Origin of the sequence: Rheinheimera sp. (genome assembly GCF_030824435.1) — a bacterium.
GTDB lineage: Bacteria > Pseudomonadota > Gammaproteobacteria > Enterobacterales > Alteromonadaceae > Pararheinheimera.
In genome coordinates this window covers 57,672-115,342 of sequence record NZ_JAVBXS010000018.1, presented here as the reverse complement: position 1 = coordinate 115,342, position 57,671 = coordinate 57,672, and the positions used below count along the sequence as shown (strand labels likewise).

At 46.3% G+C, this 57,671-nt stretch carries 52 protein-coding genes (2 of these 52 cut by a window edge); 24 read left to right on the top strand and 28 right to left on the bottom strand.

The genetic code is table 11. The features are described 5' to 3' along the window. From RCH83_RS03570 to RCH83_RS03550, 5 genes are all read right to left on the bottom strand, one after another. Window positions 1-414 carry the 5' portion of a DUF4426 domain-containing protein gene (locus tag RCH83_RS03570; RefSeq protein ID WP_306519091.1) on the bottom strand. 18 nt of this gene lie to the left of the window's left edge, so 414 of the gene's 432 nt are visible here — the first part of the coding sequence; the start codon lies at window positions 412-414; its stop codon lies beyond the left edge, outside the window. Next, window positions 411-716 carry a DUF167 family protein gene (locus tag RCH83_RS03565; RefSeq protein ID WP_306519089.1) on the bottom strand — a complete coding sequence of 102 codons (306 nt, stop codon included), beginning with the start codon at window positions 714-716 and terminating at the stop codon, window positions 411-413. The genes RCH83_RS03570 and RCH83_RS03565 overlap by 4 nt, the downstream gene beginning before the upstream one ends. Continuing rightward, window positions 713-1,258 (bottom strand): YggT family protein, encoded by a 546-nt coding sequence (locus RCH83_RS03560; protein ID WP_306519087.1) that lies wholly within the window; start codon window positions 1,256-1,258, stop codon window positions 713-715. Before RCH83_RS03560 ends, RCH83_RS03565 begins: the two co-directional genes overlap by 4 nt. A gap of 115 nt (window positions 1,259-1,373) precedes the next feature. Further along, window positions 1,374-2,192, bottom strand: a complete 819-nt coding sequence (proC, locus tag RCH83_RS03555; protein ID WP_306519085.1) for a pyrroline-5-carboxylate reductase — start codon at window positions 2,190-2,192, stop codon at window positions 1,374-1,376. After that, window positions 2,185-2,886 carry a YggS family pyridoxal phosphate-dependent enzyme gene (locus RCH83_RS03550; protein WP_306519083.1) on the bottom strand — a complete coding sequence of 234 codons (702 nt, stop codon included), beginning with the start codon at window positions 2,884-2,886 and terminating at the stop codon, window positions 2,185-2,187. Before RCH83_RS03550 ends, proC begins: the two co-directional genes overlap by 8 nt. A 61-nt stretch (window positions 2,887-2,947) precedes the next feature. On the opposite strand from RCH83_RS03550, the gene RCH83_RS03545 reads away from it, so the two are divergent. After that, window positions 2,948-4,000 (top strand): type IV pilus twitching motility protein PilT, encoded by a 1,053-nt coding sequence (locus tag RCH83_RS03545; RefSeq protein WP_306519081.1) that lies wholly within the window; start codon window positions 2,948-2,950, stop codon window positions 3,998-4,000. A gap of 11 nt (window positions 4,001-4,011) precedes the next feature. Next, on the top strand, window positions 4,012-5,139 hold the full coding sequence (locus RCH83_RS03540) for a PilT/PilU family type 4a pilus ATPase (RefSeq protein WP_306519138.1): 1,128 nt from the start codon (window positions 4,012-4,014) through the stop codon (window positions 5,137-5,139). 122 nt (window positions 5,140-5,261) lie between these two features. Here RCH83_RS03540 and RCH83_RS03535 read toward each other — a convergent pair whose 3' ends face one another. From RCH83_RS03535 to rsmE, 5 genes are read right to left on the bottom strand one after another with little or no spacing between them, the layout of a single operon-like run. Continuing rightward, window positions 5,262-5,546, bottom strand: a complete 285-nt coding sequence (locus RCH83_RS03535; protein WP_306519079.1) for a DUF1653 domain-containing protein — start codon at window positions 5,544-5,546, stop codon at window positions 5,262-5,264. Next, complete coding sequence (gene ruvX, locus RCH83_RS03530; RefSeq protein WP_306519077.1) at window positions 5,527-5,952, bottom strand: Holliday junction resolvase RuvX; 426 nt, start codon at window positions 5,950-5,952, stop codon at window positions 5,527-5,529. Before ruvX ends, RCH83_RS03535 begins: the two co-directional genes overlap by 20 nt. Continuing rightward, the gene (locus RCH83_RS03525; RefSeq protein ID WP_306519136.1) at window positions 5,952-6,509 is read right to left on the bottom strand and encodes a YqgE/AlgH family protein; all 558 of its coding nucleotides are present in this window, start codon (window positions 6,507-6,509) and stop codon (window positions 5,952-5,954) included. The genes ruvX and RCH83_RS03525 overlap by 1 nt, the downstream gene beginning before the upstream one ends. A 28-nt stretch (window positions 6,510-6,537) precedes the next feature. Next, entirely contained in the window at window positions 6,538-7,497 is a 960-nt protein-coding gene (gshB, locus tag RCH83_RS03520) for a glutathione synthase (protein ID WP_306519134.1), read from the bottom strand. Between the two features lie 22 nt (window positions 7,498-7,519). Further along, window positions 7,520-8,248, bottom strand: a complete 729-nt coding sequence (rsmE, locus tag RCH83_RS03515) for a 16S rRNA (uracil(1498)-N(3))-methyltransferase (protein ID WP_306519075.1) — start codon at window positions 8,246-8,248, stop codon at window positions 7,520-7,522. 92 nt (window positions 8,249-8,340) lie between these two features. On the opposite strand from rsmE, the gene RCH83_RS03510 reads away from it, so the two are divergent. Both RCH83_RS03510 and RCH83_RS03505 read left to right on the top strand, forming a co-directional pair. After that, window positions 8,341-9,222, top strand: coding sequence for an ABC transporter ATP-binding protein (locus RCH83_RS03510; protein WP_306519073.1), 882 nt, complete (start codon window positions 8,341-8,343; stop codon window positions 9,220-9,222). 115 nt (window positions 9,223-9,337) lie between these two features. Then, window positions 9,338-10,357 (top strand): ABC transporter permease, encoded by a 1,020-nt coding sequence (locus RCH83_RS03505; RefSeq protein ID WP_306519071.1) that lies wholly within the window; start codon window positions 9,338-9,340, stop codon window positions 10,355-10,357. Window positions 10,358-10,488: 131 nt separating this feature from the next. Here RCH83_RS03505 and RCH83_RS03500 read toward each other — a convergent pair whose 3' ends face one another. Next, window positions 10,489-12,072, bottom strand: a complete 1,584-nt coding sequence (locus RCH83_RS03500) for an AbgT family transporter (protein ID WP_306519069.1) — start codon at window positions 12,070-12,072, stop codon at window positions 10,489-10,491. Window positions 12,073-12,300: 228 nt separating this feature from the next. After that, window positions 12,301-13,452, bottom strand: coding sequence for a methionine adenosyltransferase (gene metK / locus RCH83_RS03495; RefSeq protein WP_306519067.1), 1,152 nt, complete (start codon window positions 13,450-13,452; stop codon window positions 12,301-12,303). 340 nt (window positions 13,453-13,792) lie between these two features. Between metK and tkt the strand changes: the two genes are divergently transcribed. The 10 genes from tkt (at window position 13,793) to RCH83_RS03445 (ending at window position 24,454) form a co-directional block, all read left to right on the top strand. Then, on the top strand, window positions 13,793-15,790 hold the full coding sequence (gene tkt, locus RCH83_RS03490) for a transketolase (protein WP_306519065.1): 1,998 nt from the start codon (window positions 13,793-13,795) through the stop codon (window positions 15,788-15,790). A gap of 56 nt (window positions 15,791-15,846) precedes the next feature. Further along, window positions 15,847-16,899: an erythrose-4-phosphate dehydrogenase gene (epd, locus tag RCH83_RS03485; RefSeq protein ID WP_306519063.1), complete on the top strand. Its 1,053-nt coding sequence runs from the start codon at window positions 15,847-15,849 to the stop codon at window positions 16,897-16,899. Next, window positions 16,886-18,067, top strand: a complete 1,182-nt coding sequence (locus tag RCH83_RS03480) for a phosphoglycerate kinase (RefSeq protein ID WP_306519061.1) — start codon at window positions 16,886-16,888, stop codon at window positions 18,065-18,067. The genes epd and RCH83_RS03480 overlap by 14 nt, the downstream gene beginning before the upstream one ends. A gap of 119 nt (window positions 18,068-18,186) precedes the next feature. Beyond that, on the top strand, window positions 18,187-19,251 hold the full coding sequence (fba, locus tag RCH83_RS03475; protein ID WP_306519059.1) for a class II fructose-bisphosphate aldolase: 1,065 nt from the start codon (window positions 18,187-18,189) through the stop codon (window positions 19,249-19,251). Window positions 19,252-19,489: 238 nt separating this feature from the next. Beyond that, window positions 19,490-20,263 (top strand): DUF3450 domain-containing protein, encoded by a 774-nt coding sequence (locus tag RCH83_RS03470; protein WP_306519057.1) that lies wholly within the window; start codon window positions 19,490-19,492, stop codon window positions 20,261-20,263. A 6-nt stretch (window positions 20,264-20,269) separates the two neighbouring features. Then, on the top strand, window positions 20,270-21,634 hold the full coding sequence (locus tag RCH83_RS03465) for a MotA/TolQ/ExbB proton channel family protein (RefSeq protein WP_306519055.1): 1,365 nt from the start codon (window positions 20,270-20,272) through the stop codon (window positions 21,632-21,634). Then, window positions 21,634-22,158 (top strand): MotA/TolQ/ExbB proton channel family protein, encoded by a 525-nt coding sequence (locus RCH83_RS03460; RefSeq protein WP_306519053.1) that lies wholly within the window; start codon window positions 21,634-21,636, stop codon window positions 22,156-22,158. The genes RCH83_RS03465 and RCH83_RS03460 overlap by 1 nt, the downstream gene beginning before the upstream one ends. A gap of 13 nt (window positions 22,159-22,171) precedes the next feature. Beyond that, window positions 22,172-22,573, top strand: a complete 402-nt coding sequence (locus RCH83_RS03455) for a biopolymer transporter ExbD (RefSeq protein ID WP_306519052.1) — start codon at window positions 22,172-22,174, stop codon at window positions 22,571-22,573. 1 nt (window position 22,574) lies between these two features. Next, window positions 22,575-23,195, top strand: a complete 621-nt coding sequence (locus RCH83_RS03450) for an energy transducer TonB (protein ID WP_306519050.1) — start codon at window positions 22,575-22,577, stop codon at window positions 23,193-23,195. Between the two features lie 2 nt (window positions 23,196-23,197). Continuing rightward, window positions 23,198-24,454 carry a lipopolysaccharide assembly protein LapB gene (locus RCH83_RS03445; protein ID WP_306519048.1) on the top strand — a complete coding sequence of 419 codons (1,257 nt, stop codon included), beginning with the start codon at window positions 23,198-23,200 and terminating at the stop codon, window positions 24,452-24,454. 198 nt (window positions 24,455-24,652) lie between these two features. Here the strand turns inward: RCH83_RS03445 and prsR are convergent, their stop codons facing one another. Genes prsR through RCH83_RS03430 form a run of 3 tightly spaced genes read right to left on the bottom strand, consistent with a single transcriptional unit; the run spans window position 24,653 to window position 28,858 of the window. Then, window positions 24,653-26,047 (bottom strand): PEP-CTERM-box response regulator transcription factor, encoded by a 1,395-nt coding sequence (gene prsR, locus RCH83_RS03440; protein WP_306519047.1) that lies wholly within the window; start codon window positions 26,045-26,047, stop codon window positions 24,653-24,655. A gap of 25 nt (window positions 26,048-26,072) precedes the next feature. Beyond that, on the bottom strand, window positions 26,073-28,115 hold the full coding sequence (gene prsK, locus RCH83_RS03435; RefSeq protein WP_306519045.1) for an XrtA/PEP-CTERM system histidine kinase PrsK: 2,043 nt from the start codon (window positions 28,113-28,115) through the stop codon (window positions 26,073-26,075). Beyond that, the gene (locus RCH83_RS03430) at window positions 28,115-28,858 is read right to left on the bottom strand and encodes a serine protease (protein WP_306519043.1); all 744 of its coding nucleotides are present in this window, start codon (window positions 28,856-28,858) and stop codon (window positions 28,115-28,117) included. The genes prsK and RCH83_RS03430 overlap by 1 nt, the downstream gene beginning before the upstream one ends. Before the next feature lie 144 nt (window positions 28,859-29,002). Between RCH83_RS03430 and RCH83_RS03425 the strand changes: the two genes are divergently transcribed. The 4 genes from RCH83_RS03425 to RCH83_RS03410 all read left to right on the top strand — a co-directional run bounded on the left by RCH83_RS03425 (window position 29,003) and on the right by RCH83_RS03410 (window position 33,015). After that, window positions 29,003-29,866, top strand: a complete 864-nt coding sequence (locus RCH83_RS03425; RefSeq protein ID WP_306519041.1) for a patatin-like phospholipase family protein — start codon at window positions 29,003-29,005, stop codon at window positions 29,864-29,866. A gap of 84 nt (window positions 29,867-29,950) precedes the next feature. Next, entirely contained in the window at window positions 29,951-30,811 is an 861-nt protein-coding gene (locus RCH83_RS03420) for a PEP-CTERM/exosortase system-associated acyltransferase (protein ID WP_306519039.1), read from the top strand. A gap of 31 nt (window positions 30,812-30,842) precedes the next feature. Then, complete coding sequence (locus RCH83_RS03415) at window positions 30,843-31,742, top strand: ThiF family adenylyltransferase (protein WP_306519037.1); 900 nt, start codon at window positions 30,843-30,845, stop codon at window positions 31,740-31,742. Window positions 31,743-32,121: 379 nt separating this feature from the next. Beyond that, on the top strand, window positions 32,122-33,015 hold the full coding sequence (locus RCH83_RS03410) for a PEP-CTERM sorting domain-containing protein (protein WP_306519035.1): 894 nt from the start codon (window positions 32,122-32,124) through the stop codon (window positions 33,013-33,015). 816 nt (window positions 33,016-33,831) lie between these two features. Here the strand turns inward: RCH83_RS03410 and prsT are convergent. Both prsT and RCH83_RS03400 read right to left on the bottom strand, forming a co-directional pair. Beyond that, the gene (prsT, locus tag RCH83_RS03405) at window positions 33,832-36,591 is read right to left on the bottom strand and encodes an XrtA/PEP-CTERM system TPR-repeat protein PrsT (RefSeq protein WP_306519033.1); all 2,760 of its coding nucleotides are present in this window, start codon (window positions 36,589-36,591) and stop codon (window positions 33,832-33,834) included. 93 nt (window positions 36,592-36,684) lie between these two features. Further along, complete coding sequence (locus tag RCH83_RS03400) at window positions 36,685-36,921, bottom strand: phosphopantetheine-binding protein (protein ID WP_306519031.1); 237 nt, start codon at window positions 36,919-36,921, stop codon at window positions 36,685-36,687. A gap of 162 nt (window positions 36,922-37,083) precedes the next feature. On the opposite strand from RCH83_RS03400, the gene RCH83_RS03395 reads away from it, so the two are divergent. From RCH83_RS03395 to RCH83_RS03385, 3 genes are read left to right on the top strand one after another with little or no spacing between them, the layout of a single operon-like run. After that, window positions 37,084-38,685, top strand: coding sequence for an acyl-CoA ligase (AMP-forming), exosortase A system-associated (locus RCH83_RS03395; protein ID WP_306519131.1), 1,602 nt, complete (start codon window positions 37,084-37,086; stop codon window positions 38,683-38,685). 29 nt (window positions 38,686-38,714) lie between these two features. Further along, entirely contained in the window at window positions 38,715-39,920 is a 1,206-nt protein-coding gene (locus RCH83_RS03390) for a pyridoxal-dependent decarboxylase, exosortase A system-associated (protein WP_306519029.1), read from the top strand. 27 nt (window positions 39,921-39,947) lie between these two features. Then, window positions 39,948-41,468 carry a polysaccharide lyase gene (locus tag RCH83_RS03385; RefSeq protein ID WP_306519027.1) on the top strand — a complete coding sequence of 507 codons (1,521 nt, stop codon included), beginning with the start codon at window positions 39,948-39,950 and terminating at the stop codon, window positions 41,466-41,468. 31 nt (window positions 41,469-41,499) lie between these two features. On the opposite strand, the gene RCH83_RS03380 is transcribed toward RCH83_RS03385, so the two are convergent. Beyond that, on the bottom strand, window positions 41,500-42,357 hold the full coding sequence (locus RCH83_RS03380; protein ID WP_306519025.1) for a hydrolase 1, exosortase A system-associated: 858 nt from the start codon (window positions 42,355-42,357) through the stop codon (window positions 41,500-41,502). Continuing rightward, entirely contained in the window at window positions 42,347-43,159 is an 813-nt protein-coding gene (locus RCH83_RS03375; protein ID WP_306519023.1) for a glycosyl transferase, read from the bottom strand. The genes RCH83_RS03380 and RCH83_RS03375 overlap by 11 nt, the downstream gene beginning before the upstream one ends. 148 nt (window positions 43,160-43,307) lie before the next feature. On the opposite strand from RCH83_RS03375, the gene RCH83_RS03370 reads away from it, so the two are divergent. Beyond that, window positions 43,308-44,483 carry a DegT/DnrJ/EryC1/StrS family aminotransferase gene (locus tag RCH83_RS03370; protein ID WP_306519021.1) on the top strand — a complete coding sequence of 392 codons (1,176 nt, stop codon included), beginning with the start codon at window positions 43,308-43,310 and terminating at the stop codon, window positions 44,481-44,483. A gap of 8 nt (window positions 44,484-44,491) precedes the next feature. On the opposite strand, the gene RCH83_RS03365 is transcribed toward RCH83_RS03370, so the two are convergent. The 5 genes from RCH83_RS03365 to RCH83_RS03345 are packed head-to-tail and all read right to left on the bottom strand — an operon-like array spanning window position 44,492 to window position 50,566. Further along, a complete protein-coding gene (locus RCH83_RS03365; RefSeq protein ID WP_306519019.1) occupies window positions 44,492-45,541 on the bottom strand; it encodes a GNAT family N-acetyltransferase in 1,050 nt (349 codons plus the stop codon). Further along, on the bottom strand, window positions 45,538-46,578 hold the full coding sequence (locus tag RCH83_RS03360; RefSeq protein WP_306519017.1) for a GNAT family N-acetyltransferase: 1,041 nt from the start codon (window positions 46,576-46,578) through the stop codon (window positions 45,538-45,540). Before RCH83_RS03360 ends, RCH83_RS03365 begins: the two co-directional genes overlap by 4 nt. Next, on the bottom strand, window positions 46,575-47,507 hold the full coding sequence (locus tag RCH83_RS03355; RefSeq protein ID WP_306519015.1) for a polysaccharide deacetylase family protein: 933 nt from the start codon (window positions 47,505-47,507) through the stop codon (window positions 46,575-46,577). The genes RCH83_RS03360 and RCH83_RS03355 overlap by 4 nt, the downstream gene beginning before the upstream one ends. After that, window positions 47,501-49,267 (bottom strand): asparagine synthetase B, encoded by a 1,767-nt coding sequence (locus tag RCH83_RS03350; RefSeq protein ID WP_306519013.1) that lies wholly within the window; start codon window positions 49,265-49,267, stop codon window positions 47,501-47,503. Before RCH83_RS03350 ends, RCH83_RS03355 begins: the two co-directional genes overlap by 7 nt. 42 nt (window positions 49,268-49,309) lie before the next feature. After that, window positions 49,310-50,566, bottom strand: coding sequence for a glycosyltransferase (locus tag RCH83_RS03345; RefSeq protein WP_306519011.1), 1,257 nt, complete (start codon window positions 50,564-50,566; stop codon window positions 49,310-49,312). A 124-nt stretch (window positions 50,567-50,690) separates the two neighbouring features. Here RCH83_RS03345 and RCH83_RS03340 point away from each other — a divergent pair, with 124 nt between their 5' ends. Next, window positions 50,691-51,371 (top strand): hypothetical protein, encoded by a 681-nt coding sequence (locus RCH83_RS03340; protein WP_306519009.1) that lies wholly within the window; start codon window positions 50,691-50,693, stop codon window positions 51,369-51,371. Window positions 51,372-51,390: 19 nt separating this feature from the next. Further along, entirely contained in the window at window positions 51,391-53,499 is a 2,109-nt protein-coding gene (locus RCH83_RS03335; RefSeq protein WP_306519007.1) for a heparinase II/III family protein, read from the top strand. Between the two features lie 76 nt (window positions 53,500-53,575). On the opposite strand, the gene RCH83_RS03330 is transcribed toward RCH83_RS03335, so the two are convergent. After that, complete coding sequence (locus RCH83_RS03330; protein WP_306519005.1) at window positions 53,576-54,742, bottom strand: TDP-N-acetylfucosamine:lipid II N-acetylfucosaminyltransferase; 1,167 nt, start codon at window positions 54,740-54,742, stop codon at window positions 53,576-53,578. After that, a complete protein-coding gene (locus RCH83_RS03325; RefSeq protein ID WP_306519003.1) occupies window positions 54,739-56,226 on the bottom strand; it encodes a lipopolysaccharide biosynthesis protein in 1,488 nt (495 codons plus the stop codon). The genes RCH83_RS03330 and RCH83_RS03325 overlap by 4 nt, the downstream gene beginning before the upstream one ends. Window positions 56,227-56,312: 86 nt before the next feature. Then, window positions 56,313-57,671 carry a phenylacetate--CoA ligase family protein gene (locus RCH83_RS03320; protein ID WP_306519001.1) on the bottom strand — a complete coding sequence of 453 codons (1,359 nt, stop codon included), beginning with the start codon at window positions 57,669-57,671 and terminating at the stop codon, window positions 56,313-56,315. Then, on the bottom strand, window positions 57,668-57,671 hold the 3' portion of the coding sequence (locus tag RCH83_RS03315) for a putative O-glycosylation ligase, exosortase A system-associated (protein ID WP_306518999.1). It continues 1,295 nt past the right edge of the window; the window shows 4 of its 1,299 coding nt (coding positions 1,296-1,299); its start codon lies off the right edge, out of view — the gene reads right to left on this strand; the stop codon is at window positions 57,668-57,670. Before RCH83_RS03315 ends, RCH83_RS03320 begins: the two co-directional genes overlap by 4 nt.

The following is a 57,671-nucleotide window of genomic DNA, read 5'->3' as shown; positions in this document are numbered from 1 at the left end:
GTGCTCAAATTTCAGTTGTTGGTTTTGATTGCCCTGGCTGATATCAATGACAAAACTCAGGCGTTCTTCATTGCGATAAGGTAGCTGTGCCAGATAATACACTGCGTCACCTTCAGTGACTTGTTGAAAAATCAGCGTTTTTTGTTGCCCCAGCAAGTTTTTGGCGCTGCCGCTGAGGCTCACCTGTTGTGCTTTCTGGTCTTTGCTGTTTAATACTGAAATATTGATCAGACCGTTAAACTTACTTCGTTCAATTTTGTAGTTACTGGCGATGGCGGGTTCAATTAAAGTGGAAGGCATGGCAATGTAATGCACATCCCAGTTGCCCAGTTGCTTTTTTTGTTCGGCCTGGGCCGGACTTAATACACTGGTAAACAGCACCAGAGTCGAGAACATAAGGCTTAACAGTTTCATAGTTGATGCTCCTTCACAGTAAGGGTTGTGAGCTCTGGCGGCAATTGAAAAGGAGCCTTGATAAGCACCAGCTTATGCCGGCCGAGTTCGCCTTTGACTAGTTCAATTTGACTTTTACTGACACCAAAGAGTTTAGCCAACAACTTCTGAATATGGGCGTTGGCTTTGCCGTCAATCGGTGGTGCTGTGATGGCCAGTTTTATTTCGTCGCCATGTAAACCGATAATTTGATCGCGGCTGGCTTTGGGCTGCACATAAAGTTGCAATAACAAATCCGCACCGCGGTAACTCAATGCGCTCACAACAAACCTTTCAACACACTTTGCACCAGGATCTCCAGAAATTGCAGACCAAGCAGCAACACCAGCACCGACATATCCAGACCACCAACAGGGGGAATAATACGGCGGATAGGGGCTAACAAAGGTTCGGTCAGTTGGTGCAGCAGATGTTCCATTGGATTACGTCCCTGACTGAACCAGCTCAGAATGGCGCGGATCACCACCACCCAGAACAACAAACTAAAAGATTCTTTAACGAGCACCGCAATAGCACCAAACAAAGTGGTACTAAGCCCAACACCACCTGACAATAACAATTGCATTGTGATCACTTTGCCGGTGGCAACCAGAAGTGCAAGCACTAAAGATGCGGTATCCAGTTTGCCAATACTTGGGATCAGGCGCCGCATCGGGATCAACAGCGGATTGGTTGCTTTGACCACAAATTGACTCAGCGGATTGTAAAAATCTGCTCTGGCGCTTTGCAACCATAACCGCAGCAAAACAACCATCAAATAAAGATTAAATAAAGTACTGATTAAAAAGAAAAACGCTTCATTCATGCGAGGTTCCTGCAAATAGAGCCGGTCAATACACTATGGTGGTTGCCGGCGCTGGTTTTCAATGGATAGCTGGTTATTTATATTCAGACTTTAGGTTATTGCGGCTAAAACCCCATTACAGGGTTTTGGCCATTTCTTCGGCTCTGGTTATCGCTGCTTTCATTGCGTTTTGCACTAAAGCTTCCAAATCACCTTGTTTGAATCTTTCAATGGCTTCATGAGTGGTGCCCCCTTTGCTGGTAACCTGAGCGCGCAGTTCAGCAAAACTAAGTGGCGACTGTAAGGCCAAAGTGGCAGCCCCCAGCGCTGTTTGCACGACCATAGCGCGGGCTTCTTCAGCAGCAAAACCGAGTTCTTCTGCGCCTTGCTGAATGGCTTGCATAAAATAGAAAAAATACGCAGGTGCACTGCCGGTCACCGCAATAATGTCGTTGATTTGGCTTTCTTTTTCGAGCCAACTGGTGATACCACAGCCGCTGAACAGCTGATCAACAAAAGATTTTTCATAATTGGACAGCCGGTGCGGGAATAAACCAGTCACGCCTAAACCGACCTGAGCCGGCGTATTAGGCATAGCACGCACCAGCCGAACTTCTTCACCCAGCCAGCGCTGGTAATGCGCCACCGGCAAACCTGCTGCGACTGTGACAAACAACTTTTCAAAAATTTCCGGTGCACCAGCCAGAAGCTCAGTGCACACCTGCGCCATCATTTGTGGTTTAACACAAAGCACTATGACATCGGCCAGTTTGACGGCTTTGATATTGTCGGTGCTGACTTCAATGCCAAAATCTGCCGCCAGTGCATCTAACTTTGGTGTTGTTGGATTGGTAGCGATGATGTTTTCTTTTGGATAACCTTGTTTGACTAAGGCTGCAATCACAGAACGCGCCATATTGCCGGCGCCGATAAATGCGATGGTATTTTCATTCATAAAGTTGCGTTTCCCGCGCGCCGAAAATGGCTGTGCCTAATCTTATCATAGTTGCCCCGAATGTCAGGGCTTGTTGCCAGTCGTCTGACATGCCCATCGACAACTGATTTGCTTGTGGAAATTCCTGTTGCAGCGCTTTTGACAACGCCTGCATAGCGGCAAAAGCCTGGCTGTTGTCGTGGTTTACGGCCGGAGCCGGAATGGCCATCAGGCCACAAAGCTGTACTTGTGCCAAGGTGCTGATTTGCCTTGCCAGTGGTAATACATCGGCAGGCAATACACCGGCTTTGCTGTCTTCTGCGCTGATATTCACCTGAATCAGCAGTTTTAACGGCGCCATGGTAGCGGGGCGCTGCGCTGATAAACGCCCGGCAATTTTCAGCCGGTCAATGCTGTGTACCCAATGGGCAAAACGGGCAATGTCACGGGTTTTGTTTGACTGAATAGGCCCAATAAAATGCCATTCTAAATCAGGAAGATGCGCAAGTTCAGTGGCTTTTTGCACCAGCTCCTGCACATAGTTTTCGCCAAAGGCTTTTTGCCCGGCGACATAAGCTTGTTGCACCATCAGGCCGGGTTTGGTTTTACTAACGGCGATTAATTGGGCACTTGAGGCGAAAGCCGGATTTTTCTGCTGAATTTCTGCCATCTGGCGGTAGGCTGAACTCAGTCGTTCTGCTATGTTGTTATCCATTAAAGCCTGACTTATTGTGGTTTATTTCATTCATTTCTGGCAAACAGGAGTACATTTTGTCATGGATATCACCGAATTATTAGCCTTTAGCGTACAACACAAAGCTTCGGACTTACACTTGTCGGCTGGCGTACCGCCTTTGATCAGGGTTGACGGTGACGTGCGTCGCCTGAATATTCCACCGCTGACGCATAAAGATGTCCATGCGCTGGTGTACGACATTATGACCGATAAGCAGCGTAAAGAATACGAAGAACGTTTAGAGTCGGATTTTTCCTTTGAAGTACCAGGCCTTGCACGTTTTCGTGTCAATGCTTTTGTGCAGAACCGCGGTGCTGCTGCGGTATTTCGTACCATCCCAAGTGAAGTATTAAGTCTGGACGATTTAGGCACCCCTGAAGTATTCCGCACCATAGCAGAAAACCCACGGGGTTTAGTGCTGGTGACAGGACCAACGGGTTCGGGTAAGTCTACCACCCTGGCTGCTATGGTCGATTACATCAATACCACCCGCCATGACCATATTCTGACCATTGAAGATCCAATCGAATTTGTGCATCACAACAAACTTTGTCTGGTGAACCAGCGGGAAGTACACCGCGATACTTTAAGTTTTTCTAACGCCCTTCGTTCGGCGCTGCGGGAAGACCCTGATGTTATTTTGGTGGGTGAATTGCGGGATTTGGAAACTATCCGTCTTGCCATGACAGCAGCAGAAACCGGCCACTTAGTGTTTGGCACCCTGCACACCACCTCAGCGCCAAAAACTATCGACCGTATTATCGACGTCTTCCCTGGTGAAGAAAAAGCCATGGTGCGTTCTATGTTGTCAGAGTCGCTGCGGGCTGTTATTTCCCAAACGTTGCTGAAAAAAGTAGGGGGCGGCCGGGTGGCGGCACACGAAATTATGGTGGGTTTACCTGCCATCCGAAACCTTATCCGTGAAGATAAAATTGCCCAGATGTATTCGGTGATTCAAACCGGCGCCGCTCATGGCATGCAGACCATGGATCAGTGTTTATTAAATCTGGTCAACCGTGGTTTGATTACCAAACAAGACGCTTTGGCCAAAGCGCAGGATAAAAACGCCTTTGGTGCTATGGGCCGGATTTAGGAGTTGTGATGATGGATTTGGTTAAACTGCTGCAAAAAATGGTGGATGCCAAGGCATCGGACATGTTTGTCACCGCTGGCATGCCGGTGGCAGCAAAAATTAACGGTGAGTTATTACCTATTGATGAAACACCGTTAACCGCCGAGGATTCGTTGGCTATTGTGTTGGCCGCGATGAATGAAAAACAAAAAAATGAATTTATGACCCACAAAGAATGTAACTTTGCGGTGGCCAATGACGCCGGCCGGTTCCGGGTTTCGGCGTTTTTTCAGCGGGATCAGGCCGGTATGGTGGTGCGCCGTATTGTGACCACTATCCCAAATGCCGACGATTTGGGTTTGCCGCCCATTTTAAAAGAAATCATTATGTCCAAAAGGGGACTGGTGCTTTTTGTCGGTGGCACCGGCACAGGTAAATCGACTTCTTTAGCGGCTTTAATTGGTTATCGGAATAAAAACGCCCGCGGCCATATTCTGACGATTGAGGATCCAATTGAATTTGTGCACGATCATCAAAAAAGCCTCATCACCCAACGTGAAGTGGGCATCGACACTGAATCTTTTGATGCTGCATTAAAAAGCTCATTGCGCCAGGCACCTGATGTGATACTGATTGGTGAAATTCGTAGCCAGGACACTATGGAATATGCGTTGTCTTTTGCTGAGACCGGCCATTTATGTATAGCCACTTTGCACGCCAACAACGCCAACCAGGCCATCGACCGTATCATGCACTTAGTGCCGAAAGAAAAACACGGTAAATTGTTGTTTGATTTGTCATTAAACCTGCGTGCTATTGTGGCGCAGCAACTTATTCCAACACCTGATGGTACCCGTCGTATTGCTGCTATTGAAGTGTTGCTGAATTCTCCGTTAGTGGCTGATTTAATTAAGCGCGGTGAAATTGACGAAGTTAAAGCTGTGATGAGCAAATCGCGTGAACTTGGTATGCAAACCTTTGACCAGGCCTTGTATGACTTGTATCAGCGTAACCAAATCAGTTATGCCGACGCATTGCATCATGCTGATTCACCGAATGATTTACGTTTGATGATTAAACTGCGTAATAACGAAACTGCCGGCGCCGGTTTCCTCAGTAATGTCACTGTGGACGGCTTGACCAAACCCGAAGATCAATAAAAATTTGTTGTATTAAAAAGGCAGCCTTGGCTGCCTTTTTGCTTTTATCTGCTTGCGTTTGTTGTGACGGTACAGCTCAGGGCTCTGCCAGAACATGGCTCAGAGCTCCACCAGAACACTGCTTAGACACCTGCCGGTTTTTGCGTGCCAATAAACTGAAATCTCGGTACTTCTTCACCCTGAATAATGACACTTTCAATAAACATCGACAGCGGTCTTAACCACAAATCGTAATTGCCATATAAAGCACGGTACACCGCATAAGGTTGCTGCTCTTCACTGTGGGTGGCAATAGCCAGCAGCTGATACACATTGCCTTTGTAATGCTGGTAATAACCCAAAGGCACAGTACCGTCGCCGTGATCTAAAGTAGGCGCAAAGCCGTCATCAGGCAGGATTATTGTCAAAGAAGCTCTCCAGTATCAATTTGGCTGACCAGCAATCCACCGCATCTTTGCTGAGTTTTTTAAAACCGCCCTGAGCGAATAAATCTGCTCTGGCGTCTACTGTGGTTAAACGTTCATCCTGCGTCAGCACTTTTACGCCAAAACGGCCATGTAGTCTGTTGCAGAATTTATGCACACGAGCGGTAAATGGCTGTTCAGTGCCGTCCATATTTAGTGGCAAACCCACCACCACAAAAGCCGGTTGCCACTCGGCCAGCAGTTTTTCAATTTGGGTCCAGTCCGGCGTACCGTCCTGGGCTTTGAGCGCCTTCAGTGTGCTGGCGCTGCCGGTCAGGCGCTGGCCAATGGCTACACCAATACTTTTTAAACCATAATCAAAAGCTAAAATATTACCGCTGTCGCTCATCAGGCGTGTCCTGCTTCGGGGCTGAGTTGCCAGGCTTGAATGCCCAGTTTTTGCGTGGCACCTTGCCATTTTTCGGCATGGCATAAATCAAAAATAATCTGATTGTCGGCTGGCACCACCAACCAGGAATTATCAGCCAGCTCTTGCTCGAGCTGACCTGCACTCCAGCCGGCATAACCTAACGCCAGAATAAATTTTTCCGGGGCATTGTCAGAGGTGAGTTGTTCCAGAATATCTTTGGAGGTGGTGACCATCAACTCGTCAGTCAGCTGCAGACTGCTGGCAAAACCGGCTTTTGGCGTATGTAACACAAAACCGCGGTCATGTTGCACCGGGCCACCGGCACAAACCTGCGCGTCAGCTGCTTTACTTTTGGCGTTATATTCAATGTCCAGCTGGTTGAGCAGCTCAGCTACTTTCAGTGGCATAGGGTGATTAATCACTATACCCATAGCGCCGTCCTGATTGTGCTCGCAGATATAAGTGACACTGCGGCCAAACATTGGGTCGTCAAGCGAAGGCATCGCAATCAGCAGGTGATTTTGTAAACTGTGCATTGTTGAGTCATCCATCAGCTTCTCCGTCTTATCGTTGTTTTGCCGCCAGAATTTTTTCAATCTCATCAAATAATAGTCCGGTAATGCTGACGGGGAAGGCCGCTTCTATTTCCCGGATGCAGGTAGGGCTGGTCACATTAATTTCCGTCAGTTTGTCGCCAATAATATCCAGGCCAACAAAAATCAGCCCTTTGGCTTTCAGGGTAGGGCCAACAGCACGGGCTATGGCCCAATCGCTGTCAGAAAGTGGTCTGGCTTCGCCGCGGCCACCAGCGGCCAGATTGCCACGGGTTTCACCGCTGGCCGGAATACGGGCCAGGCAATAAGGCACAGGCTCACCATTGACCACCAGCACCCGTTTGTCACCATCTTTAATGGCCGGAATAAAACGTTGGGCCATGGCATAACGGCTGCCGTGTTCGGTCAGGGTTTCAATAATCACGCTAACGTTAGCATCATCCGGTTTTAACCGGAAAATAGAAGCGCCGCCCATACCGTCCAGTGGTTTTAAAATCACATCCTGCTCGGCTTTATAAAATTCTTTTAGCCTGGTTGCATCACGGCTGACCAGGGTTTTAGGCGTGTGTTTGGCAAACCAGCTGGTGTACAGCTTTTCGTTGGCATCCCGCAGGCTTTGTGGTTTATTCACAATTAAAGTGCCTTCGTCTTCCGCTCTTTCCAGAATATAAGTAGCGTAAATATATTCGGTATCAAAAGGCGGATCTTTACGCATTAAAATCACGTCAAGCTCAGCAAGAGCGATATCCTGCTGGCCAAAAAACTGGTACCAGCTATGTGGGTTTTGTTCAACGCTGAGCAAACGGGTGCTGGCTCTGGCTTCACCATCCAGCAAATACAAATCCGCCATTTCCATATAGTGCAGCTGATAACCACGGGCTTGCGCTTGCAATAACATGGCAAAACTGGAGTCTTTTTTAATATTAATGGCCGAAATCGGGTCCATCACTATGCCGAGTTTTAACAAAATATGTTCCTTCTGAAAAAGGCCGTCAGGCTAAATCACCCATCTGCAGCTGCAAAGCGCTGATGGCGGTAAGGGCTGCTGTTTCGGTACGAAGCACACGGGGGCCAAGCTGTACTGCCACAAAACCGGCCTGGGTAGTGAGTGCAACTTCACGGTCGCTAAAACCACCTTCGGGGCCAATCACCAGTCGCAGTGCCGACACTGGTCTTAAAGTCTTAATGGTGTCTTTGGCCCATGGATCCAAGGTCAGTTTCAGCTCATTTGTGTTTTGTGCCAGCCATTTGTCCAGCGAAAGCGCCGGGTGAACAATTGGCACCACACTTCGGCCACTTTGTTCACAAGCGCTGATGGCGATTTTTTGCCATTGTTCAGTGCGTTTTTGCAGCCGCTCAGCGTCTAGTTTCACCCCACAACGTTCGGTAAAAAGTGGGGTAATTTCAGTGACACCAAGTTCCACCGCTTTTTGAATGGCAAAGTCCATTCTGTCGCCCCGTGAAATACCCTGACCTAAATGAATACGCAGCGGCGATTCCACCGGATTGTTGTTGGCCGCAACTAACTTCACCCGGACATTTTTTTTGCCGGTTTCAACAATCTGTGCCGGATAGTTAAAACCGTCACCATTAAATAACACAAGCTCAGCGCCGGTTTGCATCCGCAGTACCCGGCCGACATGATTGACGGCGTCTTCGGCAAGTTCAATTTCAGCGCCCGGTGGTAACAGGCCAGGCTGGTAAATTCTTGGAATGCGCATACAAGCTCCGCAAAATAAAAGCGCTATGGTAGCAGGCAGCCGCTCTGAAGGGTATAACATAAGTCCGGGAAAATGCTGCAACGAGAGTGTTGATGGACATAGTTTTGCAAGTGCGTGAATTAAAAAAATATTATGGTGAAGTCAAGGCGGTTGACGGTATCAGTTTTGCTGTGCAGCGGGGGCGTTGTTTTGGTTTGTTAGGCCCAAATGGTGCCGGCAAAACCACCACCATTGAAATGCTGGAAGGGCTGGTTGAAGCCGACAGCGGCGATATTTTTTATCATGGTAAAAAAGCCAGCAAAACTGATTTCAGACAACTCGGCGTCCAGTTTCAGCAAACCGCTTTGCAGGATTTTTTAACGGTCAAAGAGACGCTGGAGCTGTTTGCGGCTTTTTACCCTGAACCTGCAGATCTGCAAGATCTTATGAGTTTGTGTGATTTAACTGAATTGCTGGACAGGGACCATCGCAAATTGTCCGGTGGTCAACGTCAGCGGTTGTTGTTGGCGCTGGCGCTGGTGAATAAACCACAAATTATTTTCCTGGATGAGCCGACCACAGGGCTGGATCCCCATGCCAGACGCAACTTCTGGCAACTGATAGAACAAATTAAACAACAAGGCAGAACTGTGATCCTGACAACCCACTATATGGATGAAGCAGAACAACTTTGTGACGACATTCTGATTATGGATAAAGGCCGGATTATTGCGCTGGATACACCGGAAGCACTGTTAAATCAGCATTTTAGTGGCGCTTTAATACGGTTACCCGACAGAGGCCAACAGCCGCAGTTACCAGCACATGCCAGCATCAGTCGTAGCGGCGGCTATTTGCAGATCAGTAGCCCTGATGTGGAACAGACCCTGACCATGTTATTGGCGCAGGGCATTTCGCTGGAAGGGCTTTTTATTAAATCGGCGAATCTTGATGATTTATTTTTAAAACTGACAGGTCATAGTCTGGCGACCTGATTGATATGGCTTGCGATTGTCGCCTGTAAGGCTCACAGCGGCATTTGGTGCAACAGCCCAACAGGGCTCTTAAGCGCACATTCTGGCAAAGCAACCTGGCTTTTGGAGTATAACAATGCAGTTTCGACGTTTTTTTGCGGTGCTAAAAGCCCGTAATCTGGAGTTCTGGCGCGATAAGTCGTCATTGGCCTGGAATTTTATTTTCCCTGTGCTGCTGGTGGCAGGTTTTGCGGTGATGTTTGGCAATGACAATAAAGCCGAATTTAAAATAGGGGTGTTGCAAAAGGCCAGTACGATAAACCATCAGAGTCAGCCATTTATGCAGACCCGTTATCTGGAATTTGTACCTTATGCGGTTTCGCAAGAAGCACTAAAAAAGCTACAACACCATCAACTTGATTTGCTGGTGGATTTTCAGCAAAACCGCTATTGGCTCAATGACAATTCGGCCAAAGGTTATCTGGCGGAAAAACTGCTGTTGCAAAGTTTGCCGTCAGCGCAAAAAGAGACAGTGACAGGGCGGAATATCCGTTATGTCGACTGGGCGCTGCCCGGCATTTTGGGCATGAACATGATGTTTTCTTGTTTGTTTGGCGTGGGTTATGTATTGGTGCGCTACCGGAAAAATTCAGTATTAAAACGGCTGCAGGCCACACCTTTAACAGCCTTTGAGTTTGTCAGTGCTCAGGTACTTTCCAGATTAGGTATTGTGCTGGTGATTGCCAGCGCCATTTATGCCGGTTGTGATTTATTGTTTGATTTTGTCATGCTCGGCAGTTACATCGATTTATTGCTGGTGACCATACTTGGAGCTATGGCGATGATTTCTTTGGGTTTACTTATTGCTTGCCGTTCACGCTCTGAAGAGCTGACCGGCGGTATGCTGAATATGGCCAGCTGGCCCATGATGATTTTATCCGGCGTCTGGTTTAGCCTTGAAGGTGCGCCGCAAGTGTTGCAATGGCTGGCGGATATATTGCCGTTGACCCATTTAGTGGCCGCTGCCCGCGCTATTATGACCGACGGCGCTACCTTATCTGAGCTGCATTATCCAATTGGCATACTAAGCCTGATGACAGTGTCGTTTTTGTTGTTGTCAGCCTGGTTATTCCGTTGGCAAGGAGATGGCCGCTAAATCGGGCTTGCATAAATCAGGCTTGTATAAGGCTGGCTCGTATAAATCAGGCTCGTATAAAACAGCAAGCTTAGTGTTTGATTTAACAATAAAAAAGGCGCTTAAAGCGCCTTTTTTATCAGGTAAAAATCTTAGCCATTGCTGGCCGGGAAAGTATAACTTGAACCTATACCCAGTGGTAAATCCAAAGCCCAAAAACCAAGCAGGAAAGAGGTCCACAGCACCAGTAAAGTGACTGAAAATGGCAACATCAAGGCAATCAGAGTGCCAATACCTGTAGATTTCACGTACTTCTGACAGAACACCACAATCAGCGGGAAATAAGGCATTAACGGCGTGATAATATTGGTAGAAGAGTCGCCCACCCGGTAAGCGGCCTGGGTCAGATCCGGGGATACCCCCAGTTGCATTAACATAGGCACCATCACAGCACCAATCAGCGCCCATTTGGCAGAAGCAGAACCTACCAGTAAGTTCACTGTTGCAGTTAACAGCACTATGCCCATCAGGGTCACGCCCAGCGGCAGCGCCATTTCTTTTAATGCATTGGCGCCTTTAATCGCAAAAAGGGCGCCTAAATTTGATTGACCAAAAGCGTAAATAAACTGAGCACAAAAAAACGCCATCACAATGTAATAACCCATGCCACTCATGGCTTTACTCATGCCCTGAATCACATCTCTGTGGGTTTTGACTGTACCAGCGACATAACCGTACACCACACCTGGAATTAAGAAAAACACCAGAATAAGGGCAACAATAGATTGCATCAAAGGGGCTGTGCTGTGGGTTAAGCTACCGTCAGTGCCACGCCAGGCTGAACCTTCCAGTGAAGCCGAAATAATTAATGCGCCGGCGGCCAGCAGCATCGACAACATGGCAAAACGTAAACCTTTGCGCTCTTGTGGCTGTAAAGTGTCCATGCTTGGCAAAGTTGCCGGGTCGCCATCTACTACAGTGTGTTTCAGTCTTGGTTCAATCACTTTGTCAGTTAAGAACCAGCCAATCAGAATAATTAAAAAAGCAGAAGCTGTGGTAAAGAAATAGTTATTCAGCGGGTTGATCACGAGGCTCGCAGCAGCCGGATCGGCCGACAAACGGGCAGAAGCCTGAGTTAAACCGGCAAGGAGCGGGTCCAGACTGCTGGGTACAAATAATGAAGCGGAAAAACCACCGGAAACCCCGGCAAAAGCAGCGGCAATACCTGCCAGTGGGTGACGGCCAGCCGCATAAAAAATCACAGCGCCCAACGGGATCACCAGTACATAACCGGCATCAACTGCGACGTGGCTTAAAATGCCTACGGCAATCAGCACAGGCGTCAGCAGCATTTTGGGCGTAAAAGACAAAATTGAACGTAAACCAGCGTTAATAAAACCAGTGTATTCGGCAACGCCTAAACCTAACATAGCAACCAACACCACACCCAGCGGCGGGAAGCTGACAAAAGTGGTGACCATTTTGGCCATAAAAGCGGTAAAAGCACCACCTTCCAGTAAATTGATAATTTGAATTGGCTGGCCTGTTCTTGGGTCAATCTCGGCAAAAGTAACGCCGGATAAAGCCCAGGAAATCACCCAGACCGCAAACATAAATAAGGCAAACAATACAGCGGGATCAGGCAGTTTATTGCCAACACGTTCAATGGTGTTCAGGCTACGATCCAGCCAGTTATTGCGCGCAGGCTCAGCTGCCGGAGAAGTTGGTGCAGACATATTTTTTCCTTATAAGTGTTGCTGCAGAAGTGAATAAAGTGATTTTTCACAGCCAGTTATAAAAATATCTGTTGGTGAACGCAACAAAAACATTTGATTTGTGAATGACTTGATAAGACTTTTTTCGTGCAGAGAATCGCACTTTTTGTAAATCAGCCTGGAGCAAGCACAACAAAAAGGAGAGCCTGAGCTCTCCTTTTCACGGCATAAAACAGCTGTACTGCTGTTTTACAAACCTGCGTCAGCGCGCAGCGCGGCCGCTTTGTCGGTTTGCTCCCAAGGGAACTCGTTACGGCCAAAGTGACCATAAGCAGCTGTTGCGCGGTAGATTGGACGTTCCAGTTGCAGCATTTCAATCAGACCATAAGGGCGCAGGTCAAAATGACGGCGGATAAGCGCAATTAACTGGTGCTCTTCCATCTTGCTGGTACCAAAAGTTTCCAGACTGATTGAGGTAGGCTCTGCTACACCAATGGCATAAGACACCTGAATTTCACAACGTTCAGCAAGACCGGCAGCCACAATGTTTTTGGCAACATAACGGGCAGCATAAGCAGCTGAACGGTCAACTTTGGATGGATCTTTACCAGAGAAAGCACCACCACCGTGACGAGCCATACCACCGTAACTGTCGACGATGATTTTACGTCCGGTTAAACCACAGTCGCCCATAGGGCCACCAATCACAAAACGACCTGTTGGATTAATAAAAAACTTAGTGTTTTTAGTTAACCATTCAGCTGGCAGCACAGGCTTAATAATGTGCTCCATCACAGCTTCACGTAAATCCGGGGTAGAAATGGTATCGCAGTGTTGGGTGGACAAAACCACAGCATCAATACCAACAGGCTTGCCGTTTTCATAAATAAAAGACAGCTGAGATTTTGCATCAGGACGTAACCAGGGCAGGGTGCCGTCTTTGCGCACTTTGGCCTGTTGCTGTACCAGACGGTGTGAATAAGTAATAGGTGCCGGCATTAATACATCAGTTTCGTTGCTGGCATAACCAAACATCAGACCCTGGTCGCCTGCACCCTGATCACGCGGGTCTTTTTTATCAACACCCTGATTGATGTCTGGTGATTGTTTACCAATAGCGCTTAACACAGCGCAGGAATTGGCATCAAAACCCATATCAGAATGCACATAACCGATTTCACGGATAGTGCTGCGGGTTAATTCTTCAATATCAACCCAGGCCGAAGTTGTGATTTCACCACCAACCAGTACCATACCGGTCTTAACGAAAGTTTCGCAGGCGACACGGGCTTTTGGATCTTGTTCCAGAATGGCGTCCAGTACCGCATCAGAAATCTGGTCAGCGATCTTATCCGGATGTCCTTCAGAAACAGATTCTGAGGTAAAAATGTGTTGTGCCATGTAACGTGTTCCACAAGTTGGTTGTTAATGCGCCAGGCGCTGGAATTTTGGGCTGCGTATTCTAGAGAAAGTAAAATGCCATTGCCAGCATTTTCTGCCGCCCGGACGTCTTTCATGCTGTCACTATACGCTCTATCGCAAAAGCGGATCAAAACTTTGTGAATAAAGCCCTGTTTGAAGATTAAAATTTGCCAATAGTCTGTGGCTCTGGGAAAATACCGCCGAACTAATGCCACCATGTAAAAAAGCCAACGCAGCACAATGTTACGCCGTCAGAGCGACTCTGCGTTGAAGACCACAATAACCGGATAACCATCTGACAAAAGTAGCAGGAGTGACAATGCCATCTCGTAAACAACTCGCCAACGCCATCCGCGCCCTGAGCATGGATGCAGTACAAAAAGCCAAATCGGGTCACCCAGGTGCACCTATGGGCATGGCGGATATCGCCGAAGTACTGTGGCGGGATTATTTAAACCACAATCCACAGGATCCGGGCTGGCCAAATCGTGACCGATTTATTCTCTCCAATGGTCACGGCTCTATGCTGTTGTATTCTCTGTTGCATTTATCAGGTTACGATTTATCTATTGACGATTTAAAACAGTTCCGTCAATTACATTCAAGAACACCGGGTCACCCTGAGTATGGTTATGCACCTGGTGTTGAAACCACCACTGGGCCTTTAGGCCAGGGCATTACCAATGCAGTGGGTATGGCGATTGCAGAAAAAGCACTGGCGGCTCAGTTTAACCGTCCTGGTCACAACATTGTTGATCACCACACTTACACCTTTTTAGGTGATGGCTGTTTAATGGAAGGTATTTCTCACGAAGCCTGTTCTCTGGCCGGCACTTTAGGCCTGGGTAAACTCATCGCTTTTTGGGATGACAACGGTATTTCTATTGACGGTCATGTTGAAGGCTGGTTTACCGATGATACCCCGGCCCGTTTTGAAGCTTATGGCTGGCATGTGGTGCGCAACATCGACGGTCATGATTCAGAAGCTGTACGAGCCGCTATTGATGAAGCCCGTGCCGTGACCGACAAACCTACTTTAATTTGTTGCAAAACCATTATTGGTTATGGCTCGCCGAATAAATCAGGCAGCCACGACTGTCACGGCGCACCGCTGGGTGACGCAGAAATTGCCGCTTCCCGTGAGTTTTTGCAATGGGAACATGCACCATTTGAGATCCCGGCCGACATCTATGAAGGCTGGAGTGCAAAAGCCAAAGGCGCTGCCGCTCAGCAAAGCTGGCAACAACAATTTGCCGCTTATGCAGCTGCGCATCCAGAACTGGCAGCAGAATTGTCACGCCGTTTAGCGGGCGAGTTGCCAACTGATTGGCGTGAAAAGTCAGATGCTTATATTGCCCAATTGCAGGCAACGCCAGCTGCTATTGCCAGCCGTAAAGCTTCACAAAATGCCTTAAACGCTTTTGGCCCATTATTGCCGGAAATGTTGGGTGGATCTGCTGATTTAGCGGGTTCTAACCTGACCATCTGGTCTGGCAGTAAAGGCGTCAGTAACGAAGATGCCAGCGGTAATTACCTGTATTACGGTGTACGTGAATTTGGTATGTCCGCCATCATGAATGGTATAGCGCTGCACGGTGGTTTTATTCCTTACGGCGCCACTTTCCTGATGTTTATGGAATATGCCCGTAACGCAGTGCGTATGGCCGCTTTAATGAAACAACGGGTGATTTTTGTCTACACCCACGATTCAATTGGTTTGGGTGAAGATGGCCCAACCCACCAACCGGTGGAACAATTAGCTTCATTGCGTGTGACACCAAACCTGATGAACTGGCGCCCGTGCGACCAGGTGGAGTCGGCAGTGGCATGGCAAGCAGCCATTGAACGCACCGAAGGCCCAACTACGTTAATTTTCACCCGCCAGAATTTAGCCCAACAAGCTCGCACGCCAGCACAGGTTGCTGATATTCGCCGAGGTGGTTATGTGCTGGTCGATTGTGCTGGCACGCCAGAGCTGATTTTTATTGCCACTGGTTCAGAAGTAGAGCTGGCGGTGCAGGCAGCAGCTCAGTTAACAGCCAAAGGCAAAAAAGTGCGGGTGGTTTCTATGCCATCAACTGACGTGTTTGAAGCGCAGGACGCCGCTTACCGTGAAGCTGTACTGCCATCTACAGTCACCAAACGTGTTGCTGTTGAAGCTGGTATTGTTGACTGCTGGTACAAATACGTTGGTTTAACCGGCAAAATCATCGGCATGACCAGCTTTGGTGAATCTGCGCCAGCCGAGCAGCTGTTTGAATATTTCGGTATTACCACCGCCAAAGTACTGGCGGCCGCCGAAGAGTTATTGGGTTAATCCCAACAAATAAAGGGGCAGATTGCCCCTTTGCTTTAACTGAATTTCGGAACAGCATGACTATTCGAGTTGCAATAAACGGCTTTGGCCGGATCGGTCGCAATATTCTGCGTGCCATTTATGAAAATAATCTGCAGCAGCAGATCCAGGTGGTTGCTATCAATGAGCTGGCGGATGCCAAAGGCATGGCGCATTTGCTGAAATATGATAGTTCCCATGGCCGTTTTCATTTTCCGGTTGAGCTCAACCAGCAAGAGCTGAGCGTGGCAGGGGATGTAATTACGCTGTTTCATCTGGCTGATCCGGCAACTTTGCCCTGGGCAGAACTCAATGTTGATGTGGTTTTAGAATGCACTGGTGTATTTTCAAGCCGCGCTGATGCGATGTTGCATTTAACAGCCGGCGCCAAAAAGGTGCTGTTTTCGCATCCGGCAGGCCACGATATCGACGCTACTGTGATTTTTGGGGTGAATCATCAACAACTGACCCCGACAATGCGGGTGGTTTCTGCCGGCTCCTGCACCACCAACTGTATAGTGCCGGTCTTAAGTGTATTGGATGAAGTTTTTGGTGTGGAAAGTGGCACTATCACCACCATTCACGCTTCAATGCATGACCAGCAGGTGATTGACGCTTATCATCCGGATTTACGCCGTACCAGAGCTGCCAGCCAGTCTATTATTCCGGTTGACACTAAACTTGCCCGGGGTATTGAACGCATCATGCCGCATCTGGCCGGTCGGTTTGAGGCCATTGCAGTGCGCGTGCCGACGCTGAATGTGACGGCCATGGATTTAAGTGTCACCCTGCATCAGGATGTGACAGTGGCAGAAGTGAACGCCGCTTTAAAAAATGCCAAAACAAATTTATTACCGCAGATTCTGGACTACACCGAAGAGCCTTTGGTGTCGGTCGACTTTAATCATGATCCACATTCCTGCATCGTGGATGGCTCTCAGACCCGTGTCAGTCATAAAAGACTGGTGAAGTGTCTGGTTTGGTGTGACAACGAGTGGGGCTTTGCCAACCGGATGATCGACACCGCCCTTGCCATGATGCAATCAGATTCTACTTTTCTTTCAGAAGGAGTTTGTCATGTCAGTAATTAAGATGGCTGATTTGGATTTAGCCGGAAAACGTGTGCTTATCCGCGAAGATCTGAACGTGCCGGTAAAAAACGGCAAAGTCACCTCGGATGCCCGGTTACGTGCGGCTTTACCAACAATTGAACTGGCACTGGCCAAAGGCGCCAAAGTGATGGTTTGCTCGCATCTGGGCCGGCCGGAAGAGGGCGTTTATGACGCCGAATTCTCGATGTTGCCTGTGGTCGACTATCTGAAGTCTGCATTAAAAGCTCCGGTTCGGTTAGCAACAGATTACCTGAATGGTATTGAGCTGGCTGCCGGTGAAGTCGTGGTGTTTGAAAACGTACGTTTTAACAAAGGCGAAGGTAAAAACGACGAGGCTTTGTCACGCAAACTGGCGGCTTTATGTGATGTTTTTGTGATGGACGCTTTTGGGACGGCTCACCGCGCTCAGGCCACTACTCATGGTGTCGCCCGTTTTGCCCCTGTTGCTTGCGCTGGCCCGTTGCTGGCAGCTGAGCTTGACGCTTTGGCAGCTGCGCTTAAAAATCCAAAACGCCCTTTAGTTGCTATTGTTGGCGGTTCAAAAGTTTCGACTAAACTGACAGTGCTTGAGTCTTTGTCGACTGTGGTTGATCAACTGGTGGTTGGTGGTGGTATTGCCAATACCTTTATTGCGGCAACAGGCCACAATGTTGGTAAGTCGCTGTGTGAAAACGACTTAATTCCAGAAGCTGCGCGTCTGATGGCTGCAGCCAAAGCGAACGGCGGTAATATTCCGGTTCCTACTGATGTGGTGACGGGTAAAGCTTTTAGTGAAGACGCTGTTGCTGAGTTAAAACAAGTTGCAGCCATTGCCGCTGATGACATGATTTTTGATATTGGACCAGACAGTACCGCAGATTTAGTTAAGATCCTGAAAACTGCCGGCACCATTGTCTGGAATGGTCCTGTAGGTGTATTTGAATTTGACCAGTTTGCTGCAGGTACTAAAGCAATTGCTGAAGCTATAGCACAAAGTGATGCCTTTTCGATTGCCGGCGGTGGTGACACTTTAGCGGCTATTGATAAATATGGTGTTGCAGATCGGATTTCGTATATCTCAACAGGTGGTGGTGCTTTCCTGGAGTTTTTAGAAGGTAAAGTGTTACCTGCGGTTGAAATTCTTGAGCAGCGTGCAAAAACGATGTAAAACTTTGATTAATATGCAGTGGCATTAAACCTTATGACCAGAACTATCTGGCACCCGGCAAAGACTGGGCGGGTTGAAACGCTGTATTCCCTGATACCCTACAGTAAAGAGAGACAACTATGGCTTTAATATCGTTACGTCAGATGCTGGATCATGCGGCTGAATTTGGTTACGCAGTACCCGCATTTAACGTCAACAACCTTGAACAAATGCGCGCCATCATGATGGCTGCCGATGCAACTGACAGCCCGGTGATAGTGCAGGCGTCAGCCGGTGCCCGCAAGTATGCCGGAGCACCTTTTTTGCGTCATCTGATTCTGGCTGCTGTGGAAGAGTTTCCGCATATCCCTGTGGTGATGCATCAGGATCATGGCACGTCACCGGCAATTTGTTTACAAGCCATTCAGCTTGGTTTTTCATCAGTGATGATGGACGGCTCTTTAGGCACTGATGGTAAAACACCGACAGATTATGATTACAACGTTGATGTGACCCGCCGTGTTGTTGAGATGGCGCACGCAGGTGGCGTGTCTGTCGAAGGCGAACTGGGATGTCTTGGCAGTCTCGAAACAGGCGCTGCAGGTGAAGAAGACGGTATCGGTGCTGATTGTGTATTAAGTCATGACCAGATGTTAACAGACCCGGAAGAAGCAGCGCAGTTTGTCAAAGCAACAGGTGTTGATGCGTTGGCCATTGCTTGTGGCACTTCGCATGGTGCATACAAATTCAGCCGTCCGCCAACGGGCGATATTCTGGCCATTGACCGTATTAAAGAAATTCATGCCCGTATTCCGGACACCCACTTAGTGATGCATGGCTCAAGTTCAGTGCCTCAGGAATGGTTGGCTGTTATTAATGAATTCGGCGGTAAAATTCCGGAAACTTATGGTGTTCCGGTAGAACAAATCCAGGAAGGGATCAAACACGGCGTTCGTAAAATAAACATCGACACTGATTTGCGTTTAGCCTCAACAGGTGCTATCCGGCGTTTTATGGCACAACACCCGGCAGAGTTTGATCCACGCAAGTATTTACAAGCATCTGTTATTGCGATGACGGATATTTGTAAAGATCGCTACCAGGCCTTTGGGGCTGCTGGTCAGGCGTCAAAAATAAAAGCCATTTCTCTTGAGAAAATGGTGAAGTTATATGAGTCGGGAAAGCTCACTCCGAACATTAAATAAACGGAAAAATGAATGATTGTTTAAAATTTGATATTCAAATATTTAAACAGTAATTCCGGGTAAAAATGCAAGCAGAATTTGTTGCAAAACATTTGCTGGAGGGTTTGTCGTTATATTGACAACCCCCAGTTTTGCTGCAATGATGCGGGCGGTTTACCCTCTAACCAGGTCATGTTTTATTACAAAACAGACCTTCACTATACAGGTTACGTTAATCAGCAATTATTGGTTGGGAACTATGTCTAACAATAACATCCGTAAAAGCCTGATCGCATCAGCATTCGTTGGTGCCTTCACTTTAGTAAGTGGAGTTGCATCAGCAACTACTTTAGCTGAACTGCAAAAAGCACACGCGCAAACCGCAAATGCTTCAGCTCAGTCTCAAGAAAAAATCAACAATATCTATGATCAGTCGCAAGAATTGCTGGCTGAGTACCGGGCATTGGTTGAACAAACTGAAAACCTGAAAGTTTACAACGATCACGTTGCTAATCTTGTTGCTGACCAGAATGCTACTTTAGCTTCTTTGGATAAGCAGATTGGTACTATTGAAGGTACTAAGCAAGGTATCGTTCCATTAATGTATAAAATGGTTGATACGCTGGAAGCTTTCATCAAAGCCGATATGCCAATTGATATCACTAAACGTTTAGAACGTGTTCAGCGTTTACGTGACGTGTTAGGTAATGCTTCAGTGAACACTTCTGAGCAGTACCGTTTGGTAATTGAAGCTTACCAAATCGAAAAAGATCTGGGCACGACAATGACAACTTACACTGACAAGCTGAACGTTGGCGGTCAGGAAATCACCGTAAACTACGTTTACGTGGGTCGTGTAGCTCTGTTAGCTCAATCTCTGGATGAAAAACAAGCCTGGATGTACAACAAAGCATCAGGTCAGTGGGAAGCTCTGGGTCAAGAGTACCTGGAATCTACCAAGTTTGCGATTCGTGTAGCTGGCAAACAAGCTGCCCCAGAATTGTTAAAACTTCCAGTGTTAGCAGCGGAGTAAGAATAAATGAAGAAAGTGTTTAAAGGTTTAGTAATTGCAGCTGCGATGACTATGTCTGCTGGCGTGTGTTTAACTGCTGCTGCAGATACGGCAAAATTAGATCAGCTGTTAGAGCAAGTTAAAAAAGACCGTCTGTCAGAAGGCAAAATCGATCAGGCTCGCGAACAAGAGTTCCTGTCTGACCGTGCTGACAAACAAGCGCTGTTAAACAAAGCAAAAGCTGCTTTTTCTGCAGAAGAAGCCCGCGGTAAATCGTTAACTCAACAATTTGCTGATAACGAAGGCAAACTTGCAACTAAAGAACAGGAGCTGCAAACAGCTCAGGGTACTTTAGGTGAAATGTTTGGTATCGTTCGTGGTTCTGCCACAGAAACAATTGGTGCTATTGCCACATCTAACATCAGTGCTCAGTATAAAGGCCGTGAAGAACTGCTGAAAAAACTGTCTACTGCTAAAGAGTTACCAACAATTTCTGAACTGGAAGAGCTGTGGATCGCTCTGCAAACAGAAATGACAGAGTCAGCAAAAGTATCTAAATTTGAAGGTACTGTAGTTGCTTTAGATGGCACTTCTTCTCAGGCAAGCGTTACCCGTGTTGGTTCATTCAACCTGATTTCTGATGCCGGTTACCTGGTGTACAATGCTGATACCAAAGAAATGCAACCTCTGGCAAAACAGCCTGAATCGCATATCGTATCTGAAGCGACAGCGTTTAAAAACGCCACTGCAGGTGAACTGAAACCAGTTTATGTTGACCCTACAGGTGGTAACTTACTGCGTCTGAAGACTCAGGAAGCTACATTGGAAGAACAGTTCCACCAGGGCGGTACACCAGGTTACGTAATCACTGTATTACTGATCATCGGTTTATTAATCAGTGCCGTGCGTTATGTAGCTCTGACTGCAGCAGCGTCAAAAATCAACGCTCAGCTGAAAAACCTGTCAAATCCAAACACCAACAACGCTTTAGGCCGTATCCTGAAGGTATACCACGACAACAAGTCTGTTGACGTAGAAAACCTTGAGCTGAAACTGGACGAAGCTATCATGCGTGAAACTCCTGATATCGAAAAAGGTATCGGTATCCTGAAACTGATTGCTGCTGTAGGCCCGTTGTTAGGTCTGTTAGGTACAGTTATCGGTATGATCGGTGCGTTCCAGGTGATTACTCTGCACGGTACTGGCGACCCGAAAATCATGGCTGGTCAAATTTCAATGGCATTAGTAACAACTGTACAAGGTCTGTTATGTGCTCTGCCACTGTTGTTTATCCACTCTATGTTACAAACGAAATCAAATTCAATCCTGCATATCCTGGATGAGCAAAGCGCTGGTATCATCGCTGCTCACGCGGAGAAGGAGAAAGCGTAATGCATAGCCTGATAGAGCTTTGGGAATCTGTCAGGGATTTTATCGCTACCGGCGGCGATGTACTTTATATTGTCGCCTTCGTGCTCTTTGTGATGTGGGTTTTAATCATTGAGCGCTTTTGGTTTATCAATCGTGAGTATCCTGCTCTGCGCAATAAAATTGTTGCAGACTGGCATGCCCGCGCAGATACAACCTCTTGGTATGCGCATAAAATTCGTGACGCGTGGGTGTCAGAGGCATCTACCAAACTGAATGACCGGATTAATGTAATCAAAACTTTGGTTGCTGTTTGTCCAATGGTCGGTTTGTTAGGTACTGTGACCGGTATGATCGCCGTATTTGAAATTATGGCGGTACAAGGTACCGGTAACCCAAGACTGATGGCATCTGGTATTTCAATGGCAACAATTCCAACTATGGCTGGTATGGTTGCATGTTTATCAGGTGTGTTTGTAACGTCCAAACTGGAAGCTAAGGTGAAGTCAGCAGTTCATGAGTTAGCTGACAGCATGCCTCATCATTGATAGAGAGTATTTTATGGCACGTAAAATTAGACGTGAAGCCGAAGAGGCAGCAATTGACTTAACGCCAATGCTGGACGTTGTGTTCATCATGCTGATCTTCTTCATCGTAACTACATCGTTCGTGAAAGAAGCAGGTATTGATGTTAACCGTCCAAAAGCGGCAAAAGCACAAACCAAACCTTCTGCCACCATTTTTGTTGCGATTCGCGCAAATGGTGAAATTTGGATGGACAAACGTGCAGTAGACGTTGAGCGTGTAGGTGCAACAGTTGAAAAGCTGCTGGCTGAATCTCCAACCGATACCGTAATTGTTCAGGCTGATAAAGAAGCGAAGCATGGTGTTGTGGTTCAGGTAATGGACCAGATCAAGCTGGCAGGTATCGAGAAAATTTCGATCGCTGCGGAGAACAAGTAATATGGTACGGTTATTACTTTCACTCATAGTCGGTGCGGTAATAACGTTTTTCCTGTACGTATTGATGGCGTTCCTGGTTGACGGGGATGATACCTTCACCAATGCGAAAAAGGATTCGATCGTTATTGAAATAAACTCGACGCCGCCTGAGTCTAAAGCTCAGACGCGGACTCGTGTTCCGCCGCCGCCGCCACCGCCGCCGCCAGAGCCGCCAAAACAGCAAGTCGTATCTGAAAACAATACGAATGATGCTGGTACTATTGGCTTTAATGCTCCAACAGTCGATGTAGGTGGTGTAAGTACAGGTCTTGGTGATCCATCCGCAGCAATGATGCGTGATGGTGACGCAACGCCAATTGTGCGTATCGAACCTAAATATCCGGTTCAGGCAGCACGGGATGGTATTAACGGTTGGGTACAGTTACGTTTCTCCATTATGGAAGACGGCAGTGTTGATGAGATTGAAGTCATTGATGCGCAGCCAAAACGTGTATTTGACCGTGAAGCAATCCGTGCACTGAAACGTTGGAAATATTCACCGAAGATTGAAAACGGTAAAGCTTTGAAGCAAACAGGCCAAAAAGTGCAGCTGGACTTCAACCTTGATCAGGCTGGGGGTTAATCATGAAATTGAATAAACTGACATCAGCTTTGGTCGTATTTGCAACTATCAGTGCTATTTCGTTGCCGGTAAGTTCAGCTTACGCAGCTCCGGATGCTGCAAAAATCGCTGAGCGTAAAGCAAAGAAATCACAAGCCGTTGGCGAAAAGGTCGGTAAAGCAATAGGTAAAGCTTACGAGCTTTACAGCGCAGATAAAATTTCTGAAGCTATCGCAACACTGAGTGGTATTGAGCCATCTGCTGCCTTTGATAAAGCTTATTTATACAAGTTCCTAGGTACTTTGTACGCAGAAAAGGATCCTGCAAAGGCTCTGAAAATGCTGACAGATGCTGCAAAACTTGACGTATTAAGTTTTAATGATCAGGCACAGTTGTATCGCACTATTGCAGACCTGAACTTAGGCGCCAAAAAATATCAGGACGCTTTAAACAACTATAACAAATGGATGGATTTCACTGGTGAAACCAATCCTGATGTGTATATGCGTATAGCGAACTGTTATTACGAAATGAAGCAATACACCAAAGTTATTGCTCCGGCAGATGCCGCTATTGCTCTGATGAAGACTCCTAAAAAGGATCCTTACATCATGAAGCTGGGTGCATACTATGAAAACAAGCAGATCAAAAAAGCGATCGAAGTGCTTGAAACCATGGTTGTTGTATTCCCGGATGATAAGCAATGGTGGGTACAGTTAGGTAACTTCTATAACCTGGACGAACAGTATTCAAAAGCTCTTGCTGCTGTTGATCTGGCGTATAAACAAGGTTATCTGAAGACTGAGAATGAAATTAAGTTGTTGGCTAACCTGTACAACAACAATAACATTCCTCACCGTTCTGCTGCGTTGCTTGAAAAGCATATGAAGGCCGGTTTGTTGAAGAAAGATCGTGGTGTACTGACCAGTATTGCCAGTTCTTACAACTCATCGCGGGACTTTGATAAAGCTGCTTTTTATTACGGCGAGTTGGCCAAGCTTGAAAATGATGGTGAAGTTTATCGTCGTCAGGGCTTGTCTTACTTAATGGCTGGTAAACAACCTGAGGCAATTTCTGCATTGCAGAAAGCACTGGAAGTTGGTGTGAAAGATAAGGGTAAAGTACATACAGCCCTGATCGAAGCATACTTTTATCAGTCAAAGCTGAAAGAGGCTTATCGTCATGTTGAGTTGGCTCGCGCCAACGGACAAGAAAAAGTCGCGAACAGCTGGGGTCCGTATATCAGAGAACGAGCCAGTAAAAAAGGCATCACTCTGTAAGACGTCAATAATAAAAAACCCGCTTCGGCGGGTTTTTTATTATGTCAATTTATGTGGGTTGTCAAAGAACCGGAATGGATGCAGCAGCTATCAGTGCACCTTGCCGTTCAGTCGGCCTTTTAAGTTCATCACCAAGCAGTACTCTGCATTCTAGCCGTTCGAACGATAAGCAATCATAGCCCTAAGCTGCTTATATGCTCAGAGTTCCTCTGTATTCGGTAACGATGCATCACTTTCACCCAGATTGTTACGTAAATCCAACATTTTATATTTTTCAATTAAAGCGTACAGCGTAGGGCGGGTGACCCCAAGCAAGTCTGCTGTTTTCGATAAATTGCCGTTGGATAAATTGTAGGCGTGACGTATGGCCTGTGTTTCTGCCTGTTCACGGACTTTTCGCAGCGTCACAGGTGCAAATTTGCCTTCGATGTCGACCTGCAAACCTAAATCCTCAGCACTGATAAATTTGTTATCAGCCATGATCACTGCAGACTTGAGTTTATTCTGCAATTCGCGGATATTGCCGGGCCAACGATGGCCGAGCATCGCATTCATAGCGTCTTCAGTAAAACCTTGAATATTTGTATTAAATTCATGATTAAATTTTTGCAGCAGGGACTTTGCGATAACGATAATGTCCTGACCCCTGTTGCGCAGCGGGGGGATATTTAAAGTAATTTCGCTGACACGATAAAACAGATCCTCACGAAAGCTTTGTTCGGCAACCATTTCAGCAAGATTACGGTGGGTGGCGCAAATCACACGTACGTCAACTTCAATCTCACTGCGTCCGCCAACACGTTCAATAACCCGCTCCTGTAGAAAACGTAACATTTTGGCCTGGAGAGCCAACGGCATGTCGCCAATTTCATCGAGCATCAGAGTGCCGCCATTTGCAGTTTCAATTTTGCCAAGGGTCGTTTTGTGAGCGCCGGTAAAAGCACCTTTTTCATAACCAAAAAGTTCGCTTTCCAGCAAATTATCCGGAATAGATGCGCAGTTAATGGCGACAAATGGTTTGCCGGCTCTGGGGCTTTGTTTATGAATTGAACGGGCAAATACTTCTTTGCCAGTACCGCTTTCACCAAGTAACAGCGTGGTAATTTCGGTTGGCGCAATTTTTTCGACCATACGGCAGGCTTTGAGAATGGCCTCGCTGTTGCCGATAATGTCCTGGCTTTTGTAGTTCGAGGCTTTCAGAGCACGGTTCTCTGCTTCCAGCTCTGCAAGGCGAAAAGCCCGGCCAACGATGATATTCAGGACGTCAACATCAATAGGCTTCTGGTAATAATCGTAAGCGCCTAAAGCTACAGCCTGCAGTGCATGTTCAGTGTCAGTACTGCCCGTGATCACTATCACTTTTGTATCTGGATTATGCTGCAAAATTTCTGTCAGACAGGCGAGCCCCTCAGACGCGTTAGTGGGATCCGGCGGTAAACCTAAATCCAGAGTAATAACAGCAGGTTCATAACGTCTGACTTGCTGCAGTGCTGATAAACGGTCATCGGCAAATACAACTTCGTAATCAGTTAAACTCCATTTTAATTGTTTCTGAATGCCGAGGTCGTCATCAATAGCTAACAATGTTTTCATATCACGTTCCGTGTAAAAATTTCGCTTAGTTTAATGGAAGGCGGATGCTAAAGGTAGAGCCAATATTAAGCTTACTTTCAACAGTGAGGCGGCCGCCATTTTGCAAAATAAAGTTTTGCGCGTCATAAGCACCAATTCCCATACCCGCATTACCTTTGGTGGTATCAAATGGCTTAAAAAGTCGCTCACGGATGAATTCTTCGGTCATGCCACAACCGGTGTCGCTGATTTCCAGCAACATCGACTGTTCGTCACAATTGAGTGAAATCGTGACAGAACCGTGCTCAGACGTCGCCTGTTGTGCATTGTCAATTAAGTGAAATAAGATGTTACCGAAACGCTCAGCATCAATCATTAATTCACAGTCATGGTAAATGTTCAGCTGTGGCAAAGGTGCATGGCCATTACAACGTTGCTCAATCAGAGAATGCAGCATATGCCCGATTTTTACTCTGATCGTTCTTTCCGAACTTGTCTGTTTATTGGTGAGCTGAGACAACATATTTTGCAGTCGCTGCTGCATCGCTTCAATGGTGGTAAAGGCATCATCAACAAATTCCGGATTATGACGGTGTCGTTCGGCATTTTTTAATAACATGTCAATTTGTGCTTTGATGTTTTTAAGGTCGTGCACCACAAAAGCAGACATCCGGCTAAATGCAACAAATTGGGCGTTTTCCGACAGCGCTTTGCTGGCTTCACTCATAAACAAATAACTGCTGATTTGCTCTGACACGGCGCTCATATAATCCCGCAGTTCCCAATTGAGTTTAATTTTTTCATTCACTTCAGGTTGCAACAAGCAACAACCCCATAGTTTATTATTCTGCTGGATGGGCACTAAAAGTGAAAATCCAGGCTGTTTCACGCCAGCTTGCGTTAGCAGCTGTACCACGTGTTCATCCTGGCGATCGGTAAAATCGAGCAGCCAATATTTATGATTAAATTCACGCCGGTAAAGCTGCGTTAGTTGCAACACAGTTGGAGCCGGCTGATAACCAACAGAGTGGGCCAGCAATACTGCTGTACCGTCAGGTGCAAATTTAATTAAGGCACCGTGACTGTAACCAATAGCCTGACACCAGGCTTGCAGACATACAGTAGGCGCATTCTGGTCAACAATTTCAATCTGTTTCAGTTCGCGGCTCAGTTCCACCCATTTCAACCGATAATCAAAAGTATTGGCAAAAAAGTGTTTTTCAATGAATACCTTAGATTTTCGTCTGAGCGTGTTTGAAAACAGCATGACCGACAACACAACACAACCGGAGACAACAAAAACCACTTGTAATAATGTTGTCCAGTCACCACCAAAATAGCTCAGATAATAACCGACTACCGCCAACATGCAGAGGTAAATCCCTGCACCAAGTACCATTGAACTTTGCAAAACGATGTCCCGAGACACATATACATTGATGCCCCATGACTTAATCCGTTTTACCGCGACAACTAAAAATGGCAGCATCATGACATGCACATAACCACGAGCCTGCCATGTCTGGCGATTAACTTCTCCGAGCAATGCAGCTTCGGCCAGCAGGTAAAAATCAAACAACAAACTGCCACCTACGGCAATTACCAGAGGCTTAAACTGCCACTTCTGGATACCCGACTGCCGGTAAATGGCTTCAACCATGGCCAGTAATATGACTGTCAGCACCAGCGCAGCCAAGAGTTGAATTTGTATTTTGATGTCTGCTGTAAGCCCGGCAGCCAGCCACAAGACAAATACAATCAAAACCAGACGTAGTTTAGGTTGCCATAATAACTGGGCTAATTTTTGGTCGGTGCGGGACAAGGCAGAAAATAAGAATAAAGCCAGGCTGTATTTCTGCAGATTTTCCAGCAGGAACGACCACTCTGTGCTGAACGGCAACATTTCGGACGTGCTGTTGATATATGCCCAACCAATACAAACAAGGGTGTAAATGCTTAACAGTCTTTTTTGGGCATTATTTGTTTTGACTGTCAGTAACAAAGCCCAGAACAACAGGTAACCTAAACCAGCCATCCAAAATCCATAAAGGCCAAATTCAAGCGTGGCTGGGAATAACACATCTGTCATTATCGTTGTACCATCAGCTGTTTTAAATGGGTAACCGGAATTGCAAAAGTAATACCGCTCGGGTCGCTCAGTACAGCTTCACGGCTGGCTTTTACCAAGACCATATTTACCACTGCTACCACCTTGCCGTCCGATTGCCGGTATAAGGCGCTGCCGCTATTGCCTGGGTATGCGGTTCCATCTAACTGGTACACAGGGTAGGGCTGTTGCAACTGTCTTAAGGTTCTGGGGTTTAAGGTGGTGGAATGGTCCGCCGGGATAGCAATAGGGGTTACAGCACTGACAATGGCTCTGTGGGTTGCCGGGTAAAGTCCAAGCACCGCTGTGATTGGATAGCCGGTAAATGCAACTTCAGTTCCTTCGTCCACGGTTTCGTCTGCGGCAAGTTCAAGAAAAGGCAAATTTTTGCCAATTTGAAGCAATGCTAAATCATGTTCTCTGCTGGAACTTATTTGCAGGATTTGATGCATTTGTGGTTGCGCTCCGTGCCCTGACAACACCACATAACTTTCGTTTTTTGTGATGTCGAGCACTTTTTCAACAACATGAAAGTTGGTTGCAATCCTGTTGCCAGGTGCAACCGCAAAGCCACTACCAATAAGCTTCAGACGTGGTGCTGATGTGGGATTGTAAACAGCAATTGCAACAACTGAGGGCTTGATCTGTGGTATCAACTTTGAAAGTTCAGCTGATTCTACATCAGATGTCACAATGAATAAAAATAACAGAATGATCCGTATCATATTTTGTCCTTAAGTACTGATGTAAACCACGATTTTTACAGTGTAACTGTTGCTTTATTAGCTGGAAATGAAATTCGCAACTTTAGCAAATTCGATCATACTCATTCAGACTGTCAGACGGCGTTCGCAACAGAGGACTTACAGGTGTCGTTGCATACAGAACTTACAACAAAAGAAATTGTTCCTATTTTTTCCGGAGGCGGAACCCGTCTACCCTGCTACATTGGTATCCTGAATGCATTAGCTGAGCTTAATTTAGAGTTTAAACACGTGGTCGGAGTTTCCGGTGGCAGCATAGTAGCGGCATTGCTCGCATCCGGTAAGACAATGAAAGAAATGAAAATGTTAGCTATTGAAACAGATTTTAAACAGTTTCGTGGCTTCTCATTGTTGAATCTTTTGCGAACAGGCGGGCTTTCCAGTGGTGACATTTTCGAACAATGGATAGATAATCAGTTGGAAGGTCAAACTTTCAGCGACATGAAACTGGATTTACATGTACTGGCAACAGATATTAATGGTGGCGGTCCTGTGGTATTTAACAGGATTAATACGCCGGATTTAAAAGTTTCTGCTGCAGTCAGATATTCGATGTCTATCCCTTTGCTGTTTTCGTTTAAAACGTTTGAAAATCACGTGATGGCTGATGGTGTCATACTGGCTGAAGATGCCTTGCACCAGGATTGGTCGTCGCACGGTGTTCCGGTCATATGTTTTCGTCTGAAAAGCGAAAGTGAACATCGCCCTGTGCCAAGACGAAGGTTTTTACCATTAGTGTCCTACGTGCTGATGTTGATCCAAACTTTTATGAATGCGATGTCGCGAGAGTACGTCCATGCACAGTACTGGCATAACACTATTGTCATCAACACCGGTAATATTTCGTCAGTGAAGTTTGATATGACCAGTGAAGAAAAAGAACGGCTGTACGAAATTGGCTATATCACTGCATTTTCAGTGATCCCAATCAAGTTGAAGAGTTATATTTTTGAAACAGCAGTACGATAAATCATAATGTCTGAATGTTTTGTAGTATAAACAGGTTCAGTTAATTTACAGTTGTAACTGAGCTTTCTATAAACGGGGAATTTTATGAAACAGCTGAAGAGCTTAGTGGATAAGCCAATCATCGGTGGTATTGTTAAAAAGGCAATTTCTTCGCTGGCCAGTAATGAAGCAAACTCCATTTCCGAGCATTTTTCGATGTATTTAAAACCACAGATTGCAAAATCTGATGATCTCCGGCGCGAAGTTTATAAGCTAAGACATCAGGTCTATTGTGAAGAACTTCATTTTGAAGACGTGCGCCAGGGATATGAAGAATTCGACGAATTTGATCCCAGAGCGATACACTGTTTTATTCGTCACCTGAGCTCAGATCAGCTTGCAGGTACAGTAAGACTCATTACATCGGCCGGTGAAGACCAATTATTGCCGATGGAAAAGTTTTGCCTGCATGCAGTGACAGACACAAAATTGCACCCGCGGAACTTTGCCAGAAATGAAATTTGCGAAATGTCCAGATTGGCGGTGCCTGCTGCTTTTCGTAAACGTCAGATTGATAAGTTTGCTGGGGTTGCGACTGGTGCTATTGATGAAACAGTATTTTCGGCAACTGAGCTAAGATGCTTCCCTTACATTGCTATCTGCCTCTATATGGCGGCAGCAGCAATGTCATACAAAACAAAACGGTATCACACCTTTGTGATGATGGAACCGCGACTGGCGCGTAGTCTGAGTTTTGTGGGAATTAACTTCACAAAAATTGGCGATACAATAGAATTTCATGGCCAAAGAGCACCTTATTACATAGACTCAAGAACCCTAAAAAAATCAATGAGTTCAGGTTATTTGAAGTTGCTTGAAGCCGTAGAGTACGATCTGTTCCATACCGAAACGGAAAAATCTGAATCTGAAGATGGTTATTTCGGTGCTGTACTGGCGATAGTTTAACTGCGGCAGATAACTGCTATGGAGTGGTGTGGTGACAGAATATAAATTTGATTACAACGAGGCTTTTTCCAGAAATATCGGCTGGGTCACTGCTGAAGAACAACAAATTTTACGTAATACCAAAGTCGCGATAGGCGGTCTGGGTGGCGTTGGTGGCGACCACGCCATAGTTTGTGCCCGACTGGGGATTTCCCGTTTTAATATTTCAGATTTAGATACTTACGACGTACCAAACTTCAACCGGCAGGCTGGTGCATCTATGCTCACTTTGGGCTTACCAAAAGCCGAAGTGATGGAACAAACGCTGCGTAATATTAATCCTGAAGCGCAAATCCAAAACTTTAATACAGGCATCAGTGAAGCCAATATTGAAGAATTTTTAGATGGCGTCTCGGTTTATATTGATAGTCTTGACATTTTTGCGTTAGAAATCAGACGCAAGGTTTTTCAGCGTTGTTATGAAAAAGGCATACCTTGTATCACGGCGGCTCCAATGGGAATGGGCACAGCAATGCTGGTATTTATGCCGGGTCAAATGACGTTTGAAGAATATTTTTGTATGCAAGAGACACCAGCTGACGCGACAGATGCGCAAAAACAGCAGATCTTCAGCGACAATATTATGCGTTTTGTCATTGGTGTCTCACCCTCAGTGCAACAAAGACATTATCTGGTCGAGCGCAGTTCGGTGAACTTTTTTAAAAAGAAAGTTCCTTCAACTTGCATGGGGATTTCGTTGGCCGCCGGTGTACTTTGCACCAATGTACTGAAAATTATTCTTAAAAGAGGTGAAGTGATATGTGCACCAAGAGGGTTACACTTTGACGCATACCGCAACAAACTTATTAAAACCTGGCGTCCTTTCGGTAACAACAACCCTCTGCAAAAGTATATGTTCTGGCGATTGAAAAAAATTCTGCAGATGAGTTGATGCCAGCTTAAATGACATCAATAAAAAGCCAAACTTAGTTTTGGCTTTTTTTATCTGTTTAAAACTCCGCTTTATCGTCATGCAAAGTGCTGTTTGGCTGTCTACACCGGGTATCGCGATAACGCCCTTGCTGTTGCTGTATTGTGAATGAATCCGCGCACCTCGGGTGTTTTTGTAGCGACTATTGCCATGCTGAACGGTTTTTTTGATTGCTTAACTTATAAAGTTGTCGGTCAAGATCTGTCAGGATTTTTATCACCCCATATCGCTCACATAATAAAATCCTTTAGAAACAATAAGATAATATATGGCACGCATGTTGCTTTAACTGGAGAGATAGATACAAATACGACGCCCCGAATTTACAGGAGAGTAGAATATGAAATTTAAAGCTTTAGCCCTCGTAGGCGCACTGTTAGCAGCTCCAGTTGTAGCTCAACCAATCTACATCGACATCGGTGCTGATTATGGTGGAAATGCAAACACTGCTGCCGGTACTACCACAACAGGTTGGTTGGAAGAGTTACAGTTCAACTATAACTCTTGGTCACAAGTGTTTGACTCAAACAACAACTTTACTATCGATGCCGGTGATGTAATCACTTCATCAGGTGGCTTGTTAGGTTCAGGTTTTAACAACTTTATCGCCCAGTATGGTAACAACTCTATCAGCTCATTTTTACCACAAGAGTTTGGCGCATTTGGTCCAAGCAACAATGGTTATAAATCTGGCTGGGAACTGAGCTTTGGTTTTAACAACCTGACTGGTGTAATTGACGGTTTTGGTGGTGTGAACTGGGTTAGTGGTACCATCTCTTTTTATGCAACAACTAACGTTGGTGCATGTGCCGGTGCGAACAACATTAACTGTTTCACACGTCTGTTTGACATGAACGTAACCAACGGTGGCAACATTCCAAGTGCTACTATCCTGAATGGTTACCTGAGCAACTTCAATACAACTGACAGCATCAATGGTGTTGTTGCCGGTGACATTTTTAACACCGAATATCTTGGTAGCAACATGTCATTCCGTGATATTCACGATATGTTGGCGCTTGATGGCAAACAACAAAACTTCCAGTTCCTGGTTGACCAAAACGTAGCAGCTTTACCAGCGGTTACCGGTTACAACCCAGTGACTAAAACTTTCACTTTAGCTCGCGCACTGCACGATGGTTCACTGGCATTTGATGTGCCAGAACCAACGTCAATCGCTATCTTAGGTTTAGGTTTACTGGGCTTAGGTTTAAGCCGCAGAAAACAAGCTTAATAAGCTAAACAAATAAAAAAGCCAGCTTTAGCTGGCTTTTTTATTGTCAATTGAAACCACCTCCCATCAAGGTGGTTTTTTTATATTTACCTTTACTCAGAGAAATTGAACAACAGATTCTGGTATCAAAGTTGATCAATGCGCATCCAAAGCAACTTTAGCCAGAACCCTCCTTTCTGATTATCATTATGCCGCTCTTTATGATGTATAGTGATGTGCGCTGCTGTTATATCTTTATTCTGCTTGTTTGTACTTTAAATGATGATTGTTATGCTACGTTACTGTTGTGTTTTATATTTCTGCTAACAGTTAGCTGGATTTTGTTGTGATGTTGAGCCATTAATACAATATTTCGTCAGTTATGCGGGTGTCATTGTTTAGCTATTATTTCTGGCCACACAACGAAGGAGTAGATTGGCATGACTACAGCCAGGTACAGATGCAGGCTTAAACAGTGTTCCGTAAACAAATCAGCTTTGTACAGGTCGAGTGTCGGAAACAGCTTGATTTGAGAAATACAGCTGGAGCTTGCAAGTTTTAGCAAACATTCAATAACCAGGTTTGATCTTACAAAAATCAAAAAATCAGTAAAACAAAACTCAGCTCAATACTCAATATTTGCTTAGGGTAGGCGTGCCAGCTAAACAGCAGTGAAATCCTAAAAGACGGACCGGAAAATATAACGCCTGCAGTGCCTGTGGCAAAACCATGGGACCAGGCTGGCTGAGTTGGTAATAAACCAGCGACATAGGCGGTGGTTTTAAATTTACAATAAAAAGGGCCCGTAATGGGCCCATTTTCAGCAAAATTAACAGGCTATTTTGCCTGAGCTTCCAGTTCCGCTTTGCGTTTTAACGCCGCTTCATCAGTGGTTTCTATGCTGCTCAACTGTGCCAACGCTTTGTTTTTATCGCCATTTTTAATCAAAGCTTCGGCATGATTTAATTTTACGTCCACATTATTTGGCCGGATCTCAAGTGAAGTTGCGAATGCAGCTTCTGCCTCTGACGATTTCCCAAGCTTTAATAAAATCTTGCCATGAGTGTCCAGTACATCCGGATGGCGTGGTGCCAGCTTTAATGCTTTTTCAATATGCACAGCGGCTTCTTCTGCTTTGCCTTGCTCGGCCAGCAACCAGGCATAGTTATTTAACACCACATAATCATTGGCATTTTTACTCAGAATATCCTGATACGTTTTTAACGATTCTTCCGGTTTTTCCGACAGCATATAGTTGGCATATAAACCCTGCAGTGCAGCGTTTGCGCCATGGGTGTCAATATGTTGTTTAATCAGAGCTGCAGCTGCAGTTAAGGATTTTTGTGAAGCTGTCAGTTCAGCCAAAGCAGCCAGCGCCGCCGGATTTGGCTCTTTCTGATAACTTTGTTCAAGTGCTGCCATTGCATTGGTCGTTTCACCACTTTTTGCCAGCAAACGACCTTTCAGATATAACACGCTGGCTTTGTTATTCTCTTCATCGCCGAGCAGCGCTATTGTTTTTAAAGCACCGCTATAGTCTTTTAGATCGGCCAGATAAGCAGCTTTACTTCTGAGCAGTACCGGGCTGTTTGGGTTGGTTTTCAGGTGTTTATCAATAATTTCAACAGCTCTGGCCATTTCTCCACTCTGGGCCAGTGCGCTCGCGTACGAAAGCTCAGCATCAACAGAGTTCGGGCTGTATTGCACCCATTCCCTTGAAATGGCTAGCACCTGCTGTTTGTTTTTCAGCTCAGCATGGGCGTTTAATAACAAAGCCCAATACATTGGCGGTTTATCTTTAAACTTGGCCGCTGCGTCAGTCAGGGTAGCTACTGTGGCTGCAGCATTTTTTTCAGATAAATAAATGGCTGCCGTAGTTAAGCGAATATCATTGTTATCTGGGTTGGCTTTGAGCATTTGTTCAGCTTTGGCAACTGCCTTGTTTGCTTCATTCAGCTCTTTGCTGACGGCATAATATTGCGACAGGGCAGGCACGTAACTTGGATCCGACTCCAGCGCTTTTTCGAGTAATTTTGCCGATTCCGGCAATTGTTTTTCTTTAATCGCAACCATTGCCTGCAGCATCAGTGTAAATGGGTTGTTGGCGCTGACCGCCTGCGCTTTTTCCAGCATCTCGCTGGCACTTTTATTATTGTTTTGCAATAAATCGACATAACCTTTTAAGTTATATGCTAAAAGTGCAGATTTTTCTTCTTTCAGCCATTGATCGGCAAGGGCGCGGGCTTTGTCAAATTTCCCCATACGGATGTAGGTTTGCGCCAGAATAATGCGGGTTTTGTCCTGGGAAGGATCTGCAGCCAGAACATCTTCCAGCTCAGATACCCCTTGTTCCCTTAAACTTTCCACACCCAACTTCACAGTCGCCATAATGGTTCGGGTGGCGTTGTCCGTTGGTTTTGATTGGTCATACTTTTCAATCAGTTGTTGGGCGGCAGTTAATGAACCTTGTTTCAGCAACTGATAAGAGGTTGCCGCAATCATCTTGTAGTCAGCGTTACCAATGTCTTTTTTCAGCAACGAAGCACTCACCTCGTCAGCCCGGCCAGCGTCCAGCAATAAGCCGGCGTACATGGTTTCCAGTTGTGGGTTGGCAGGCAATAGATGTTTAATGGCATCCAGATGTGCCAATGCCTGGCCTGGCAATTCCAGATTGATGGCGCTTAAAGCGGCAAGTAATCTGGTGCTGCTGTCTTTCATACCGGCATTAATAGCGCGCTCAGCATGGTCTTTGGCTTGGGTGTAATCTTTTTTCTCGTATAGAGTGACGGCTTTTAAGTAGTTCGCCAAAGGCTGATTAGGATAACCTTTCAGAATAAGGCTCAGTTCTATATCGGCTTCATCAAATTTTTCCAGCTCAACCAGACTCTGGCTTAACATCAGGCGGGCGATAAAATCACGTGGCATCAGGCCGTTATACAACCTGAAACTCTCCACAGCAGCTGCATGTTGGTTAAGCGACTGCTGCAGTCTTGCTTTAATTAACAAAGCTTCACTATACAGCGGACTGGACTCAGTGACCTGAGCAATCAGCGTTAAGGCAACGTCTTGTTTCTCTGCGGCAATTTGCAGGTAACCTTGCGCAATAGCTGCAACATCGGCATTGCGTTGTTGTTGTGCCAACACATCAAAAAAGCTCAATGCTTCATCTTTATTGCCAGACTCAAGTTCCACCAGTGCACGGTACAAATTCAGGTAGTCGTGCTGAGATTCGCTCACCTCTTTATCATTGGCAAAAAGCTCAAGGATGGGTTTGTTGTCTTTGGCAGCGTAATAACTTTTAAACAAAGGCACAGCCACGGCATCTTTGTTGGCGCCTAGTTTTAAGGCACGGTCCAGCTCTTTGGCTGCAGCAAGCACATCGCCGGTTTTCAGGTGCACTTTACCCAGGGCCAGCCGGTAGTCTTTGTTTTCAGGCTCCTGTTGTACCGCCGATTTTAATTCAATCACCGCCGATGGGTAGTTATTGTTCTGCAGAAATTGTTGTGCGTCGGCATAATGTGCCGCGCTGTCTTTTTTACTGCATCCACTGAGTAAAGCCACCATTATTGCGGCGGCTAACAGGCTGGGTTTTTTCATAAACTACACTCCGGGTTAACTCAGATTGACTGAGTGATTATCCTTAAATCTTCAGCAATTGTGTTGCTGGCCTACACGAAGCCAGCATCTGAATCAGGCTTGTTTTTGTTCAATAAAAGCGAGCAGAGAACCAAATGTTTCAAAAACTTCTGCTGAAATTTCATCGTCATCTACATGAATACCCAGTTGCTCTTCAAGGCTGGTGATCACACCAATCACCGCCATAGAGTCAAACTCGGCAATGGCACCCAATAAACCGGTGTCGGTTTGATAACTTTTATTAATTTGCAGAACTGAATTGAGAATGTCGGTAAGTAACTGATGTGTCATGGGTCGATCCTTGATTACGGCGTTAATATCAACAAATCACTGACATAAGCTGCTTTTACATCGAACAAATGAAATCTGTCGGTAAAATACTGTCGGCTTTCTGTTTAAAGTGATTTATTATTGCACACAAAGGGATTAAATGTGAATTGTCTTCAGGGTCATATGATTACCAACCTCCATGATATAGTGCGGCAAAGCACTTTGCAGTTCCCAGAAAGAATTGCATTAAAATTTAAAAAAGAATCAATTAGTTATACAGAATTTGCTGAAATGACAGAAACGGCTGCCAGTCGTTTTATTCAGGCAGGTCTGCATCGGCATCAGCGCCTTGCGGTGTTTTTGCCCAAGCAATTTGAAACTGTAACCAGCTTTTTTGCCACTTCGCGTTGTGGTGGTGTGTTTGTACCGGTAAATCCAGCTTTAAAGCCGTTACAAGTGCAACACATTTTACAAGACTGTAACGTACGTATTTTGGTCACCAGTAAAGACCGTTATGAAGTGCTGGCTGAATCTTTGGCCCTTTGTGAAGACTTACATACGGTGTTGCTGGTTGATGTTGCCGAAGACTTTCAGCAGCAACAAGGGCATTTGTTTATTGCCGCTTTTCACCATCACAAAGCAGAAAAAGCCGCATTGAGTGAAAGAGTGGCGCCAACAGACGCTGATATGGCTGCCATTTTGTATACCTCAGGCAGTACCGGCAAACCCAAAGGGGTGGTGTTGTCGCATCGTAATATGATTGTTGGTGCACAAAGTGTGTCCAGCTATCTGCAAAACAAGCCTGAGGATGTAATTCTGGCGTTATTGCCGCTCAGTTTTGATTATGGCTTAAGCCAAATCACCACAGCTTTTTTAAAAGGCGCCACAGTAGTGTTACTGGATTTTTTCCTGGTGCAGGATGTAGTGCGCGCGATAGAACAACATCAGGTCACTGGACTTGCTGCTGTGCCACCGCTCTGGGCGCAGCTTGCCAAGGCAAAATGGCCAGAAGGTGCTTCAGATTCAGTGCGTTACCTCACCAACTCTGGCGGCGCTATGCCGGACGCACTGCTCAGCCAATTGCAGGGTATTTTCAAAAATGCGGCGCCTTATCTGATGTATGGTTTAACCGAAGCTTTCCGCTCTACCTATTTACCGCCGGCCGATTTACCCCGTAAAAGAGGTTCAATGGGCAAAGCTATTCCCAATGCCGAAATAGTGGTGGTGCGGGAAGATGGTTCTTTATGTGGCCCGAATGAACCTGGCGAGCTGGTGCACCGTGGGGCGTTGGTGAGTTTAGGCTATTGGAATTCACCGGAAAAAACCGCAGAACGTTTTAAATTTGACCCTGTAATGCCCAAAGGTGCTTTATTGGCACCTATGGCAGTCTGGTCTGGCGACACCGTCAAATATGACGAAGAAGGGTTTTTGTATTTTGTTGGCCGTCGCGATGAAATGATTAAAACCCTGGGCAACAGGGTCAGCCCAACCGAAGTGGAAGAGGCTGTGTATGCACTGGACCCGGCTATTGTTGACGTGGCGGCTTTGGGCATTCCGCATCCTGAGCTGGATCAGGCCATAGTTGTATTGGTTGCAATGCAACATCAGCAGGAAGTAGATACCAATGCCTGGTTGTTACAGCTGAAAAAAGCGCTGCCTTCTTTTATGGTGCCAAAAGTGTTGTTGCAAAAAGACAGCCTGCCCAAAAATGCCAACGGCAAAATTGACCGTAAATTACTTTCTGGTGAATACCAGCATTATTTTTCTGAAGGACAAAATCTGTGAACGCGCCAACAGCACCGCAACATGAGCTTATGAACCAGTTTGTTACCAGCGGGCAAGACTTGCTGCTGGGCGGCATGACCATGGCGCAAATTAGCCAATGCCTTGGCAAAGATGTGTTTTATGCTTATGACCGCAAGGTTATCAGCGCTCAGGTGGAAAAATTCCGTCAGTTTATGCCCAAGCGTATTCATTTACATTACGCGGTAAAAGCCAACCCTTATTGGCCTGTGGTGAATTTTATGCGGCCTTTGGTGGACGGTTTTGATGTGGCGTCGCAAAAAGAAATGTTGCTGGCCATTCAAACCGGTATGCCTGCTAAAGACATCAGTTTTGCAGGGCCGGGTAAAGGTGACGCTGAACTGCGTTCTGCTATTGAACTTGGTGTTACTTTGCATGTGGAGTCTGTCGGTGAGCTTCAACGTATTCACACCCTTGGTGTAGCTGCCGGTAAAACGCCGCAGGTGGCGCTTAGGGTCAATCCGTCTTTTGAGCTGAAATCTTCCGGTATGAAAATGGCTGGCGGCGCCAAACCTTTTGGTATTGATGAAGAACAGGTGTTTGCTCTGCTCAGCGATTTTTCCGCTTATGCCGTGAAGCTCAGAGGTTTTCATATTTTTTGTGGTTCACAAAATTTAAAAGCCGAATCGCTGATTGAAGCCCACCAGCTTACTTTTACTTTGGCCGCCAAACTCACCGCAGCTTGTCCTTATAAACCTGAAGTCATTAACCTGGGTGGTGGTTTGGGGATTCCTTATTTTGCCGGTGAAAAACGGCTGGACGTGGCCACAGTAGGCGCTTCGTTAACACAACTTACTGAACAATATCAGACGGAACTGGACGGTATAGAGCTCGTCATTGAGCTTGGCCGTTTTCTGGTGGCTGAAGCCGGTTTATATGCCTGCAAAGTACTGGATAAAAAGCAGTCGCGTGGCACCACTTATCTGGTTTGTAACGGTGGTTTACATCATCATTTATCCAACTCAGGTAACTTTGGCCAGGTTATTCGCAAAAACTATCCTGTGGCTATTGCCAACCGGATGGCGCAGAAAGACACCGAGCTGGTGACTATAGTTGGCCCGCTTTGTACGCCTTTAGATATTGTGGCCGACAGAATGGAGTTACCTAAAGCCGAAGTTGGTGACTGGGTGGTGGTGTATCAATCCGGCGCTTATGGTGCAACAGCAAGCCCACAAGATTTCCTCGGACACCCGGCGGTGACGGAAATTTTATTGTAAATCTCCCGCCGGCGGATGGAGTTTGCCATGGCTTTAAAAAATGGATATCTAACCCCATGCAATAAGCAGGTTGTGCTGGCCGCTTTTTGTGGTCTGCTGGCCGTGAAGAGTTTTCAGCTAGCAGCTGCTGATATCAGCCCGGTGCCACTAAACGATTCTGAAGGCGGCGCCACTTGCCTGCATTATTCACTTTATGGTGAATTAAGCTGGCAACAACGTCTAGGCGACTGGCGCGATAAAAACGCTCAGCTTTATGGTGAAACTGCTTTTGCCAAAACCGATGTACCTCAACAAAATAAACTGCAACATATCAGTCTGGATGTCACAACGCTGGTACAGCAGTGGTTGTTAAAACCTGAGCATAATCAGGGCTTTTTGCTGAAAAATGTGTTGCCAAACAAAAATGGCATCGTCAATTTTCACAGCCGCGAGTCGGACTTGGTCAGCGCCAGACCCATACTGGAATTGCAATTTGCCGATGGCAAGCAACAAATACTTCAGCCAGTGGCAGATACCACTTTTGATTGTTCATCGGTGAAAAGTCAGGGCCAGCTGAAAATTTTGCGGGTAGGTCCGGGTTATCGTGCCGTCGTGCGTTTTGAGCTGCCGTTGGCACAAGTACCATTAAAAAAAGCAGTATTAAAACTTAGCAGCGACAAACAATATGCCAAAGGCGGGGCTGTTGGTGTATTTCAAGTCGAGCCTCTGTATTTGCGCGCCAACAACAGCCAACAACTGGGGCTGGCAGCCAAATATCAACAGGACAACAATATTAGTGCCGATCCGGCGGTGTTATTCAGCCATGGTTTTGAAAATTTATTGTGGTTAAAAGATTGGTCAGATTATTCGCTTGGCAGCTCGGCCAGCACCATAACCGAAGACAAAAACGAAGCCTTTGAAGCACTGCTTGGCAAAGCCTTAAAAGTTGAACTTGATAAAGGCGAAAATTTGGGGCTGGATTTACGCTACAACTTTGCCGATGAAGGCCGGCGGGAACCTGACGAAATTTTTTTTCGTTATTACCTGCGTTTTGGCGACAGCTGGGCACCGACAGCGGATGGCGGCAAATTACCCGGTATTGCCGGCACTTATGGCAAGGCGGGTTGGGGCATGCGTAAGTCTGATGGTTTGAATGGCTGGTCAGCCCGTGGTGGTTTTGAACGGCGCCCGGCCGACAAATTATTTACCGGCTTAACTGCAATCAACAATTATGGTTATCACGCTCAAATGACTGATCCATCCGGTGACCGTTGGTCATGGCAGGACGATCCACGTTCTTTGCTGAAGAATAACCAATGGTACAGTGTGGAGCAGTATGTAAAACTTAATACTCCAGGTAAGGCAGATGGGGTGTTAAAAGCCTGGGTGAATGGTTATCAGGTGCTGGAAAAAACCGATATTTTATATCGACATAGCAATGCTTTGAAAATAGAAACCATCTGGCTTGACGTTTATCATGGTGGCATTTCACCAAGCCCGGCTGATATGGTGTTGTATATCGACAATGTGGTGGTGGCCTCTGAATATATAGGCCCAATGCATCCTTAAGTTTAAGTTGCACAGCTGACAGCAGGCGCCATTATGGCGTCTGCTGCACTTGCTGTATAAAGTTGATTGTTTTTGCTTCAACTTCACTGCGCCATTGCTGGCAGGAAAAAGTATGGTTTGCAGCGTGAATATGCAGGTGGTCTGCTTGTTGTAACAGTTGCTGCCAGCTGCTCTCTGAGCCACAAAGGTCGAGAAACTCCTGCGCTGTTAAGTCGTTACCACTGGTGATCACACAAACCTTGCCCTGAAAACAGCCCCAGCTTTGTTGCATATGGCTGACATAATTTTGTTCGTTGCTCTGTTCAACCAATGCGGCTGCAGGTGTTATTGCGGCACTTTTTTTAACATTGCTGAATAAATCTTTCAGGCTGGCCATAAAAGCAAATTCACCACGCAGAATTTTTAACCACAGGGTTTTGTCACTAAGGCGCTGCCAATAATAGTGTTTCAGCATGGTCTTGGCATAACTCTGCTGCTGCCGTACCCAGGGGTTTAACAACACTAAACCCTGAATTCGTGGATCTTTGATATGGCGCAAACTTAATAAAATGGCACTGGCGCCGTCGCATAAACCCCAGAGCACCACAGATTTCAGCTGCGGCTGTTGCTGAAAAAATGCATCAATAGCAGCTTGAATATCCTGCTGTTGCTGATAAAAACCATGGGCTTCGCCGCCACTGTCGCCCATACCACTGACATCAAAACGTAAAGACGGAATATTGGCTGTGGCCAGTGCACGGCAAAGTTTGACAAACTGGCGATGGCTGCCCACCCGGTATTGTGGCCCACCAACCACCAGTAGCAGTCCTGTACTGGCGCTGCCCGGGCTTAACACAGCGGCAAGTGACTGATCCGCCACCGGCAACATCAAGGCTTGTTCATGCAACATGGCCGGACTCCAGAAATAACACAGTGCTGTTAATCAACAAATCGGCACGCACCAATTCCTGCGCTGACCAATAAGGCGCGTCGTTAAGCTGCTGATACTCAACAGTAAAATATTGTTTTAACATATCGATGTTTTTTTGCGCCACCACTGAAATATTGGGCAGATTGGATGTTTCCAGCCACAACAGTGGGGTTTGCTGATAACTGCTGTGTACTGCAGCTTTGAGTGCCAATATGGAATCCACCAGCTGTTGTTGCAGCGGATAACCTGCAATTTCAACGGTTTCACCTTGTTGCAACCAGGATTCTATTTGTTTTTGCGACAGTTTTTCACCCAAGGCCATTTGTTCGGCAATTTTTACGCGGAAAAACTGTTGTAAAAAGCTGCCGGCGGCCAGTTGCGGTTGCCACAACACTAGTTTATTCAGCGGCAGTGGTAGTGGCTCTGTTAACAAATCAAGCAGCTGCATCACACCAAAACGAACGGCAACAAAGTTAATAGACTGATAACCCTGCGTTTTTAAGCTTTCAATAAAACTCAGATAGTCCTGACGCCAGACAAGGGCCGTGGTATCGGTTAAATCGCCTGCGCTGTCGCCTGTGCCATAAGGGTCCAGCAAAAACACATCAGAAGCTGTGCTGTTAGCCAGTTGCACCATAAGCTGGCGGAATAAATGCCGGCACTTATTCATTTCTTCGGCAAAAGGTGGCAACAACAAAGTGGCAACAGCAGAGCCTGTCTGGCTTTTGGCCGACAACAGATAAAGCTGATGCTGATTCACACTGATAAATGCACTTTCCATAGCAAAAAAGACTCATCAAGAAGCAAAAGTTGCGCCGAGCAATATACACCATAATATGATAATGTTCAGCGTGTTAAATGCAGCCAGCCGCGAATTGCCGCGGCCTGGTTTGTCAGGTTTTTTACCCTCATAGCAAAAAGGAAAAGTGATGCAAAGGATTGAATTTTCAGCGCCGTTGGCGGATGCAAAAAATTATCCGGCTGCAGTGCTGAAGGTAAATCCAAATCAGCCTTTGGCACACAGCACTTTATTCGCAAATCCGGTACTAAAAAATCAGAAACTGCAGTTTTTCGCTACTGGTCGTGGAGCTTTATTTTACGCAGCCTTGCGGTTAAAAAGGGAAGGTGACAACGAAGTTTTATTGCCTGCTTATCATTGCCCGGCTTTAGTTGAACCTTTTATTGCTGCAGGTTACCAAATTCGGTTTTATCCGGTGCAGCCAGATTTAAAAGTCGATTTGTCCAGTTTAAAAAGTTTGATTTCAACAAAAACCAGTCATTGTTTGTTGGTACGTTATTTTGGCAATGCTGAAGGGGTTGCGGACAATTTGCGTTGGTTGTCGGCGCAGGGAATTGTGACCTTTGACGATTGTGCCCATGATTTGCAATCTTTTATTACCCCCACCGTTGTCGCCGATGCCGCTATTTGTAGTATTCGAAAGTTTATCGCCAGTCATGATGGCGGCGCATTGAGATTAAAAGTGGCGCCGGCAGCGGCAGAAAAAACACCAGTGGCAGTGTCATGGATGGTGGAAGGTATAAATCTGCTCAAGTTTTTGTTATCAATTTTCTCTGCGGCAATAACAACCCGGCCCAAGCCTCATTTGTGCAGTCCTATGGCAACTGTACAACAAGTCGCGAGTGAAGCTACAACCACCAGGGCAGAGATACCAGCAGCTAATGTGGTTGTAAAACCTGAAGGAAACGAGCCGTTTCGTTATCTGCAGCATAAAGACCAGGAGCAAAGTTGTTATCGGCTAACTCAATGGCAGTTGACGCACATTAACCTGTCGCAAGTGATACAAGCTCGCCAACAACATGCTGCTCAGCTGATGAAGGGGCTTGCAGGTTCACCTTTGGGGAGCTTGTTATGGCCGCAGTTGCCGCCTGCTTGCGCACCTTATGTAATCCCCTTTTTATTAAATGACAAAACAGGTTTTGATCTGTTGAGAAAACGTGGTTTGCAGGTCTTGCGTTGGGAAGAACTGGCCGTTAGCGACTGTACTGTTAGTCAGGATTATCGTGCAAGGTTGATTCAGATCCCTTGCCATCAAGATCTGAATGAAGATGATATTCACTATATTATTCAGTGTTTTAACATGTAGTTGCAGATTTAACGTTTAAAAAACTGATGTTTTAATTTGGAAAACTCGTTCCGTAAGGCCGCTGACAAACCGTACATACTGGTTAAATTGCAACTTTGTACACCATAAAGAGGCCTTTTATGGGTCATCCAGTCCTGTTTATAGTCATCATCTCCGGTTAAAAAATCCAAACAGGATATTTTGTCCTGGCTTATCACATGTTCTGCCAGCACTGAGGTTAATACTGTGCCGACACTATGTTTGGTATAGGCCTTGTCATGGGCCAGTTTAAAAATACTGGCTGTTGACCCTTCACTAAACCAGATTTGTGCTGCCACCGGTTTATCCAGATGATAAACAATACCAAGACGCAGTTTGCCTTGTTGCCAGGCGAGTTCAGCAATGGCGTCAATAAAACCGGGATTAGGTTCGACATTTTTCCAGCTGTTGCGGTAACAATGATGGTAGTCAATTAAAAATTGCCATAACTGCTGACGACTGCCGGTACTGAAAATATGGCAACTATACTGGCCTGAATGCAGGGTTTTTTCTTTCTTACGTTGTAATGTATGGCGTAAACGGCTCGGTCTTTTCGCCCAGAAATCATCTAAATCTTTAATATCCGGGTGATACCAGTTCGTCGAATGTTGATAAATATGGCTGTGAAAACCGATTTGCCGTAAGGCTTTACACCAAAGTTCGGCTTTGTCTGCCAGACAAGGCACAATATTTAAAGTGTCATATGTTTTTAACTCATGTCTAAAGGCCGCAAAAAAATCCACTAACTGCTGCTCTGAATAGGGCGCCTTTGCCATCAGATCAAAATAGGGGCTGTAATAATTACTCATCCCCTGTAATTGCCGACCTTGGCCTTTTTTGGCGGGCAGTGCCAAAGCAGGAAAGCATAATGTCTGATCCTGAGTGGGTTGCTGAATAAACCAGCGTGGTTCGCCAGTGTTAGCGATCGCTTGTTCAAAACGGTAAAACCATTCTGCTTGCGCAAAGAACGACGTTTGTTGCCCGGCGAAAAGGTTGAGATCTTTGACTTGCTGGTAATGATTCTGGATCTGTGGTTTCACTGCAACCGCCTTTTCAGACTGGTTAGCCATAAATCCAGTTTTTTCAGCAGTGCAAAACGATAATAACTACCGTTATACATAGGCCTGACATCAGTCGCCCAATCGATCTGTTCTTCTGTGGCATGGGTATAAAAATCAATCAGCGCTGAGATTTTCTGCTGTGCTACATATTGAATAACAGCTTTGAGCAACAAACGGCCTGGCGCAAAAGCCCTTAATTCTTCGTCATAACTGGTCTTTAAAATAATAAAAATTTCTGAATTAAAACAACAGAGTCTAGAAGCAGCCAAGCTGTCGTTCAGATAGAACTCTACCACCAACGCCTGTCTGTTTTCTGCAAGTTTGGTCAGATAATTCTGATAAAAAGTGCCCTGAAGATTACAAGGATGTAAAGCGGTGCCATTTTTTCCTTTCCAGCCTCTGCTTTCGAGCATCCCATAACGATCAACGGCGCAGGATATGGCATGGGGGTCAGTATGGAAGACAAATCTGGCCTCTTTGCCTTCTGAGATCAGTCTGTTTTCATATCTGTTGATATTCTTCCGCAAGTTTTTACTACGGCTTTGCCAATAATCACTGAAAGCTTCAGTGCAATTGACTCTGATATTTTTCATGGATTCTTCTAACGAATGTGTCTTTAATGCATCGATCAGCGCCGGATGATCAAGCGGATCTAAACAAAAAAAATCCAGCCTTAATACCAGACCAGGTAAAGCCTGGAGTAAGGCTGCCAAATCGGGTTTTTCATGTAAAGTGCCAACCACCAATGCCGACTGCGCTTGAGACAATTGCGCCAATTCCCAGATCCCGGCCCGGCGCTTTTGCAACACCAACATCATACGAATTTCAGTACCGATGTAACCAATGGCCAGATAATGCTGTTTGCTGAATGTCTGCAGTAATTGACTGATAAAAGTACCGCTTAACATCAGATTGCCGCTGTGTTGTTCTGCAACAATCTGCTGCCAAGCTACAAAATCTTCGGCTTGAATATCATTTGCAGCTTTGATCACCCAATGTTTTGTCACAGTGCTCATGGCAGGTAGTTTTTTAGCAAACGAAGGTGAAATTTCAGCGGTTGATTATCCCACGGCGTAAAACGTTTAAGCTTTAGCAATGGGGTACTGGCGGTGGAATAGCCCCAGTCTGTGACAACGGCCGAAGTAAAACCCGCTTGTTGTACCCAGTTCACCGCAATTTCGTCAAAGTCACGGCCAGCAACACCATTTGGATAAGCAAAATGTTCAATTTTCTGCTGCAGTAGCTGCTCCAGCAGCGTTTTACTTTGCAGAATTTCCTGTTGTTGTGCTTTGGCATCCAGACTTTTCAGAATAGGGTGGTTATGGGTGTGAGCGCCAATAGTCACACCAGTTGCGGCAAGTTGTTGCACCTGAATCGGAGTCATCATTTTTGCTGCATATTCAGTGGCATTATTCAGCTGATATAGCTGGTCTACAGCCTGCAGCCGCTCAGCAACAGGTAAATATTTCAGCTGTTTCAACAACTGCTGCGCCGCAGCAAGCCGACTTGGCCAGTCGTGCAGCATTGTTGTGCCCTGGGTTGTGTTCAGCTCAGTGCGCTTTGGGTCGCCGCATAAATCAATAATACGGTCGTTCCACATATTATTGCCCTGACTAAAGGCGGTGGCGACATAAACAGTGGCCGGAATGTTATATTTTGCCAGAATAGGCTGTGCCACTGTCAGGTTATTCAGATAACCATCATCAAAGGTGACGCAGACAGCGTTGGCAGGTAAGGTATTGTTTTTTAAATGCTCTACCGCTTCAGTTAATGACAAAGGCGTAAAATAACGCGCCAATAACTGCATTTGCCATTCAAAAGCAGCAGCGGTGGGCTCAGTAGGGCGCATAGGGTCAAACTCAGCCAGCACCTGATGGTAAATTAAAATAGATAATTTACCGCGGCCAAGCAGGCGGCCACCGAAAGACAACAGCTGGCTTAACATAACTGGTCAAATCCTCTGCTGTCTAACCATAAATCCAATACCACCATAATCCAGATCAACTCACCATAATAACCGGCGTGACCACTCTGATATGTTTGTATGGCTTTATCAATAAACTCCGCTTTAACAATACCCCGTTGTTTTAACCGGCTTAAACATTGTTCAGTCAGTTGTTGCAACGCCGGTTGTTGTTTCATCCAGACGCCAAAAGGCAAACCAAAACCATGTTTGCTCTTCGTGATGGTGGCCTCTGGTAAAAAACCGCTAAAACTTTGTTTATAAAAGTCACGCAGCGCTTTGCCCGGTAATTTGACGGCGGCCGGTACTGTACAGCTAAAATCCACCAGTTCTTTTTCAAACAGCGGATAGCGTACCTGAACGCCGGCACTGTGGCACATGGTATTTACTTTGACTAAATCGTTGTCTGCCAGCGTAAATTTCCAGTCGAGGAACATCATACGTTCAACCGGATCTGTACTTTGACACTGCTGATACCTTTGTCTTTTGGCTGCGGCAGGTTGCTGCATGTCAACCTGCTGCAAAAATTCACTGCAGAACATTTCTTGAGGGTCAAAACGGTTTAAGAAGTTATAACTGTCCAGCCGGTCTGGCAGCGGCACATTAGCCTGATCAATATAACTGCGGGCTTTGCTAAACCCCGGTATTTTGCCAACGGAACTTTGTAATAGCAGTTCCAGCGGGCATTTCAGCGCTTTAGGCACCTTGGTATACAACTCAAAGGTTTTTTGTTTGGCGTAACGTTCGTTGCCGGCAAATATTTCATCACCACCGTCACCGGCCAACATCACTTCAACACCTTGTTGTTTGGCCACTCCGGCGCAAATAAAAGCGGCCATGGCAGACGAATTGCCAAACGGTTCTTCAAAGGCGGTGGCAACAGTGACAAAGTTCTGCACTATTTCTTCCGGCTGCAGGTAATGCACCTGATGCCGGGTGGCAAAATGTTTGGCGGTGATCAGCGCATATTCGGTTTCGTCATAACCTTTGGCGTCAAAACCTATAGAAAAAGTGCGGGCCTCTGGTTGATGGCGGGCAAAATAACCACTGACAGTTGAGCTGTCGAGGCCACCACTTAAAAAAGCACCGGCATTGGCGCTGATATTACGTTGTACTGCCTGTTCCACCAGCACACGGCATTGTTGCTGCAGCTGTGTTGTAGTCTGGTTACTGTATTGATAATTTGGGTTATAACGCAGCACAAATGTGCTTTGGCCTTTGGGCGACAAACAGAGCTCAGTACCTGGTGCCAGTTTTTGCACATTTTGATAAACACTGAGTTCTGACGGAATGCAATGATAGAAAAAATAATGATAAATAGCTTGTGCTGACAGTTGTTGCTGAGGAGCCTGGCGTAAACTGCTGCCAATCCACCATAAATCTGCCTGATGCCAGTCGGCATAAAGTGGCACAGCGCCAACATGGTCATTAAAAATCCGGATATCGCCTTTATGTTTACACAAATAAACGGCGCTGAAAAAGCCGGCAATCCGGCCATAATACTGTTCGGGCTGTTGCTGCAACAATAACAATAACCAGTGGATGTCGGTAGTTGTGCTGTAGTCCTGGCCATAAGGGCGCACTCTGCCGCTCAGCAATAAAATACCGGCGTCATTTTCCGCATAACTACAGTCTTGCAGCTGCACCTTTAACTGCCGGTTTTGTGCTTGTGGTGTAGTCTGGCTAAAACAAAATTCGTTGTAATTGCCGGTGGTTTGACCGGAAGGAATATAAGTCCACATCTTGTTGCAAAATCCCTGTACGACTGTCGTGGTGAGGTTAAGTTACCGTTTTTCCGCAATTTTGCCCAGCAATGTTTCCAGCTGTGCCGCCTGAAACTGCCTGGAATGCAGCTGCATTTCGTCGTCGCTAAGGTACTGCAGCTGTTGCTGACTGGCCTTTTCCAACAAATTTAATAAGGCAGTTTTAATTTGTGTTACATCATCCAGCGGCGCTATGGTGGCCACTCCACTTTTTTGTACCAGTGCTGCAGTATCACTTTCGGCTGGTGTTAAGGCCAATACGGGGCGGCGGGCCCGCAAATATTCATAGGCTTTGGCTGGTGTCTGATAATTACAGTTAGCGGCCTGCAGCAACAATAAAGCATCCACTTCAAACATTTCGGTTAAAGCTGCCAGATAACCCACGCTTGGCGCAAGCTGTACTATATCGTTGATTTGCCACTTTAATAATTGCGGTGCAAATAAGTCGTCGTGGCCAGTTGCCCTTAATATCAGCTGAAATTTTTGAGCAAACTGTGCATCTTGTTGTTTAAGCTCAGCTAACGCCTGAAACAGCGCCGCCGGGTCGCGTTCACTCGGGTAGATAGTGCCGCTGTGCAACATAACCAGCGGTTTATCTGGTTGTGATACTTTAGGTTGTTGCAGCTCAACGGGTAAGGCTTCAAACATAGCACTGTCATAACCATTGGGTATCAATTGCCAGAAGTCGGCGCTGCTATGCGGATAACGCTCGCGATACAGTGCCACAGCGCCCGGGCTTGTAAGCAATACCTTCTGGCAGTGTTTGACAATTTTTTGCTCTATCCAGGCAAAAATTTTACGTTGGGCCGGATTTGACGGATAACCTTGCTGCAACATCGGGTCGCGTAAGTCAGCGACCCAGGGAATGCCGCTGATTTTATGCAATAAATAACCAATGATATGGGCCGAAGCTATAGGATAAGTGCTTAAGATCACAGCAGGTTTATGTTTTCTGATTTGCTTAAGCCCGCTGATTACTCCACCCAGAATCCAGCTTTGCCAACGATCGGGTAACGCCATCCAACCCAGATAACGGCCTTTGATGGTGAAATGCCTTGCCGTATCACGGGCATAAGCGCGGACAACGTTGATATTCGCCGGAATAAAATCCTGCTGTGCTTTGTTAATTTGCTGATAAGCTTTGCTGTCGACAGTTAACACTGTGACATCCCAGTCATGTTCTGCCAGATAACGGCTGAATGCCAGAGTACGGTGTACACCACTGCTGACCTGAATAGGCGGGAAATGATAGGCGATATAAAGCAGGGATTTATTCACGGTTAACTTCTGGCTGACAAAGTAAGGCCGTTATATTAATCTTTCACTCTTCTTCAGGGCAAGACGAATAGTAAAACACCGTTAAATAACAATGTGTTTTGCTACAACACATCAAGGAAATGTTATGCGTGTTATTGTTCATCGCCAGCCATTATTGGTGTTTTTTGTGTTGATAGCGGGTCTTTGCTGTTTGGCCACAACTCAGGTGCGGGCTGAAAGCAGAGACAATGTAAATTGTGGTATTCAGACCGGTAAACCGCTGGATAACGGCGCACGGGGTTATGGCCCTTATGATGCCAGTAACCCACAACATGCCGATAAATTGCCAATAGTGCTGAATGCGCATTTTACCCGCGAAGTAGAGCAACTGGTTAAAGGCTCCAGAGATGCCAATCTGATGCGCGATATCGACTATACCTTGCGGGCCATTCCCAATTACCACAGAGCTTTGGTGGCCATGTCCAAATACGCCAGATTAAAAGGCAAAGCAGCTTTTAACGGGGTATATACACCTGAATGTTATTTTAAAAGGGCGTTATATTTTCAGCCCAAAGACGGTTTGGTTTATGCCATTTATGCGACCCATCTGCATTTAAGCGGCAAACTTGCTGAGGCCGAGCAGCATTATCAAAGTGCTTTAAAACTGACAAAAAACAAAATTGAAATTAATTACAACTATGGTCTGTTGTTATTTGATAAAGGTGATTATGCCGCGGCCAAAAGCCAGGCCGATATTGCTTATAAAAGTGGTTATCAGCTACAGGGTTTAAAAAGAAAATTAAAAACAAAAGGTATTGTTTTATAAATTAACGGGAGTGTGGCTGTTGTTGCGTGTTGTTGCTGTTTCAATATTATTGGCGCTGTTATCTATTATCAGTATCTGGTGGCCAGTGTTACAACATCAGTATTATCCCCGAAGTAGTGCGCAGGGGGACTGGACTCTGGCATCGGACCTGAAAAAAGAACTTTGGGCCGAACTTGCCGCTGTGCAGCTTGGCATTGAAGTTCCCGCCTGGGAGCAGAACGTGATTGCAACTGCTGATCAAATTCTGAGTGGTTATATCAGCTTGCCGGAATTTGCTGTACAACAATTGCCACTGCGGGGTTTTGCCATTGACCATCAACAAGGGCCTGCCACTTTTCAGCTGGCCATTGCCAGCCTGAAGCTGGAAGATGTGCTGCTGACAGCTTATCAGCAAAGTTACCGCCAACATTATCTGGACACAGCAGCAGCGCGGTTTGCCGACTTTTTTGCTTACCACAGGCACAGTTATTTTTCTGAAACTTTCCTTCGCAACGACCATGCTGTGGCTGCCAGAGTGTCGGTGGTGCTGCGGTTATTAAACATCATTGATAACAAACAACTGCATAATGCAGCTGAACTGCGTCAGGCTGCGCTGGAGTTTCTGGCTGACACTGCGGTTTTGCTGCGTGAAGACAGGTTTTATACCGCCAGAACCAATCATGGTTATACCCAGAATCTGGCGTTATTACAGTTAGCCACTGCTTTTGCTGACAGGCCGGATGCCAAAAAGCTGCGTGATATTGCCATCACCCGCATTCGTCAGCAGCTGGCTTATTACCTGTCGCCCGAAGGGATAGTGCTGGAACATTCCGCTGGTTATCATATTTTTGGTGAAAAACTGCTGGGTTATACCGAAAAATTAATGCAGCTGAATCAGCTCGACAGCAGCGATATCACAAAGCTCTATCAGGCAGCACAACAATACAGCCGCCTTATCACCAGACCTGATCTGTCGGTGCCTAGTTATGGCAATACTGAACTCGATGTCAAAGTGCCGTATCGGGCAGCTTCGGAAACACAGCCACCGCTGGCGGTGTTTCCGGTGGCAGGTTATGCCGTTTTTCAACAGCAGATGCCAAAGTTCGGCAGCAGTTTACATGCAGTGCTTGCCTGGTCTTATTTTAAAAACAATGGCCACAAACACGCCGACGAAATGAGTTTATACCTCTGGGCTAAAGGCATTGAATGGACGGGGGGTTTTGGCTATTGGCCTTATGGTTATGCCGGTATGGAGCAGGCTTATGGCTGGAGCAGTTCGAATGCTCCTCATCTGGTGGCGGAAACTAAAAACAGCCAGCGTGAAACCCGGCTGGATGGTTTTGCCACACAAGACAATTTTTCTTATGTGGCTTTAACCCGAAAAACCGCTGCTGCAACTTTAAATCGTCAGCTGATCGTTCTGGACAATCAGCTGCTGGTGCTTGATTTTGCCGATTCAGCACAGGCCGGCATTGCAACCTACTGGAATTTCCCAGCCGGTGTCAGCATGACAGCCACAGCACAAGCTTTGCAATTTAAGTTAAGTGCCGGGGCCGAGCCGTTACAACTTTATATCAGCCTGTGGGGCAGCCCAATGCCCGAAGTTGCAACAGTACATGGTCAGATGTCGCCGGCTGCGGGCTGGAATGTATTGCGCAATCAGCCTACAGCGACTGATGCACTGGCTGTGCATCAGGCCAAAGGCCAGAGTCTGACAGTGACACAATTGCAGTTCAGCGATACTGAAAAGTCCACAGCGCCGGTTGTTGTCACCACGGGCGGCACCACTGATCACTGGCAGCTGACAACGGATTGTTATCAGCTTAGCCGGCAGCAGGATAAACTGAGCTATCAAAACAGTTGCAGTCAGCACAGTGGTAGTTTTCAGCTGAAGCCCCAGTCCGATCTCAGTGCTTATCAGGCTATTGTGGATGCTTCTGAACAAGCCAAACAACGTTACCCTTATTTTAAAGCGCTGGTGAAATACCGGTTATACGCCACTGCGGCCGCTCTGGCGCTGCTGGCCTGTGCTTTGTTATTGGCTTTTTTGTTAAGACGTCATGTTCTGCGGCGCTGGTTACTGTTGGTAAATCTGTTGGGCTGGCCTGCTTTTAGCTGCTGGGTGCTGATGTTTTATCTGGTGGTGTAGCCGCGTACTAAGTCAATTTAAAAAAGGTTATTTGGCCGCTCACTTTACCGGCCATCTTGATAAAACAGAGCGCCGCTTAGTGGCGCAGCGCTCTGGCTTTTTGGATCAAATCTGCAGTACGAGCATCCAGCACTTGTTTTGACCAGATGCCAAATAACAGTTGTCTGTTATGTTGTTGTTGCTCCGGGTTTAGTTGTTGTTGCAACAGCCCGGGTTGTTGCTGTAATTGCTGCACACTGTATAGCACAAAACCCTGCTGGCGGAAGTAGTCATAACAGGGGTTCTCTTCCCGTAAAAACACCATAGCGCCCAGATACAACATGATTAAGATATTGCCAACGCCCTGTTGCCTGACATGGTTCATGATGAGGTGAGAGCAGGATGACACTAAATCAAGGTATTGTTGCAGCGGCATAAAGTCGGTTAAAGGCAGAAAATTGGCGGGTAATAACTGCTGTCCTGCGGTTTTGATGGCGCTGGCATAAGCGGTGTCGCCGTAACTGAGTGGGCATATCACTTGTTGCCCCTGAAGCGATGTTGAAGAGGCCAGCCAGTCTAAAATATCCAGATGATTACAGCTGGCGGAAGCACTGTTGCCAAGCAGAATATTCTGACCTGACATTTGCCTGTCGATAAAACCTTTGAGCAACACTTCTTCCAGCGAACCATAGTTCCATTGCACCGCAGCCGGAAATTGTTTAGCGCCAAAGGCGGCTTTAATCAAAGGGTATTCGTTAGGCAATACAGGGCTAAACAATGCCATTTTAGCGATAGCGGCCTTTTTATCCGGATTTAACCGTATTTTTTCCAGCCAGTGCCGCAGTAGTCCCGGCAGATGACGTTTTTTCTGCGGGCTTTTTGGTGCTGGCTGACCAAATTGTTGTGCCGTCAGTGGCAATAACAGCGCCTGTTTATCCGGGTACAGCAGATCATAATAGTCATAACCCCAGCCAACCCAGACAAAGGTGACATCTTGACGGCAGCCGTTAATAACACTGAGCCAGAAGGGGTGCAGCGAATGCACGACCACCAGATCATAACTGGCTATCTTCTGGTAAAGTGCAAAACCAAGCCGGTCGCGGTAACGCACTGTTGTATATGGCGTTTGTTTGATGTAACTGTGGTATTCATCAAAAAATATAAAAAAGTCGTTCAGGCCAGGCGCAACATTCTCAAAACTGATGTAAGCGTGGTCGATAAATTTTTCGTTAATAGCCAGGTGTAAAATACGTCCGTTTTTCATGTTGTGCTGTTGTCCTTTGGCATTAACCCTGGTAAATAACGGCTGACAATCATTTTCTCCAGGCTATCGGGGCAGCCCGCTAATTGCCAGAATAACAATAATAAACTGCCGTAAACTACAGCTCCCAGCGCCACTGAACTGAGCAGCAGCAGCAGATCAGGCCAGTTGCCAGCCAGCAGCTGAAAACCATATAACGCCAGACACATCAGGGTGCTGGCCGCTATGGCTCTAAGCGTAACCTTCAGCACAGCAAAAGCGTCCAGCGCCACCAATCTGGCAATAGAGATATGAGTAACCACCATCAAAATGGACGCTGCCAGCAACAACGCATAACCAATGCCGGTTAAACCATAAAGTTTGATAAAAAAGTACAAAGCCGGAATAAAAATGGCGGCGCGCAGCACATTGGTGAACACCAGATACCTTGGGCTGCCTGTTGCCATAAATACATAACCGACATTCGATGACAAACTGATCACAAAACCGGCCAGTGCCAGCCATTGCATCATTTCTGTCATTGGCACCCAAACAGGCCCTAACACAGTGGGCACCAGTAAAGGCGCTAAAAAGGCAATGCCGGCGGCAGCTGGCAAGGAAATAGAAGCGCTGAGATTGATGGTATTCAAATAAGCTTTACGCAGTTCTGCTTTATCGTCTTTCAGTTTGGCGTACACAGGGTAGGTGGCCCTGTTAATAGGCGCGGCAATTTCTGAGGTTGGCAATAACGCAATTTCTTCACCAACGCTAAAAAGACCTACAGCTTTGCTGTCGAGCAGTTGGCCTGTTAACAGAATTGGCACTTTTTTATTAATGTAATCAATGGCGTTATTTAGCATCAGCCATTTGGAAAAACCAAATAACTCCCGTGCTGATGCCAGACTAAAACGTGGCCTGAACGCATTCATATAAAAACTAAAAATAACGTTTAGCGCTTCATTAACTAACATGCCAAACACCAGCGCCCAGTAGTTGCCCAATACAACCACCAGAACCATGGTACAGCTAAAACTTAATAATTTTGGAATAACCTGCAGTTTCAGCTCTTTGCGAAAATCCAGATTTTTCTGAAAATCAATCACACCTATATTGGTGCAACCCGACAACACGGCCATCAGTGAGATGGTATAGATCACCGCTGTGAGTCTGGGGTCCTGATAATAAACTGCAACCCAAGGCGCCAGCAGCACTAATAAAGCTGCAGCACAAAGACCAAACAGCAGTTTAAAAGTCCAGGCGGTGTTGTAGTCGGTGACAGTGGCATTTTGCTTTTGAATAAGCACAGTGCCAAAACCAAAAGCGCCAAATAAATCAATAAAAGCGTAAATGGCCATGGCAATGGCCACTATGCCAAAATCCTCCGGCAGCAATAATCTGGCCAGAATAATAGAACTGACCAGGCCAATAGACTTCACAACCATTCTGCTGATTAACATCAGAATGGAGCCGGTAAATACTTTATTCTGGATTTCTTTTTGCGCGGTCAAATTGTTCTGCCCAGGTTGTGAGATTCTGCCAAGTGGTATGCGTTCGCAGGTTTCTGATGTACGGCCATAAAAATGAACAGCAGCTGCTAGCTGACCAGGTTTTCGACATAACGGTATTTGCCGTTTTTACCCGGGCTGATGTCATCAACAATACGGATGTTAATCTGCGCCGTGTTGCCAAGACGGGCCTGAAATCCCTGCACTATTTGTTGTTGTTCTGCTGCTGTCAAAGTGCTGTTTAGCACCAGCTGCAGCTCTGTGTGCTGGCGGCTCTGTTGCACTATTTTAAACTTTGCCACCTGAGGCAAGGTTCGCACTATATAAATTAATGCCAGTGCATGCATTTTGTCGCCTGCAGTGGTCAACAGAAAATCGGTCGAGCGGCCTTGTACTTCACTCAGCACTGGTAAACCCCGGCCACAACTGCAAGCCGTTGTGCCTATAGTGCCCATATCACCTGTGCGGTAGCGGATAAAAGGATAATCCTGGGTTTGCAGATGGGTAATGACAATTTCTCCCATTTGCCCTGGCGCTACCGGCTGATCATCAGGGCCGATAATTTCAACAATAATGTCTTCTGCGCTGATATGCAGGCTGCCGGCAGGGCATTGATGGGCAATAAAACCTGCGTCTCTGGCACCATAACCATTGGCAACAGGGGCGGCAAATACCTGTTCAATCAGTTCACGCTGATGTGGATACAACATTTCAGAAGTGACAAACACCACCTGAATACCCAGTTGGCTCATATCAGTCTGTTGTTGCTGCGCCGCTTGTGCCAGCTGATGAATGACAGATGGATAACCAAACAACATTTTTGGTCTGAGCTGCTTGAGTTGTTGCAGATAACTTTGGGTACTGGCGGCCGTCAGATTAAATGCCGGCAATAAGTGCGAACGAAATAACCAGTCACGCAGTTGCTTAATTTTGTCTTGTTTACCCAGCTCGATTGGCGAGCCCCAAAGGACAGCCTCACAATCGCCAATGTCGACGCCCCACCAGCGGGTGGCCCGCAATTTAGCAGCAACATCGTGACTGACTCTGGGCTCTCCCATAAAAAACACCAGAGGTTCACCACTGGAACCACCGGTATTGTATTGAATAAAGGGGCCAAGGCCTTTGGTTTTAAGGGGTTCGCGTTGTTGTTTAATGACGGTTTTGGTCAAAAAAGGTAATTTGGCAAGGTCCTGACTGCTTTGTATATCGGCCGCTGTGAGGCCCAAATCGGCAAACACCTGTTGGTAATAAGCATTATTGGCCACCACCTGCTGCATAAACTGCTGCAGCCGTTGTTGTTGCACCTTTGCCACTGCATCCGCAGACAACCATTGTTGTTGTTCTAAACGCGCCAGCATCCGGTAGGTTTGATGGCCTTTTAGCCATTCATGCAGGCGGAACAAATAACGGCTGACCAGCCAGGTATAAAAACCGGATTTTTTGTTCAT

Coding starts and splice junctions, on each gene's coding strand:
- RCH83_RS03445 (WP_306519048.1), top strand. CDS start 23,198: ATGAAATTGAATAAACTGACATCAGCTTTGGTCGTATTTGCAACTATC.
- ruvX (WP_306519077.1), bottom strand. CDS start 5,952: ATGAGCGACAGCGGTAATATTTTAGCTTTTGATTATGGTTTAAAAAGT.
- RCH83_RS03540 (WP_306519138.1), top strand. CDS start 4,012: ATGGATTTGGTTAAACTGCTGCAAAAAATGGTGGATGCCAAGGCATCG.
- RCH83_RS03550 (WP_306519083.1), bottom strand. CDS start 2,886: ATGGATAACAACATAGCAGAACGACTGAGTTCAGCCTACCGCCAGATG.
- prsK (WP_306519045.1), bottom strand. CDS start 28,115: ATGACAGATGTGTTATTCCCAGCCACGCTTGAATTTGGCCTTTATGGA.
- RCH83_RS03455 (WP_306519052.1), top strand. CDS start 22,172: ATGGCACGTAAAATTAGACGTGAAGCCGAAGAGGCAGCAATTGACTTA.
- metK (WP_306519067.1), bottom strand. CDS start 13,452: ATGGCACAACACATTTTTACCTCAGAATCTGTTTCTGAAGGACATCCG.
- RCH83_RS03330 (WP_306519005.1), bottom strand. CDS start 54,742: ATGAAAAACGGACGTATTTTACACCTGGCTATTAACGAAAAATTTATC.
- RCH83_RS03560 (WP_306519087.1), bottom strand. CDS start 1,258: ATGAATGAAGCGTTTTTCTTTTTAATCAGTACTTTATTTAATCTTTAT.
- RCH83_RS03320 (WP_306519001.1), bottom strand. CDS start 57,671: ATGAACAAAAAATCCGGTTTTTATACCTGGCTGGTCAGCCGTTATTTG.
- tkt (WP_306519065.1), top strand. CDS start 13,793: ATGCCATCTCGTAAACAACTCGCCAACGCCATCCGCGCCCTGAGCATG.
- RCH83_RS03510 (WP_306519073.1), top strand. CDS start 8,341: ATGGACATAGTTTTGCAAGTGCGTGAATTAAAAAAATATTATGGTGAA.
- RCH83_RS03545 (WP_306519081.1), top strand. CDS start 2,948: ATGGATATCACCGAATTATTAGCCTTTAGCGTACAACACAAAGCTTCG.
- RCH83_RS03395 (WP_306519131.1), top strand. CDS start 37,084: ATGATTACCAACCTCCATGATATAGTGCGGCAAAGCACTTTGCAGTTC.
- RCH83_RS03370 (WP_306519021.1), top strand. CDS start 43,308: ATGCAAAGGATTGAATTTTCAGCGCCGTTGGCGGATGCAAAAAATTAT.
- rsmE (WP_306519075.1), bottom strand. CDS start 8,248: ATGCGCATTCCAAGAATTTACCAGCCTGGCCTGTTACCACCGGGCGCT.
- RCH83_RS03350 (WP_306519013.1), bottom strand. CDS start 49,267: ATGTGGACTTATATTCCTTCCGGTCAAACCACCGGCAATTACAACGAA.
- RCH83_RS03460 (WP_306519053.1), top strand. CDS start 21,634: ATGCATAGCCTGATAGAGCTTTGGGAATCTGTCAGGGATTTTATCGCT.
- RCH83_RS03480 (WP_306519061.1), top strand. CDS start 16,886: ATGTCAGTAATTAAGATGGCTGATTTGGATTTAGCCGGAAAACGTGTG.
- RCH83_RS03500 (WP_306519069.1), bottom strand. CDS start 12,072: ATGTCTGCACCAACTTCTCCGGCAGCTGAGCCTGCGCGCAATAACTGG.
- RCH83_RS03385 (WP_306519027.1), top strand. CDS start 39,948: ATGGCTTTAAAAAATGGATATCTAACCCCATGCAATAAGCAGGTTGTG.
- fba (WP_306519059.1), top strand. CDS start 18,187: ATGGCTTTAATATCGTTACGTCAGATGCTGGATCATGCGGCTGAATTT.
- RCH83_RS03340 (WP_306519009.1), top strand. CDS start 50,691: ATGCGTGTTATTGTTCATCGCCAGCCATTATTGGTGTTTTTTGTGTTG.
- epd (WP_306519063.1), top strand. CDS start 15,847: ATGACTATTCGAGTTGCAATAAACGGCTTTGGCCGGATCGGTCGCAAT.
- RCH83_RS03355 (WP_306519015.1), bottom strand. CDS start 47,507: ATGTTAAGCCAGCTGTTGTCTTTCGGTGGCCGCCTGCTTGGCCGCGGT.
- RCH83_RS03470 (WP_306519057.1), top strand. CDS start 19,490: ATGTCTAACAATAACATCCGTAAAAGCCTGATCGCATCAGCATTCGTT.
- prsR (WP_306519047.1), bottom strand. CDS start 26,047: ATGAAAACATTGTTAGCTATTGATGACGACCTCGGCATTCAGAAACAA.
- proC (WP_306519085.1), bottom strand. CDS start 2,192: ATGAATGAAAATACCATCGCATTTATCGGCGCCGGCAATATGGCGCGT.
- RCH83_RS03390 (WP_306519029.1), top strand. CDS start 38,715: ATGAACCAGTTTGTTACCAGCGGGCAAGACTTGCTGCTGGGCGGCATG.
- RCH83_RS03375 (WP_306519023.1), bottom strand. CDS start 43,159: ATGGAAAGTGCATTTATCAGTGTGAATCAGCATCAGCTTTATCTGTTG.
- RCH83_RS03430 (WP_306519043.1), bottom strand. CDS start 28,858: ATGATACGGATCATTCTGTTATTTTTATTCATTGTGACATCTGATGTA.
- RCH83_RS03400 (WP_306519031.1), bottom strand. CDS start 36,921: ATGACACATCAGTTACTTACCGACATTCTCAATTCAGTTCTGCAAATT.
- RCH83_RS03420 (WP_306519039.1), top strand. CDS start 29,951: ATGAAACAGCTGAAGAGCTTAGTGGATAAGCCAATCATCGGTGGTATT.
- RCH83_RS03505 (WP_306519071.1), top strand. CDS start 9,338: ATGCAGTTTCGACGTTTTTTTGCGGTGCTAAAAGCCCGTAATCTGGAG.
- RCH83_RS03525 (WP_306519136.1), bottom strand. CDS start 6,509: ATGCACAGTTTACAAAATCACCTGCTGATTGCGATGCCTTCGCTTGAC.
- RCH83_RS03465 (WP_306519055.1), top strand. CDS start 20,270: ATGAAGAAAGTGTTTAAAGGTTTAGTAATTGCAGCTGCGATGACTATG.
- prsT (WP_306519033.1), bottom strand. CDS start 36,591: ATGAAAAAACCCAGCCTGTTAGCCGCCGCAATAATGGTGGCTTTACTC.
- RCH83_RS03450 (WP_306519050.1), top strand. CDS start 22,575: ATGGTACGGTTATTACTTTCACTCATAGTCGGTGCGGTAATAACGTTT.
- RCH83_RS03380 (WP_306519025.1), bottom strand. CDS start 42,357: ATGTTGCATGAACAAGCCTTGATGTTGCCGGTGGCGGATCAGTCACTT.
- RCH83_RS03410 (WP_306519035.1), top strand. CDS start 32,122: ATGAAATTTAAAGCTTTAGCCCTCGTAGGCGCACTGTTAGCAGCTCCA.
- RCH83_RS03360 (WP_306519017.1), bottom strand. CDS start 46,578: ATGAGCACTGTGACAAAACATTGGGTGATCAAAGCTGCAAATGATATT.